The organism is Nocardioides pacificus (genome assembly GCF_054775955.1).
The window spans coordinates 417,167-474,198 of the sequence record NZ_BAAHCI010000005.1; the positions used below are offsets into that span (position 1 = coordinate 417,167).

54 protein-coding genes (1 of these 54 cut by a window edge) are annotated in these 57,032 nt (G+C 70.6%); 29 read left to right on the forward strand and 25 right to left on the reverse strand.

The window, feature by feature from the left end; genetic code table 11:
• A partial coding sequence (locus ACYU7L_RS04550; RefSeq protein ID WP_460794077.1) for an SGNH/GDSL hydrolase family protein occupies positions 1-888 on the reverse strand: 888 nt, incomplete at its 3' end.
• On the reverse strand, positions 885-1,496 hold the full coding sequence (locus ACYU7L_RS04555; protein ID WP_460794078.1) for a TetR/AcrR family transcriptional regulator: 612 nt from the start codon (positions 1,494-1,496) through the stop codon (positions 885-887). The genes ACYU7L_RS04555 and ACYU7L_RS04550, both read right to left, overlap by 4 nt.
• 113 nt (positions 1,497-1,609) lie before the next feature.
• Between ACYU7L_RS04555 and ACYU7L_RS04560 the strand changes: the two genes are divergently transcribed.
• The gene (locus tag ACYU7L_RS04560) at positions 1,610-2,317 is read left to right on the forward strand and encodes a DUF4396 domain-containing protein (RefSeq protein WP_460794079.1); all 708 of its coding nucleotides are present in this window, start codon (positions 1,610-1,612) and stop codon (positions 2,315-2,317) included.
• Here ACYU7L_RS04560 and ACYU7L_RS04565 read toward each other — a convergent pair.
• Positions 2,296-2,703: a nuclear transport factor 2 family protein gene (locus tag ACYU7L_RS04565; RefSeq protein ID WP_460794080.1), complete on the reverse strand. Its 408-nt coding sequence runs from the start codon at positions 2,701-2,703 to the stop codon at positions 2,296-2,298. The genes ACYU7L_RS04560 and ACYU7L_RS04565 overlap by 22 nt on opposite strands.
• A 97-nt stretch (positions 2,704-2,800) precedes the next feature.
• Between ACYU7L_RS04565 and ACYU7L_RS04570 the strand changes: the two genes are divergently transcribed.
• Positions 2,801-3,736: an RNA polymerase subunit sigma-70 gene (locus tag ACYU7L_RS04570; protein ID WP_460794081.1), complete on the forward strand. Its 936-nt coding sequence runs from the start codon at positions 2,801-2,803 to the stop codon at positions 3,734-3,736.
• On the opposite strand, the gene ACYU7L_RS04575 is transcribed toward ACYU7L_RS04570, so the two are convergent.
• On the reverse strand, positions 3,717-4,085 hold the full coding sequence (locus ACYU7L_RS04575; protein ID WP_460794082.1) for a cold-shock protein: 369 nt from the start codon (positions 4,083-4,085) through the stop codon (positions 3,717-3,719). The two genes, ACYU7L_RS04570 and ACYU7L_RS04575, sit on opposite strands and share 20 nt — an antisense overlap.
• 194 nt (positions 4,086-4,279) lie before the next feature.
• Between ACYU7L_RS04575 and ACYU7L_RS04580 the strand changes: the two genes are divergently transcribed.
• Positions 4,280-5,464, forward strand: a complete 1,185-nt coding sequence (locus ACYU7L_RS04580; protein ID WP_460794083.1) for a right-handed parallel beta-helix repeat-containing protein — start codon at positions 4,280-4,282, stop codon at positions 5,462-5,464.
• Between the two features lie 19 nt (positions 5,465-5,483).
• On the forward strand, positions 5,484-5,843 hold the full coding sequence (locus ACYU7L_RS04585) for a hypothetical protein (protein WP_460794084.1): 360 nt from the start codon (positions 5,484-5,486) through the stop codon (positions 5,841-5,843).
• 65 nt (positions 5,844-5,908) lie between these two features.
• Here the strand turns inward: ACYU7L_RS04585 and ACYU7L_RS04590 are convergent, their stop codons facing one another.
• Positions 5,909-6,796, reverse strand: a complete 888-nt coding sequence (locus ACYU7L_RS04590) for a hypothetical protein (protein ID WP_460794085.1) — start codon at positions 6,794-6,796, stop codon at positions 5,909-5,911.
• A 31-nt stretch (positions 6,797-6,827) separates the two neighbouring features.
• Positions 6,828-9,332 carry a replicative DNA helicase gene (gene dnaB, locus ACYU7L_RS04595; protein WP_460796570.1) on the reverse strand — a complete coding sequence of 835 codons (2,505 nt, stop codon included), beginning with the start codon at positions 9,330-9,332 and terminating at the stop codon, positions 6,828-6,830.
• A 530-nt stretch (positions 9,333-9,862) separates the two neighbouring features.
• On the opposite strand from dnaB, the gene ACYU7L_RS04600 reads away from it, so the two are divergent.
• Genes ACYU7L_RS04600 through ACYU7L_RS04610 form a run of 3 tightly spaced genes read left to right on the forward strand, consistent with a single transcriptional unit; the run spans position 9,863 to position 13,502 of the window.
• The gene (locus tag ACYU7L_RS04600; RefSeq protein ID WP_460794086.1) at positions 9,863-11,239 is read left to right on the forward strand and encodes an MATE family efflux transporter; all 1,377 of its coding nucleotides are present in this window, start codon (positions 9,863-9,865) and stop codon (positions 11,237-11,239) included.
• Positions 11,240-11,243: 4 nt separating this feature from the next.
• Entirely contained in the window at positions 11,244-11,789 is a 546-nt protein-coding gene (locus ACYU7L_RS04605) for a hypothetical protein (RefSeq protein ID WP_460794087.1), read from the forward strand.
• 24 nt (positions 11,790-11,813) lie between these two features.
• A complete protein-coding gene (locus ACYU7L_RS04610; protein ID WP_460794089.1) occupies positions 11,814-13,502 on the forward strand; it encodes a LuxR C-terminal-related transcriptional regulator in 1,689 nt (562 codons plus the stop codon).
• Positions 13,503-13,708: 206 nt separating this feature from the next.
• On the opposite strand, the gene rplI is transcribed toward ACYU7L_RS04610, so the two are convergent.
• From rplI to rpsF, 4 genes are all read right to left on the reverse strand, one after another.
• Entirely contained in the window at positions 13,709-14,155 is a 447-nt protein-coding gene (gene rplI / locus ACYU7L_RS04615; protein WP_460794091.1) for a 50S ribosomal protein L9, read from the reverse strand.
• A gap of 14 nt (positions 14,156-14,169) precedes the next feature.
• Positions 14,170-14,406 (reverse strand): 30S ribosomal protein S18, encoded by a 237-nt coding sequence (gene rpsR / locus ACYU7L_RS04620; RefSeq protein WP_017933521.1) that lies wholly within the window; start codon positions 14,404-14,406, stop codon positions 14,170-14,172.
• A gap of 72 nt (positions 14,407-14,478) precedes the next feature.
• Positions 14,479-15,072 (reverse strand): single-stranded DNA-binding protein, encoded by a 594-nt coding sequence (locus tag ACYU7L_RS04625; RefSeq protein WP_460794092.1) that lies wholly within the window; start codon positions 15,070-15,072, stop codon positions 14,479-14,481.
• A gap of 148 nt (positions 15,073-15,220) precedes the next feature.
• A complete protein-coding gene (rpsF, locus tag ACYU7L_RS04630; protein ID WP_460794093.1) occupies positions 15,221-15,511 on the reverse strand; it encodes a 30S ribosomal protein S6 in 291 nt (96 codons plus the stop codon).
• A gap of 241 nt (positions 15,512-15,752) precedes the next feature.
• On the opposite strand from rpsF, the gene ACYU7L_RS04635 reads away from it, so the two are divergent.
• The 5 genes from ACYU7L_RS04635 (at position 15,753) to ACYU7L_RS04655 (ending at position 21,566) form a co-directional block, all read left to right on the forward strand.
• Positions 15,753-16,970 carry a serine/threonine-protein kinase gene (locus tag ACYU7L_RS04635; RefSeq protein ID WP_460794094.1) on the forward strand — a complete coding sequence of 406 codons (1,218 nt, stop codon included), beginning with the start codon at positions 15,753-15,755 and terminating at the stop codon, positions 16,968-16,970.
• A gap of 81 nt (positions 16,971-17,051) precedes the next feature.
• On the forward strand, positions 17,052-18,410 hold the full coding sequence (locus ACYU7L_RS04640; protein ID WP_460794095.1) for a threonine dehydratase: 1,359 nt from the start codon (positions 17,052-17,054) through the stop codon (positions 18,408-18,410).
• 9 nt (positions 18,411-18,419) lie between these two features.
• The gene (locus tag ACYU7L_RS04645) at positions 18,420-19,214 is read left to right on the forward strand and encodes a deoxyribonuclease IV (RefSeq protein WP_460794096.1); all 795 of its coding nucleotides are present in this window, start codon (positions 18,420-18,422) and stop codon (positions 19,212-19,214) included.
• 98 nt (positions 19,215-19,312) lie between these two features.
• Positions 19,313-20,479: a lipid II:glycine glycyltransferase FemX gene (locus tag ACYU7L_RS04650; protein ID WP_460794097.1), complete on the forward strand. Its 1,167-nt coding sequence runs from the start codon at positions 19,313-19,315 to the stop codon at positions 20,477-20,479.
• 4 nt (positions 20,480-20,483) lie between these two features.
• On the forward strand, positions 20,484-21,566 hold the full coding sequence (locus tag ACYU7L_RS04655; RefSeq protein WP_460794098.1) for an alanine racemase: 1,083 nt from the start codon (positions 20,484-20,486) through the stop codon (positions 21,564-21,566).
• Here the strand turns inward: ACYU7L_RS04655 and ACYU7L_RS04660 are convergent.
• Complete coding sequence (locus ACYU7L_RS04660; protein WP_460794099.1) at positions 21,559-22,947, reverse strand: glycosyltransferase family 87 protein; 1,389 nt, start codon at positions 22,945-22,947, stop codon at positions 21,559-21,561. The genes ACYU7L_RS04655 and ACYU7L_RS04660 overlap by 8 nt on opposite strands.
• An 8-nt stretch (positions 22,948-22,955) precedes the next feature.
• A complete protein-coding gene (locus tag ACYU7L_RS04665) occupies positions 22,956-25,172 on the reverse strand; it encodes a transglycosylase domain-containing protein (protein WP_460794101.1) in 2,217 nt (738 codons plus the stop codon).
• Between the two features lie 140 nt (positions 25,173-25,312).
• On the opposite strand from ACYU7L_RS04665, the gene ACYU7L_RS04670 reads away from it, so the two are divergent.
• From ACYU7L_RS04670 to ACYU7L_RS04680, 3 genes are all read left to right on the forward strand, one after another.
• Entirely contained in the window at positions 25,313-25,948 is a 636-nt protein-coding gene (locus tag ACYU7L_RS04670; protein ID WP_460794102.1) for a PadR family transcriptional regulator, read from the forward strand.
• A gap of 36 nt (positions 25,949-25,984) precedes the next feature.
• On the forward strand, positions 25,985-27,070 hold the full coding sequence (locus ACYU7L_RS04675; RefSeq protein ID WP_460794103.1) for an inositol-3-phosphate synthase: 1,086 nt from the start codon (positions 25,985-25,987) through the stop codon (positions 27,068-27,070).
• A gap of 145 nt (positions 27,071-27,215) precedes the next feature.
• On the forward strand, positions 27,216-28,646 hold the full coding sequence (locus ACYU7L_RS04680) for an alpha/beta hydrolase domain-containing protein (RefSeq protein ID WP_460794105.1): 1,431 nt from the start codon (positions 27,216-27,218) through the stop codon (positions 28,644-28,646).
• A gap of 16 nt (positions 28,647-28,662) precedes the next feature.
• Here the strand turns inward: ACYU7L_RS04680 and ACYU7L_RS04685 are convergent, their stop codons facing one another.
• From ACYU7L_RS04685 to ACYU7L_RS04695, 3 genes are all read right to left on the reverse strand, one after another.
• Entirely contained in the window at positions 28,663-29,331 is a 669-nt protein-coding gene (locus ACYU7L_RS04685; protein ID WP_460794106.1) for an AIM24 family protein, read from the reverse strand.
• Positions 29,328-29,810 carry an SRPBCC family protein gene (locus ACYU7L_RS04690; RefSeq protein ID WP_460794107.1) on the reverse strand — a complete coding sequence of 161 codons (483 nt, stop codon included), beginning with the start codon at positions 29,808-29,810 and terminating at the stop codon, positions 29,328-29,330. Before ACYU7L_RS04690 ends, ACYU7L_RS04685 begins: the two co-directional genes overlap by 4 nt.
• A gap of 69 nt (positions 29,811-29,879) precedes the next feature.
• On the reverse strand, positions 29,880-31,349 hold the full coding sequence (locus tag ACYU7L_RS04695; RefSeq protein WP_460794108.1) for a CCA tRNA nucleotidyltransferase: 1,470 nt from the start codon (positions 31,347-31,349) through the stop codon (positions 29,880-29,882).
• Positions 31,350-31,422: 73 nt separating this feature from the next.
• On the opposite strand from ACYU7L_RS04695, the gene ACYU7L_RS04700 reads away from it, so the two are divergent.
• The 7 genes from ACYU7L_RS04700 to trxA all read left to right on the forward strand — a co-directional run bounded on the left by ACYU7L_RS04700 (position 31,423) and on the right by trxA (position 40,671).
• On the forward strand, positions 31,423-33,780 hold the full coding sequence (locus tag ACYU7L_RS04700) for a DUF6049 family protein (protein ID WP_460794109.1): 2,358 nt from the start codon (positions 31,423-31,425) through the stop codon (positions 33,778-33,780).
• Positions 33,777-35,474, forward strand: coding sequence for a murein biosynthesis integral membrane protein MurJ (gene murJ, locus ACYU7L_RS04705; RefSeq protein ID WP_460794110.1), 1,698 nt, complete (start codon positions 33,777-33,779; stop codon positions 35,472-35,474). The genes ACYU7L_RS04700 and murJ overlap by 4 nt, the downstream gene beginning before the upstream one ends.
• A gap of 60 nt (positions 35,475-35,534) precedes the next feature.
• Positions 35,535-37,556, forward strand: a complete 2,022-nt coding sequence (locus tag ACYU7L_RS04710; protein WP_460794111.1) for a protein kinase family protein — start codon at positions 35,535-35,537, stop codon at positions 37,554-37,556.
• A complete protein-coding gene (gene sigM / locus ACYU7L_RS04715; protein ID WP_460794112.1) occupies positions 37,553-38,251 on the forward strand; it encodes an RNA polymerase sigma factor SigM in 699 nt (232 codons plus the stop codon). The genes ACYU7L_RS04710 and sigM overlap by 4 nt, the downstream gene beginning before the upstream one ends.
• 67 nt (positions 38,252-38,318) lie before the next feature.
• Positions 38,319-39,125, forward strand: coding sequence for a hypothetical protein (locus ACYU7L_RS04720; protein WP_460794113.1), 807 nt, complete (start codon positions 38,319-38,321; stop codon positions 39,123-39,125).
• 95 nt (positions 39,126-39,220) lie between these two features.
• Entirely contained in the window at positions 39,221-40,234 is a 1,014-nt protein-coding gene (gene trxB / locus ACYU7L_RS04725; RefSeq protein ID WP_460794115.1) for a thioredoxin-disulfide reductase, read from the forward strand.
• A gap of 110 nt (positions 40,235-40,344) precedes the next feature.
• Entirely contained in the window at positions 40,345-40,671 is a 327-nt protein-coding gene (trxA, locus tag ACYU7L_RS04730; protein WP_460794116.1) for a thioredoxin, read from the forward strand.
• A 78-nt stretch (positions 40,672-40,749) separates the two neighbouring features.
• Here trxA and ACYU7L_RS04735 read toward each other — a convergent pair whose 3' ends face one another.
• On the reverse strand, positions 40,750-41,436 hold the full coding sequence (locus tag ACYU7L_RS04735) for a GNAT family N-acetyltransferase (RefSeq protein ID WP_460794117.1): 687 nt from the start codon (positions 41,434-41,436) through the stop codon (positions 40,750-40,752).
• Between the two features lie 120 nt (positions 41,437-41,556).
• Here ACYU7L_RS04735 and ACYU7L_RS04740 point away from each other — a divergent pair, with 120 nt between their 5' ends.
• Positions 41,557-42,330 carry a lysophospholipid acyltransferase family protein gene (locus ACYU7L_RS04740; RefSeq protein ID WP_460794118.1) on the forward strand — a complete coding sequence of 258 codons (774 nt, stop codon included), beginning with the start codon at positions 41,557-41,559 and terminating at the stop codon, positions 42,328-42,330.
• Between the two features lie 238 nt (positions 42,331-42,568).
• Here ACYU7L_RS04740 and ACYU7L_RS04745 read toward each other — a convergent pair whose 3' ends face one another.
• The 8 genes from ACYU7L_RS04745 to rpmH form a co-directional block, all read right to left on the reverse strand.
• Positions 42,569-43,612 carry a ParB/RepB/Spo0J family partition protein gene (locus ACYU7L_RS04745; protein WP_460794119.1) on the reverse strand — a complete coding sequence of 348 codons (1,044 nt, stop codon included), beginning with the start codon at positions 43,610-43,612 and terminating at the stop codon, positions 42,569-42,571.
• The gene (locus ACYU7L_RS04750) at positions 43,609-44,781 is read right to left on the reverse strand and encodes a ParA family protein (protein ID WP_460794120.1); all 1,173 of its coding nucleotides are present in this window, start codon (positions 44,779-44,781) and stop codon (positions 43,609-43,611) included. The genes ACYU7L_RS04745 and ACYU7L_RS04750 overlap by 4 nt, the downstream gene beginning before the upstream one ends.
• Positions 44,778-45,515 carry a 16S rRNA (guanine(527)-N(7))-methyltransferase RsmG gene (gene rsmG / locus ACYU7L_RS04755; RefSeq protein WP_460794121.1) on the reverse strand — a complete coding sequence of 246 codons (738 nt, stop codon included), beginning with the start codon at positions 45,513-45,515 and terminating at the stop codon, positions 44,778-44,780. The genes ACYU7L_RS04750 and rsmG overlap by 4 nt, the downstream gene beginning before the upstream one ends.
• 23 nt (positions 45,516-45,538) lie before the next feature.
• A complete protein-coding gene (locus tag ACYU7L_RS04760) occupies positions 45,539-46,003 on the reverse strand; it encodes a Jag family protein (protein WP_460796573.1) in 465 nt (154 codons plus the stop codon).
• A gap of 237 nt (positions 46,004-46,240) precedes the next feature.
• Complete coding sequence (yidC, locus tag ACYU7L_RS04765; RefSeq protein WP_460794123.1) at positions 46,241-47,242, reverse strand: membrane protein insertase YidC; 1,002 nt, start codon at positions 47,240-47,242, stop codon at positions 46,241-46,243.
• Positions 47,243-47,491 carry a membrane protein insertion efficiency factor YidD gene (gene yidD, locus ACYU7L_RS04770; protein ID WP_460794124.1) on the reverse strand — a complete coding sequence of 83 codons (249 nt, stop codon included), beginning with the start codon at positions 47,489-47,491 and terminating at the stop codon, positions 47,243-47,245.
• Positions 47,492-47,516: 25 nt separating this feature from the next.
• On the reverse strand, positions 47,517-47,969 hold the full coding sequence (rnpA, locus tag ACYU7L_RS04775) for a ribonuclease P protein component (RefSeq protein ID WP_460794125.1): 453 nt from the start codon (positions 47,967-47,969) through the stop codon (positions 47,517-47,519).
• On the reverse strand, positions 47,908-48,045 hold the full coding sequence (gene rpmH / locus ACYU7L_RS04780; protein ID WP_028637884.1) for a 50S ribosomal protein L34: 138 nt from the start codon (positions 48,043-48,045) through the stop codon (positions 47,908-47,910). Before rpmH ends, rnpA begins: the two co-directional genes overlap by 62 nt.
• A gap of 490 nt (positions 48,046-48,535) precedes the next feature.
• On the opposite strand from rpmH, the gene dnaA reads away from it, so the two are divergent.
• A complete protein-coding gene (gene dnaA / locus ACYU7L_RS04785) occupies positions 48,536-49,984 on the forward strand; it encodes a chromosomal replication initiator protein DnaA (RefSeq protein WP_460794127.1) in 1,449 nt (482 codons plus the stop codon).
• Here the strand turns inward: dnaA and ACYU7L_RS04790 are convergent.
• Positions 49,959-50,444: a MarR family winged helix-turn-helix transcriptional regulator gene (locus ACYU7L_RS04790; protein WP_460794128.1), complete on the reverse strand. Its 486-nt coding sequence runs from the start codon at positions 50,442-50,444 to the stop codon at positions 49,959-49,961. The two genes, dnaA and ACYU7L_RS04790, sit on opposite strands and share 26 nt — an antisense overlap.
• A gap of 509 nt (positions 50,445-50,953) precedes the next feature.
• Between ACYU7L_RS04790 and dnaN the strand changes: the two genes are divergently transcribed.
• The 5 genes from dnaN to gyrB form a co-directional block, all read left to right on the forward strand.
• A complete protein-coding gene (gene dnaN / locus ACYU7L_RS04795; RefSeq protein WP_460794130.1) occupies positions 50,954-52,093 on the forward strand; it encodes a DNA polymerase III subunit beta in 1,140 nt (379 codons plus the stop codon).
• A gap of 61 nt (positions 52,094-52,154) precedes the next feature.
• On the forward strand, positions 52,155-53,117 hold the full coding sequence (gene gnd / locus ACYU7L_RS04800) for a phosphogluconate dehydrogenase (NAD(+)-dependent, decarboxylating) (RefSeq protein WP_460794131.1): 963 nt from the start codon (positions 52,155-52,157) through the stop codon (positions 53,115-53,117).
• 6 nt (positions 53,118-53,123) lie between these two features.
• Positions 53,124-54,293: a DNA replication/repair protein RecF gene (recF, locus tag ACYU7L_RS04805; protein WP_460794132.1), complete on the forward strand. Its 1,170-nt coding sequence runs from the start codon at positions 53,124-53,126 to the stop codon at positions 54,291-54,293.
• Positions 54,283-54,903, forward strand: coding sequence for a DciA family protein (locus ACYU7L_RS04810; RefSeq protein WP_460794134.1), 621 nt, complete (start codon positions 54,283-54,285; stop codon positions 54,901-54,903). Before recF ends, ACYU7L_RS04810 begins: the two co-directional genes overlap by 11 nt.
• Before the next feature lie 374 nt (positions 54,904-55,277).
• On the forward strand, positions 55,278-57,032 hold the 5' portion of the coding sequence (gene gyrB, locus ACYU7L_RS04815) for a DNA topoisomerase (ATP-hydrolyzing) subunit B (protein ID WP_460794135.1). 396 nt of this gene lie beyond the right edge of the window; 1,755 of the gene's 2,151 nt are visible here — the first part of the coding sequence; it begins with the start codon at positions 55,278-55,280; its stop codon lies beyond the right edge, outside the window.

The following is a 57,032-nucleotide window of genomic DNA, read 5'->3' on the forward strand; positions in this document are numbered from 1 at the left end:
GACGCGCCCCTCGCTCATCGCCTCCAGGTCGGGCGCCAGCGGGCCGGGGACGGTCTCGTGGAGGGGGCACAGGATCGGCGAGACGACGAGCAGCGGCGTCTCGGGGTGCCCCTCGCGCAAGGTGTCGAGGAAGCCGTGCACCGCCGGGCCGAAGGCACGCCGGCGCATCAGGTCGGCGTTCACGAGGTTGATCCCGATCTTCACGCTGATCAGGTCGGCGGGCGTGTCCCGCATGGTCCGCGCGGTGAAGGGGTCCAGCAGCGCGCTGCCGCCCAGGCCCAGGTTGACCAGGTCGGCGCCGGCGAGCCGCGCCGCGATGGCGGGCCAGGTCCCGGTCGGGTGCGTGGCGTTGGAGCCGTGGCTGATCGAGCTCCCGTGGTGGAGCCAGACCCGCTCGTCCCCGGGCACCGGCTCGACCGGGGCGTCGGCCCGCAGGGCGACCAGGATCGTCGTCTCGTCGTGGGGCAGCCAGATCTCGACCCGCTTGTCCTGGGCCGGCAGCCCGGCGAAGCGCGCCGTACCGCTCTCCCCCGCGCGGTGCTCGAAGCCTCCGGACATCATGTCGATGACGAGCGTGTCGCCGCCCGACACGGAGGTCTGGGCGACCAGCCGCCCGTCGACCACGAGGTCGTAGACGCCGTCGGGGCGGGCGGGGGCGCCGAGGTAGTCCCGCTTGGTGGGGACGGTGTCGAGCTCGATGACCGTGGCCCGGGTGCGCAGGACGAGACGTACGCCAGAGGGCTGCGACTCGGCCATCGCCAGCTGGCCGTCGGCTGCCTGGGCGCGCGCCCATGCCGGGAGGCGGTGCGGCAGGAGGCCGCGGGCGGTCGTCTCCAGCTCGTGGGCGCCGCGGACGAGATCGGCGATCGGGATAGTGAGCAGGCTCATCGGGAGGTCCTCTGGTGGGGAGTCGGGCCGGACGGGGTGGGCTCGGTGGGCCAGCTGCGCAGCATCGCGTCGAGGCTGTCGAGGATCCGGTCCCAGCTGACCTGGCTGTCGGGTGAGCTGTGGCGGAAGCCGCCTGCCCGCTCGAGGCTGACGAAGCCGTGGAAGAAGCTGCCGAGGAGCCGTACGGCGTGGGTCTGGTCGTCGGCGCCCAGGTCATAGCCGCGCAGCACCGCCCGGGTCAGCTCCGCCAGTCGCGGACCGGCGCTCGCCGCGGCGGTCGCGGGGTCGAGGTCATGGCGCGCCGCGTCGTACCTCCCGGGGTGCTCGGACGCATAGTCGCGGTAGACGTTGCCGAGCGCGCGCAGGGCATCGGGACCGGCGCGGCCGGCGAGCCCCTGCCCGGCACGCTGCGCCAGCTCCTCGAGAGCGAGCAGCGCCATGGCCCTGCGCAGGTCCTCCGAGCCCCGCACGTGCGAGTAGAGGCTGGCCACCTTGACGTCGAAGTGTCGCGCGAGCGCCGACAGCGTGACCTGCTCGAAGCCCACCTCGTCGGCCAGGTCGGCGCCGGCACGGACCACCCGGTCCCTGCTCAAGCCAGCTCGCGGCATCGCTTGTCCTCTCGTCTCCCCTAACCTAAATGCTTTAGGCGAAAGACGGCGCCAATTAGTTTCAGGAAATGCGGAATATACCCCCTGGGGGTACCTGTTCGCCCATTATGGACATGGCACACTCGCACCACCACGAGCCCGCCGGCCACGAGGCCGCCGGCCACAACCACGACCATCACGACCACGCCGCGATGGCCACCCGGTCGATGGCGATCAGCGCCACCCTCCACTGCCTCACCGGCTGTGCCATCGGCGAGATCGCGGGCCTGATGATCGGAACCGCGATCGGTCTGAGCACCGGCTGGACGATCGTGCTGGCCGTCAGCCTGGCCTTCCTGTTCGGCTACGCGCTCTCCACGCTGCCGCTGCTCAAGGCCGGCCTCGGCCTGGGGGCCGCCCTGAGCGTCGTGCTCGCGGCCGACACGCTCTCCATCGCCACGATGGAGGTCGTCGACAACGCCGTGATGGCGCTGATCCCCGGCGCGATGGACGCCGGCCTGGTCAACGTCCTCTTCTGGGTGGGCATGATGATCGCCCTCACCGCCGCCTTCTTCGCGGCGTACCCCGTCAACCGCTACCTGCTGGCGCGCGGCAAGGGCCACGCCCTGACGCACGGGTTCCACGACGCCGCGGGCGACGTCACCGGCGCCCGGCGGCTGATCCCCACCCTGTCCACCCCCACTCTGGTCGCCGTCATCGTGGCCTTCATGGTGGGCGGGCTGGTCGTCTCCGCCGCCGCCGAGCTCGGCGGCTCCGAGCCCGGCGGCGTCGAGAACGGCGGGGGGAGCGGCGGGCACGCTCAGGCGTCGCCGGTCGACTGAGCCTGGCGCCGGGCGAACTCGAAGGGGAGCCGGTCGAAGACGATCCACATCTCGACGACGCGGCCGTCGACGACCCGCAGCCACTCCGCCCCCGGCGCCTCGACGACGAGCGGCGTCGCGGTCACATAGACGAGTACGGCGTGCTCCGCGTCGCCGTACGCCGCGTGCAGCTGCGTCGACGTCGCCATCCCCGCGAACGGTCCCATGAACGCCCGGAACGCCTCCGCCCCCGTGAGCGTCCCGGCCGGTGCGTGGCAGACGATGTCGGGGGCCACGAGCTCCATCGCCGCGTCGAAGTCGCCTCCGGTCCAGGCACGGTGATAGGCCACGGCCGTCTCGAGGGCGGCACTCTCGGATGCGGTCTCGGACGTGATGGTGTCGGTCATGGGTCCTCCTGGGTCAGGTGCGAGCTGGTCGACACCTACCGACACCGATCCCGCGCGGATCGGAACGCTGATCGCTGGTCTTTGGCACGATGACCGGGTGACGGCAGCGGTCTCGAGCGACGCGGACGCTGCCTTCCGCGCGCTCGTGGACCCGCACCTGGGCGAGCTGCACCGGCACTGCTACCGGATGCTCGGTTCGGTGGACGACGCCGACGAGGTGCTGCAGGAGACGCTGCTCGCGGCCTGGCGGGGGCTACCCGGCTTCGAGCGGCGCGCCTCCCCGCGGACCTGGCTCTTCCGGATCGCGACCAACCGTTGCCTCAACGCGATCCGCGACGGCAAGCGGCGCGCGCCCGTCGTACCCGTCCCGCCGTTCGAGCCGCCACCCCCGAGCCGGCACCACGACGCGACGTGGGTCCAGCCCTACCGGACCGAGGCGGATCCGGCCTCGTCCCAGGAGCAGCGGGAGCGGCTGGAGCTGGCCTTCGTCACCGCGCTGCAGACCCTCCCGCCGCGCCAGACCGCGGCGCTCCTGCTCGTCGACGTGCTGGGGTTCACCTCGGCCGAGGCCGCCGACCTGCTCGGTGAGGGCCTCGGCGCGGTGAAGGGGCTGCTGCAGCGTGCTCGCCGGGCAGCGGATGCCGCCCGCGTCGCGACCGCGCGCCCGACCCCCGAGGCCGAGCGGCACCTCGCGCGGCGGTTCGCGACGGCCTTCGCCGCCGACGACATCGACGGGGTCCTCGCGCTCCTCACCGACCGGGCCTGGCTGGCGATGCCACCGGCTCCGCACGTCTACGTCGGGCACGAGGCGATCGGGCGCTTCCTCGAGACCAGCACGGACTGGCGCCGAGGCAATCGGTCGCTGGCCCTCGACCCGCTGCGGTGCAACCACGCTCCGGCGTTCGCCGTACGGATGTCCGGGCCGCACGGCTGGGACCCGGCAGGGGTGCTGGTGCTCGAGATCAGCAGCATCGGCATCACGGGCATCACCCGCTTCCTCAGCCCCGGCGCAGTCAGCGGGGACGGACGTTGACGGCCTTGACCTTGCCCTTGACGATCTCGATCTCGTAGCGGACCGCGTCGCCCGTCTCGGGCCACGCGCCGCTCACCCCCGAGTGGTGGAAGTAGACGTCCAGCGGGCTGTCGTCGGCCGTGATGAAGCCGTATCCGCGCTCCCGGTTGGTCATCTTGATGACGCCGGTCGACGAGGACTCAGGTGCGGGCGACGAGCTCTCAGGCGCGGTCGGGCTGTCCCGGGTGACGGCGCCGAGCGATCCCGCAGCGCGCTTCCCGCTCTGCACGGTCTCGGTCTCGGTCTCGGCCGCACAGCCGACGGTCGTGACGAGCAGCGTGGCGGCTGCGATGGCGTGCGTGATGCGCATGGGTCTCCCTCGGTGGCCTCTGAGGGTAGGGGAGCACGGAGGGCGACGTCCGACGTTCCGTCATGTCGATCCCCCGTGCCGCAGCCCTGCGCCTACGGTGGACGGCGACAGAGTCCGTCATCCTCGGCGCCGGACACGCATCAGGTCGCGGAGCCGCCGCAGCGGAGGAAACTACTACTGACGTGGAGCGTCACATGAAGGTCGCTGGGAGCATCGCGGCACGAGTCGTCACGTCCCTGGCCGTGGCGGTCGTGCCCCTCGTCGGCGTACCAGTCACACCGGCCCAGGGCGAAACCCAGGCCCAGGCCCAGCAGGCGCCCCGCACCTGGCGGGTCGGCCCGGAGCGCCCACTCACGACCCCCAGCGCCGCCGCTGCCCGGGCCAGCGACGGTGACACGGTGCTCATCGACGCCGGCACCTACACCGGCGACGTCGCCGTCTGGACCCAGGACGACCTCACCCTGCGCGGCGTCGGCGGGCGGGCGCACCTGAAGGCCGCCGGCCGGAGCGCGCAGGGCAAGGCGATCTGGGTGATCGCCGGGGATCGCACCACCGTCGACCGCGTCGAGTTCAGCGGCGCCTCCGTGCCGGACCAGAACGGCGCCGGCATCCGTCAGGAGGGCGCGGGACTCACGGTGACCCGCAGCTGGTTCCACCACAACCAGAACGGCATCCTCTCCGGCGCCCATCCCGCGAGCGACATCGTGATCCGCAGGTCCCGGTTCTTCCGCAGCGGCGCCGGCGACGGCTACACCCACAACCTCTACATCGGCGCGGTCCGCTCCCTCACCGTCACCGGCAGCTATCTGTGGGGCGCGGACGTGGGCCACGAGCTGAAGTCCCGCGCCGCCCGCAACACCATCGTCGGCAACCGGATCACCGACCGCGACGCGACCGCGAGCTACTCCATCGACCTGCCCAACGGCGGCCGCTCGCTCATCGCCGGCAACGTCGTCATCCAGGGCCCGAGGTCGGAGAACTCGACACTGGTGTCGTACGGCGCGGAAGGGCTCGCAGACGGGTCCCGCGACCTGTGGGTCGTCAACAACACCTTCGTCAACCGGCGCTCGGCCGGCACGTTCGTGAGCATCGCGGCGGGCAGCCGCGCCCACCTGCGCAACAACCTGCTGGTGGGGCCGGGGGACCTGACCGACCTCGCCGGCGTCCCGTCGAAGGGCAATCGACGCGTCGGGCTGCGCGGCTTCATCAAGCCTTGGGCAGACGACTTCCGGCTGCGTCGTACGTCGCCGGCGATCGACCGCGGCGTCCGGGTGCCCCAGCGGTGGCAGGCGCGCTCGGAGTACCGCCACCCGACCAGGCTGGTACGGCGAGCGAAGGTCGGCCGGATCGACGTGGGTGCCCACGAGCGCCGCCGCTGAGACCGGACGCTCGGAGCGGATGGACTGGAGGACGGAGCAGATGGAGGAGCGGACACCGGCCATGCTGGCCCTGGGGCGCTCGTACGACGCGGTGGACGGGGTCCACTTCGACGTCATGGACGCGGGAGTCGAGCACCGACCCGACCGTCGCCCCACACTCACCTGTCGACTGAGCGTCACCAGCCCGGGGCGGCCGGCCGAGCGCTGGGAGGTGACGCTGCCGTGGGACACGTCCTTCACCGACGTCCTCGCCTCGATGGATCCCTCCACCGAACGCCTGCAGCTGCTCGTGCACCTCGTCCGTACCGAGCTGGAGGAGTGGTGGGACACCAAGGGCCGCGAGCGTCGGGTGGCGAAGCTGGGCCGGCGGCTCCCCTGACCCGTCGGGGCAGACCTCTTCCGCGGCAACTCGGTCGCGCCCTACGAGGTCCACGAGGCTGGGGATCAGTCCGGCGAAGGCGGACCGCTCGACGCGTCATCGACCAGGCGATCGAGTCGGGAGTAGGGGCCTTCGACGAGGACGCCGCCCCCGGCGGCCGGGGTCACCCGTAACCCGTCAGGTGCGTCAGGCGCGCCGGGGAGCCACAGGACGTCGGGATCGCGCAGGAGCGCCCAACGCGGCTCGACGAGGAGGGCGACCTCGGCGAGGGCCGCACACAGGGACGCCTCGTCCACCCATGCGGGCGGGGTGGCGGCCGCCGCGTCAGGGGCGGTGGGCTGGCTCGACCAGCCGGCGGGGAGTGCGGTCGCGAGCGCGGTCGCCAGGTCCGGGTCGCGATCCCGTGAGGCGATGCGGAGCCGCGGCCCTCCCGGCGCATCTTGGTCGGGTCGGCGGCCCCACCAGGCGTGGAACACGGCCGGCACCAGGCGGCCCGCATCGACACGAGGCGCGGCCCACAACGGGACGGCACCGGCCCCTGACCACACCCAGCCGTCGTCGTCGGCCCGCACGACCTCTCGGTCGGCGAGGTGGGCGAGCCGCTCGGCGCGGGCGCTGTCGATGCCGCGACGTCGGGCACGGCCCGAACGCAGCCCCGGCGCGAGCTCGTCGTAGTCGGGGGCCAGGAGGGAGCCCGCCCCCCACTCGGGGGCCGCTAGGGCGAGCGCCGGGTCGACGGTGACGACGACGGCCCCCAGGGCGAAGCCGACCTCGGCCCATGCCACCGGCGGGTCGTCGGGCAGACCAAGCCCGAGGCCGCCCGCCCACACGAGCAGCTGCACGAGCCCCTCCTCGACACCGTCCTCGACGGACGCCGGCAGCGTCGCTCGAGCGGCGGCGTCCTCGGCGGCGGCGCGCAGTGCTGCGGTTCCGCGCGCGGGGTCGAACAGCACGCAGGTCAGCGTGGGTCCGCGCCTCACCGGATCAGTGCGCCATGTCCACGAACCGGCTGTAGTGACCCTGGAAGGCCACCACGATGTCGCGTGTCGGACCGTTGCGGTGCTTGGCCACGATCAGGTCCGCCTCGCCGGGGCGCGTCGACTCCTTCTCGTAGACGTCGTCGCGGTGCAGCAGGATCACCATGTCGGCGTCCTGCTCGATCGAGCCTGACTCACGCAGGTCGGCGACCATCGGCCGCTTGTCGGCGCGCTGCTCGGCGCCACGGTTGAGCTGCGAGAGCGCGATGACCGGGATCTCGAGCTCCTTGGCCAGCAGCTTGATCTGGCGGGAGAACTCCGAGACCTCGAGCTGGCGGGACTCGACCTTCTTGCCCGAGCTCATCAGCTGGAGGTAGTCGATCACCATCAGCTTGAGGTCGTGCTTCTGCTTGAGCCGACGCGCCTTGGCCCGGATCTCCATCATCGTCATGTTGGGGCTGTCGTCGATGAACATCGGGGCCGAGGAGACCTCGCCCATCTTGCGAGCCAGCTTGGCCCAGTCGTCGTCGTTCATGTTGCCGTTGCGGATGTGGTTCAGCGGGACCTTGGCCTCCGCCGACAGCAGTCGCATGGTGATCTCGGAGCGCGTCATCTCCAGGCTGAAGAAGGCGCTGGTCATGTTGTTGTGGATCGAGGCCGCCCGACAGAGGTCCAGAGCGAGCGTGGAGTTGTGGGTCGGGATCATCGACTCACCCGCCAGGTAGAGGTGCTCCTCGTTGTCGACCTGCACGCACCGCACGGGGACGCTCTCGAGGGGGCGCACCGCCGTGACGTAGCGGCGTCCGATGCGCGAGGTCGAGGCGGGCCTCTCCTCCTTGTGCAGGATGTGCTTGCGGTGCAGACGGAACACGTCATCGGTGGTCGAGAAGTTCAGGATGTAGCAGGTCGAGCTCGCCTCGGTGCGGCCCGCCACCTGCTTCGTCGTGCGCCCGCACTTGTAGCCGAGCGACACGACAAGCTCGTAGACATCGTCAGCGAGGCGTGCGTTCGTCACCGCGAACTGGCAGGAACCCACGCCCCTGACCACCGTGCCGTCGGTGTCCATGAGTCCGGCTAGCAGGTCGCGGCGCGACTGCTCGTCCGCGCGCAGATAGTCGCGCGGGATGTGCTTGTCACCGAGCACGCCGATCGAGCGCAGGTGAGCGGTGAAGGAGCCGTGGTCGTGGCGGCAGTCGCGGCACTGATAGCCCGTCGTCGCTCGGCCGCAGTCGACGCACTCCGGTGAGTCCTTGACGTCCGGAAGGGGGAGCTTGATCGAGTAGAGCATGTTGCCGCGCGGCTCGACCCGCAGGCCGTATGACTCGATGAGCATCGGGATCTCGTCGGTCTCGCAGGTGATCCTGGCGCCGGCGCTGTGACCATCACCGAGCCAAGCGCCCAGGACGTAGGGCGGCACCAGGAGGTCGCGCCCGTCGCCCACGATCGGGCGTGCGTTGATCACCGCGTGATTCGCCCTCTGCTCCGTCCCGAGGCGCACCGTCTCCGCCATCTCCCGGGTCGTCACGACGGAAGGACGGATGTTGTTGTTGCGAAGCCGGTTGTAGTTGTGGTCGGCGGCCCACTTGGACTTCCGGGCAGCTCGCGTCTCCGTCAACCACTGATGCTCCGCGTCCGCCACGATCCTCGAGCCGTCCGAGAACTCGACCTCGAAGCAGGGCCTACCCGTCATGACCCCGGTCGCCGCCACCACGCGCGTCGGCCGGCCGCTCGCGTCGTACAGCCGGTCTCCAACCTGCACCTCGCCCATGGTCGTCCAACCGTCCGGCGTGGGCAGCGGGGTGTCGAGCGCGAGCGCCTTCCCCATGGCGGGCCTGGCCGCCACGATGATCATCTGACCGGAGTGCAGACCGTTGGTCAGCTCGTCGAGGTCGGCGAAGCCGGTGGGCACGCCGTAGATGCCCCCATCACGGTTGGAGATGGCCTCGATCTCGTCGAGGACGCCTTCCATGATGTCCGAGAGCGGCGCGTAATCCTCCGAGGAGCGCTTCTCGGTGATCCGGAAGACCTCGGCCTGGGCCTGGTCGACGACGTCGTCGACCTGCCCCTCACCGGCATAGCCGATCTGCACGATCTTGGTGCCGGCATCGACGAGACGGCGCAGGATCGCCTTCTCGCGGACGATCTCGGCGTAGTAGCCGGCGTTGGCCGCGATCGGCACGTTGGCCGACAGCGTGTGCAGGTAGGGCGCGCCGCCGATGCGCTGCAGCTCGCCTCGACGCTGGAGCTCCGCCGCCACCGTGACGGGGTCGGCCGGCTCGCTGCGGCCGTAGAGGTCGACGATCGCGTCGTGGATGATCTCGTGCGCGGGCCGGTAGAAGTCAGTGCCGCGCAGCACCTCGCTGACGTCGGCGATCGCGTCCTTGCTGAGCAGCATCGAGCCGAGCACGCTCTGCTCGGCGGCGTTGTCCTGCGGAGGGGTCCGGTCCATGCCGCCGCGGCGCGGCGAGTCGCCGGGCTCGAAGGCCGCCGGACCGTCGCCCCACTCCTCCATGGGAGGCTCCTGCAGACCGCGCGAGTCGTGCTCGGTCGTGCTCATCCGAAGCCTCCTGCTGGGGTGGTGGTGCGTGTGGCGAAGCGCCCTGACCAGGTCCGTCTCGGACGCTAGCCGGGGCCGCCGACAACGCGGCTGTCTCCCCTGGAGAGTCGGACGCTACGGGGTCGCGACCCCCTGGCAAAAGGCCGTTGTCCACAGGCCTTGTGGATAACTCGGAGTTGCCCGTGGAGGACACGCGAAGAGATGTGCACAGCCTGGGGAGGGTCCTGTGGACAAGATCGAGTCTTTGGTCTCCGACACCTCGCTGACCTGCACAGACAGTGGAATCAGCCTGTGGAACGAAAGAAAATCGGTCCGAGTGGGATTCATCTCTTCGTCACCTCCACGACACGCCGAAGACCGGTGCGGGAGAGCGTCGGCGCGTCGGCAATTCACAGGCGAGCCCTAGTTACACACAGGCTGGCGTTTTGTCCAGAGGACAGCACCAGATGGCATTGTTGCTCCTTACAGTGTCTAGACTGCCCGCCATGCTTGCGGCGATCCGCCCCGTCGACCGGGAGATCCTCCGGCTCGCGGTGCCCGCCTTCCTCGCCCTGGTCGCCGAGCCGCTCTTCCTGCTCGCCGACGCCGCGATCGTCGGGCACCTCGGCACCGCCCAGCTGGCCGGGCTCGGCGTCGCCGGCGCCATCCTGCAGACCGTCGTCGGCCTGTGCGTCTTCCTCGCCTACGGCACCACCGCCTCCGTGGCGCGCCACCTCGGCGCCGGCGACCGCCGTCTCGCGCTCGCGCAGGGCATCGACGGCATCTGGCTCGCCATCCTCATCGGCGTCCTCGCCACCGTCGCGGGCGTGCTGCTCACCGGCCCGCTGGTGGGACTGTTCGGCACAGCACCCGAGGTCGCCGACCACGCCACGACCTACCTGCGGACCGCCTTCCTCGGCACCACCCCCCTCCTGGTGATGCTCGCCTCCACCGGCGTCCTGCGCGGCCTGCAGGACACCCGGACCCCGCTGGTCGTCGCCGTGGTCGGCAACGTCCTCAACGTCGCGCTCAACCTGCTCCTCGTGTACGGCGCGGGGCCGGTGCCCGCCCTCGGGTTCGCGGGCTCCGCCTGGGGCTCGGTCATCGCCCAGCTCATCAGCGCGGGGCTGCTCGTCGCCGTGGTCGTGGGGGGTGCCCGCCGCGAGGGCGCGTCGCTGCGTCCGGACCTGCCCGGCATCCGCGCGGCCGCCCACGCCGCCGTGGCCCTGGTGGTCCGCACCCTCACCCTGCGCGCCGCGCTGCTCGTCACGACGTACGCCGTGACGCTGCTGGCCACCGGCGACGGGTCCGGCAACGCGCAGGACGACGCCGTGGACCTGGCCACCCACCAGCTGGCGATGACGCTGTGGACGTTCCTCGCGTTCGTGCTCGACGCCATCGCGATCGCGGCCCAGGCGCTCACCGGGCGGGCCCTCGGGGCCGGCGACACCGTAGGGACCCGCGCCCTGACCCGGCGGATGGTGCAGTGGGGCATCGCCGGCGGCGTGGTCACCGGCGTCCTCCTGGCGGGGCTGAGCCCTGTCCTGGGCGCGCTCTTCACCCCCGACCAGGCCGTCCGCGAGCTGCTCGTGCCCGTCCTGGTGACGGCGGCGCTCGCCCAGCCGATCGCCGGCGTCGTCTTCGTCCTCGACGGGGTGCTGATCGGCGCCGGCGATGGTGCCTACCTCGCCCGTGGCGGCCTCGTCGTGCTGGTCGTCTATGCCCCGGTGGCCCTGCTCGCCGCGACGGTGCTCGGCCACCTCGTCTGGCTCTGGGCCGCCTTCGCGCTCGTGTTCATGGGAGCGCGCTGCCTCGTCCTCCTCCACCGCGCCCGCGGCGATGCCTGGATGGTCACCGGAGCATCAGGCAGACCTCTAGGGTGACCCCGTGAAGCCCCTGCAGAGCCTCGGGATGGGGCTGCTCGTCATCCTCGTCGTCGCGCGACTGGGAGGCTATGACCTGCTCTACGACCCGGCCGGCTGGCTGCTCGTGCTCCTGGGGGTCCGCGATCTCCCCGCGCGCGCCGAGCGCCGGCGCACGCTGCTGGGCGTCGCGGCTCTCGCGGGGGCCGTGGCCGCGGTGGTCTGGTTCCCGACCGTGCAGGACGCCGTCTCGAATGCCCATGCCTCGCTCAACTGGGCGCTGAACCTGCCCCAGCTCGCCTTCTTGTTCCTGCTCTGCCGGGAGCTGGGGCACTTGGCGGGTGACGAGGACCCTTCGGCGCGGACCTGGGCCGGCCTGATCGCTGGGGCCCAGCTGGTCCTTGCAGCGCTGCCGGTCCTTGTCGACGCGACCGGCTCCGAGGACCTGGAAGCGGCCGCCTATGCCGGTGGGGGTCTGGTGCTGCTCACCCTCGTCATCCTGCTGCTGGTCTGGGCCGGACGTCCCTGGGCCGCCTCGCCCCGGCTCAGCGTGTCCCAGCCGCCCGACTAGACCCCTCCCTGGCAGGGTGGGGGGATGACGTCACTCGGGCAGCGCGCGGAGGCGAGCGCGCCTCGAGACGTCCCCCAGCGTCGCCGGGAGCTCCACGCGCTGCTCGACGCCGTCCTGGAGCGTCGGCTCGACCAGTGGTCGCCGTCCCCCGAGTCGTCCACCGTCGACCCGCACTGGGCCGCCGCCCTGGAGCGACTGGCCCGCGTGCTGGCGCTGGACTGGTACGGCGCGGCACAGCGCCCCGAGCAGCTGCCACCGCTGAGCGACCCGGTCGCGCACTGGCTGGTGCGCGCCACCTGGGCACACGGACGGGCCGGCGCCTTCGTCGACATCGACCTCGACCCACTGCCCGGGGTGGTCGAGGAGGTCGCAGCCCTGGCAGAGACTGACGACGGCCTGGGCAGGTTCGTCTGCTATCAGCTGCTCGAGGCCGCGCTCGTCAGCAACGACCTGGTCCTGGCACAGCGGATCGCCGGATCGCTGGACCTCACGATCTGGCGTCAGCCCGGCCTGCTCGCCCGCGAGGACGGCAGTGGGCATCGCTATCGCACCGTGATGCTCTGCTGCCTCGTGCGGCTGATGGCGTCCCTGGGGCGCATCGACGAGGCGATGCGGCTCCTCGATGCAGTCGACGACGAGCCAGGGCCGGCGTCGGCGCTGCTCCACGTCGAAGGGACGCGGTGCTTCGTGCTCGGCAACCGAGCGGAGAAGGCGTCCCTGGCGGCGCTCGCTCGGCGCCTCGAGCATGAGCTCCCGGTGCCACGGGATCTGATCGCCACCCGGACCTATCTGCTGACCGCCTACGGGATGGCCTGGACCGGCGAGGTGGGGGCGGCGGCACCGTTGGTCCTGCTGGCCGGCGGCGGTGGTGACCTGGCTGGACTGGAGATGATGGACCGGGCCCTGGCTCTGGAGATCCTCAGCACCGCGGCGCTGGCGGTCGACGACCTCGACTCCGCCGAGGCCTGGGTGAGCCAGGTGGCGCCGCTGCACGGCTCTGCGACGTCCAACTCCATCGCGTCTCGCGTGATCTGTCGCCTCGAGCTCGCCCACGGCAGGGTCGACGAGGCCGCGGCCTGGGGCGAGCTCTCGGTCACTCAGGCGCGCGCAGCCGGCCGTGGCCTGGAGCTCACCGGCTCCCAGCTGCTCCTCTCCCGGGTGCGGATCGCCCAGACCAGACCGGGCGAGGCGACCCGGGACCTGCAGGCCACGGTGGAGCAGGCCCAGGCGCAGGGCCACCTCGCCGCGCAACGGCGCGCCGCCCGCGAGCTCAAGCAGATCGGTCGTCGGCCCGCCCCCGTGACCGGCAGCGGGTGGCACGGGCTGTCCCCTCGGGAGCAGCAGGTGGCGACCCTCATCGCCCAGGGTCTAACCAATCGGGCCATAGCGGAGCGTCTGTTCCTCTCCGAGCACACGGTCCGCATCCATGTCTCCCGGGTCCTCGCGGCCTTCGGCGTCGCCTCGCGGACCCAGGTCGCGGCGCTCGCCACCAGGGCCGAGACCGCACTCCCCGCCCTCACCGCGCGCCAGCGCACCGTGGCGGAGCTGGTCGCCCGTGGTCTCACCAACACCGAGATCGCCGGCGCGCTCCGGGTGAGCACCCACACGGTCGAGAAGCATGTCGGGGACGTTCTGCGGCGCTGGTCCCTGACCTCGCGGGCCGGGATCGCGGCCCTCGTCGAGCAGCCTCCACCAGACGTGTCGGCGGAATAAGTCGGATCCCTACTGCCGCATGGGGGGCGATTCACCCGAGGATGTCCTCGGGCGCGTCTGCCCGGCTGTGATGCGCCCACACATCAGGGGCTTGGCCGGGAAAAGGTGAAGGGCCGCACCTCCACGGGGGTAGGTACGGCCCTTCACCTGTTTCACAGGTACTGCAGCGGCTCTTCAGCCGGTGGCTGTCGAGCCAGCGACTCTCCTCAGCCAGCGACGACGGAGAGGTTCACCGTGGCGGCGACCTCTTCGTGCAGCTTGACCGACACGGTGTGAGCACCGAGGGTCTTGATCGGGTTCTTGACCGCGATCGTGCGCTTGTCGACGGTCTCGCCCGACGCGTCGCTGAGCGCCGAGGCGATCTCCGCGACGGTGACGGCGCCGAAGAGGCGACCGCCCTCGCCGGCCCGGACCTTCACGGCAACCGTGGAGGCCTCGAGCTTCTTCTTGATGTCAGCGGCGTGCTCGGTGTCGCGCACCGCACGCGTGGCGCGCGCAGCCTTGATGGACTCGATGGTCTTCTCGCCACCACGGGTCCAGCGGATCGCGACACCGCGAGGGACGAGGTAGTTGCGGCCGTAGCCGTCCTTCACCTCGACGACATCGCCGGCGGCACCGAGGCCGGACACTTCCTGGGTCAGGATGAGCTTCATGTTCTCGCTCCTTCTCAGCGACCGGTGGAGGTGTACGGAAGCAGGGCGACCTCGCGGGCGTTCTTGACCGCGATGGCGACGTCCCGCTGGTGCTGGACGCAGTTGCCGGTCACCCGACGGGCGCGGATCTTGCCGCGGTCCGAGATGAACTTGCGGAGCAGGGTGGTGTCCTTGTAATCGACACCGGTCGCCTTCTCCTTGCAGAACTGGCAAACCTTCTTCTTAGGCTTGCGAATCACTGCCTTGGCCATTGTGGTGCTCCTCTACATGAGCCCGGCTTGCGCCGGAATGGTTAAGGGATTCGGATGGATGGAGCTGGTGAATCAGAAGGGAGGCTCGTCGGAGCCCGCGCCCGGAGCGCCCCACGGGTCGGCAGCGGGCGAGCCGCCACCGGGGGCGCCTCCGCCGTAGCCGCCGCCCTGCTGGGGAGCAGGAGCGGGCGTGGCCCACGGGTCGTCTCCGCCGGACTGGGCCGGGGCACCGCCCTGGCCACCGCCGCCGGAGTAGCCCCCGCCACCGCCGCCACCGGAGTAGCCCCCGCCACCGCCGGAGCGCTGGGCACGGGTCACCTTGGCGGTGGCGTACTTCAGGGACGGACCGACCTCTTCGACCTCGATCTCGAAGACGGTGCGCTTCTCGCCCTCGCGGGTCTCGTAGGTGCGAGCCTTCAGGCGGCCCTGGACCACGACACGCATGCCGCGCTGCAGGGACTCGGCGACGTTCTCCGCGGCCTGACGCCAGACCGAGCAGGAGAGGAACAGCGCGTCCCCGTCCTTCCACTCGTTGGTCTGCTTGTCGAACGTCCGCGGCGTCGAGGCGATCCGGAAGTTCGCCACGGCTGCACCCGAGGGGGTGAAGCGCAGCTCCGGGTCGTCCACGAGGTTGCCGACCACCGTGATGACGGTCTCGCCTGCCATGAGGTCTCCCTAGCTTGGTTCTGAGGTGTGTGCGGGTGTCGGCACCATCGTTGCCGCTGGCACCGACACTGCACAGTGTTCGTCCACAGGGGGGTCATCCACAGGTGGACCGGACAGCCCGCGTGCGGGCCGCCGGTCCACCCCGCGCTCAGTGAGCGTCGGGGCGCATGACCTTGGTGCGGAGCACCGACTCGTTCAGGGTGAGCTGGCGGTCGAACTCCTTGACCGTGGCCGGCTCGGCCTGAAGCGTGATGACGGCGTAGATGCCCTCGGCGTTCTTCTTGACCTCGTAGGCAAGACGACGACGTCCCCAGACGTCGACCTTCTCCACGTTGCCGCCATCCTTGCGGATGACGTTGAGGTACTTGTCGAGCGACGGCTCGATGGTGCGCTCTTCAAGGCTGGGGTCGAGGATGACCATGACTTCGTAGTGACGCAAAGCGGTCTCCACCTCCTTCGGACTCGGCGGCCACGGCATCTCCGTGGCAGGAGGGCGTTGCGTTCCCCCGCCCCGAACGTCCTCGTGTGAGGCACGTCGGGAGGTGCGGGAGTCCTCTGCGGCCGGTGATCCCGTCGGTGGGGCCGGACACAAAGACGCTCAAGGCTAGCAACTGCGCCGGACAGCGGCGAATCGCGGGACGAGGCATAACCCGGGCTCACCGGGGGTAGGGTCCGGCGCGATGACCGGAACCGACTCACCTCCCCTTGCCGGCCGCTACGTGCTGATCGACCAGATCGGCGCCGGCGGCATGGGCTCCGTCTGGCGCGCCTGGGACCTGCGCACCCGCTCCTTCGTGGCCGCCAAGGTCCTCGGCCAGCACGACGGCGGCATGCTGCTGCGCTTCGTGCGCGAGCAGTCGGTCCGCATCCAGCACCCCCATGTCGTCGCCCCCGGCGGCTGGGCGGCCGAGGACAACCTGGTCATCTTCACCATGGACCTGGTCCGCGGCGGTTCGGTCCAGACCCTGCTCGGCGACCACGGACCGCTGCCGGAGAGCTATGTCTCGGTGATCATCGACCAGACGCTGCAGGCCCTCGAGGCCGTGCACGGCGCGGGGGTCGTGCACCGCGACGTCAAGCCCGCCAACCTGCTCCTGGAGGCCACCGGCACCCGCCGGCCCCATGTGCGGCTCAGTGACTTCGGGGTCGCGGCGCTCATCGACGAGGTGCGGCTGACCCGCTTCCCCGGTGCCATCGGCACCGACGGCTACATGGCGCCCGAACAGGCACTCGGCGCCCACCCCGACCCGCGCCAGGACCTGTACGCCGTCGGCGTCGTCGCGATCCAGCTCCTCACCGGCCTGGCCCCGCGGCAGCAGTCCGGGGTGCCGGACTGCCGCCTGCGCCCGCTGCTGGAGGCCCTCACCGACCCGGATCCCGAGCGCCGACCCGCATCCGCCACCACGGCCCTCGGCTTCCTGCGCCAGCTCGGCGTCCCTCCCGGCGCTCCGTGGCAGAGCGACCCGGAGCCGCCGGAGGTGTTCGACCAGCTGGGCGACGTCGACGTGCCGGCGGGTCCGTCGTACGGCGGCTCCGACTCGGGGCCGTCCCTGGTGAAGGAGCCCACCCCGACGCCTGCTCGTCCGTCCGGACCGGCGGCCGCCGGTCCCGGCTCGGGACAGCGCCCCTCCTCCCCCGGTCCGGGCAGCAGCGCACCCGCTGCGGCATCCGGACCCAGTCCGTGGGCTCCCGGCTTCGCCGGCGTCCCGCAGGGGCCCGCCAGCAGGGGTGGCAGCGGGCCGGCGTCGAGCGGGTCCGGGGTGCCGTCCGGCATCGGGGCCGGAGCCGGCTTCGCGGATGACTCGCGCACCGGCGACGCGGCGCTGATCGTGGCGCTGATGTGCTTCGCGGCCTCGATCGGGCTGTGCATGATCGCGCTTTACTTGATGTTCCGCTGAGGGTCTCGACGTCGGTTGCTGCGCAACCTGCTCGACCACCGAGCGGTTAGGCTGCGGGGGTCGCGAGCCTAGGGGGTGGACGTGGACGACGTGAGCGCGCGGCGCAGCCAGCAGGCCGAGCTGTACGGCGAGTCCGTCGACGTCCTCGCACGTCGCCTGCACCAGGTGCTCGGGCTGCCGGCACACGAGGTCGCGAGCACGATCGGGGTCTCCGGCCCGATGTTCACCCAGGTGCTGGAGGGCCGGCGCTCGCGCTTCGGGAACCCGCTGGCGATCCTGCGCCTGCGGATGCTCCACGACTTCCTCGGCCACCTCGAGGCCGGCGTCGCGGACCGCGCGGACATCGCATTGACGCTGGCCCAGATCCGGGTGGCCACCACGCCGGTCCCCGGCGTGCCGCCGTCGGTCCCGATCCATCCCGGACGCCACGGGTCGGGAGTGCCGTCGGGCGGCGCCGCCGTGTCCCTGGGCATCACCGCCGCGAGCCTGGCACTCGCCCGTGAGCGCGTCGGTCGCCACGTCGAGCCCACCGCGGTGCGCCGCTGGCCGCTGCTGGAGCGGCTCACCGGCACCGAGACCTGGGTCAAGCACGAGAACCACAACCCGACCGGCGCCTTCAAGGTGCGTGGCGGCCTCAACTACGTGGCCCGCCTGCTCACCGAGCGGGCACCCGAGGCGGGGCCGGTCCCCGGGCTCGTCTCGGCCACCCGCGGCAACCACGGTCAGAGCCTCGCCTTCGCCGGCGCCACCCACGGCGTGCCTGTCACGATCGTCGTCCCCGAGGGCAACAGCCCGGACAAGAACGCCGCGATGGAGGCGTACGGCGCACGACTGGTCGTGCACGGTGCCGACTTCCAGGAGGCGCGCGAGCACGCTGGTCGACTGGCCGCCGACCAGGGGCTGCTCGCCGTACCCGCCTTCCACCCGTGGCTGGTCGAGGGTGTCGCGTCCTGCGCGGCCGAGCTGCACACCTCCGTGCCGGACCTCGACGTCGTCTATGTGCCCGTGGGGATGGGCAGCGGAATCTGCGCCCAGCTCGTGGTGCGCGACCTGCTGGCCCGGCACAACGAGGTGGTCGGGGTGGTGTCCGCCGAGGCCGACGCCTACGCCCGGTCCTTCGAGGCGGGTCGTCCGATCTCCACCCCGAGCGCCGACACCTTCGTCGACGGGGTCGCCTGTCGCGAACCCGATGCTCAGGCGGTGGCGCTGATCAACGCCGGCGCCGCCCGCATCGTGAGGGTGAGCGAGGAGCAGGCGGCGGAGGCGATGGGGCTGATGTACCGCGCCACGCACAACCTCGCCGAGCCGGCGGGGTCGCTGGCCCTGGCGGGGCTGCTCGCGGAGCGCGACAGGGTCGCCGGGCGCCGCGTCGCGGTCGTGCACACCGGCGGCAACACCGACTTCACCGTGCTGTCCCGGGCGATGGCCGGCGGTTCCTAGACTGGGGGCATGACCCTCCCGCTCGGCGCGCACGTCGACCAGACCGACCCGATCGCCGAGGCGATGGCCCGCGGCGCCTCCCTCGTGCAGTTCTTCCTCGGTGACCCGCAGGGGTGGAAGGGCCCGGAGATCGCGTACGCCGGCGGCGCCGAGGCCCTGCGCACGAACGCCGAGGAGGCAGGCGTCGACCTCTACGTGCACGCGCCGTACGTCCTCAACGTCGCGACCACCAACAACCGGATCCGGATCCCGTCACGCAAGATCCTCCAGCAGCAGGTCGACGCGGCCGCCTCCATCGGCGCCAAGGGGCTGATCATCCACGGCGGCCACGTCAACAAGACCGACAGCCCGGAGAAGGGCTTCGACAACTGGCGCAAGGCGATCGAGGCCACCGACCTCAAGCTCCCGCTGCTGATCGAGAACACCGCCGGCGGCGACAACGCCATGGCCCGCCACCTCGACCGGATCGCCCGGGTCTGGGACGCGATCTCGACGACCGAGCAGTTCGACCGGGTCGGCTTCTGCCTCGACACCTGCCACGCCCACGCCGGCGGCAACGCGCTGGAGACCGTGGTCGCCGACGTCACCGCGATCACCGGCCGGATCGACCTGGTGCACTGCAACGACAGCCGTGACGCGTTCGGTTCCGGCGCCGACCGCCACGCCAACCTCGGGTCCGGCACGATCGGCGCCGACCTGATCGCCGCCGTGGTCCGCGAGGCCGGCGCCCCCGTCGTCTTCGAGACCCCCGGCGACGCCGAGCAGCACCGCGCCGACTTCGAGGCGGTCACCAGCCGCCTCTGAGCGCGTCGTACCTCCGGGGTCGTGTGCCTGAGGAAGCGCCCAGGCGCGTCGTGGGGCACACGACCCGGGTACGGTGCGCCGCAGGTAGCCTCGGGCACGTGTCCGCTCCCCTGATCGTCCGCACCGTCACCGACGCCGAGCATCTCGCCTTCGTGGCGAGCCGTCCCTCGGCGAGCTTCCTGCAGACCCCCGCCTGGGGGAAGGTGAAGCAGGAGTGGCGTCGCGAGTCCCTCGGCTGGTTCCGGGCCAAAGAGGATGGGGCCGGCGAGAGCGGCACGGAGGAGATGGTGGGCGCCGCCCTGGTGCTCTACCGCCAGCTCCCCAAGCTCAAGCGCTACCTCGCCTACCTCCCCGAGGGTCCGATCATCGACTGGGGCTGCGACGACCTGCGTCCCTGGCTCACCCCGCTGACCGCGCACCTGCGCCAGAAGGGCGCCTTCGGGGTGCGGATGGGCCCGCCAGTCGTGACCCGGCGCTGGAGCGCGGCCCAGGTCAAGGAGGGCATCGCCGACGAGTCGGTGCGCCTGCTCGGCGAGCTGCCGCCCACCGAGCGCAGCCAGGTGGGCGCCTGCGTGGTCTCCCAGCTCGACGAGCTCGGCTGGCGCCCGCAGGCGGTCGAGGGCGGCTTCGCCGCCGGCCAGCCGCAGTACGTCTTCCAGGTCCCGCTCACCCACCCCGACGGCACCCCCCGCACCGAGGACGAGGTGCTCAAGGGGATGAACCAGCTGTGGCGGCGCAACATCAAGAAGGCCGACAAGGCCGGCGTCGAGCTCAGCACGGGCTCGGGCCCCGACGACCTCGCGGCCTTCCACGCCCTCTATGTCCACACCGCCGAGCGCGACCACTTCACCCCGCGGCCGCTGTCCTACTTCCGCACGATGTACGACGCACTGAGCGCCGAGGCCCCGGAGCGGTTCACCCTGCACCTGGCCCACCACGAGGGCGATCTGGTCGCCGCCACGATCGCGATCCGGGTCGGCACCCACGCGTGGTACTCCTACGGGGCCTCCTCCACGGAGAAGCGCGAGGTCCGCGGCTCCAACGCCATCCAGTGGGCGATGATCCGCGACGCCCTGGCCGCGGGGGCCGAGGTCTACGACCTGCGCGGCATCACCGACACCCTCGCGAGCGACGACCCGCACCTCGGGCTGATCCAGTTCAAGGTCGGCACCGGCGGCGAGGCCGTGGAGTACGCCGGCGAGTGGGACCTGCCGCTCAACCGGCCGCTCTATGCGGCCTTCGACCTCTACATGAAGCGGAGGTGACGACGTGAGCCTCACCCTCACCGTCGACGGTCCCCGCTGGCGGGCCCACCTCAAGCGCGTCGCCGAGGACACCCCCGGTCTTGTCCCGGTCGCCAAGGGCAACGGCTACGGCCTCGGCCTGGCGCGACTGGCCCGCAAGACCCAGTGGCTGCACGAGAACGGCCTCGGCGGCGACACCCTCGCCGTCGGGACCTACACCGAGCTGCCCGAGGTCGCCCAGCGCTTCCACGGCGACCTGCTCGTGCTCACCCCGTGGCGTCCGTTCGGGGCGGCCCTCGAGGTCGGCCCCGACCTCGACCCGGTGCTGGCCCGTCGGGTGATCCACACCGTCAGCCGCGCCGACGACCTCGCCCTGCTGCTGGACCGGGACCCGCACGCCCGGTTCGTGCTCGAGCACGTCACGACGATGCTGCGCCACGGCATGACCGCCCGCGAGCTCCGCACCATCGCCCCGGTGCTTGCGTCCCACCCGCACGCGCGCCTCGAGGGCGTGGCGTTCCACCTACCGCTGGCGCAGGGCTCCCACCTCTCCCAGGTGCACCGGCTGATGACCGACGTCGTGGCGGCGGGGCTGGACACCTCGACGGTCTTCGTCAGCCACCTGACCGGCTCCGAGCTGACGCAGCTGCGCGCGTCGTACGCCGACTTCACGATCCGCCCGCGGATCGGGACCGATCTGTGGCTCGGCGACCGCGGCGCCCTGCGGGTGAGCTCGACGGTCCTGGACGTGCATCCCGTCGAGCGGGGCGACCTCTTCGGCTATCGCGGCCGCACCGCGCCCCGGTCGGGGACGATCCTCGTGGTCAGCGGCGGCACGGCGCACGGCATCGGCCTCGAGGCTCCCACCGGCGACACCTCGATGAAGGCCCGCGCGGCGTCGCTGGCTCGTGGCGGTCTGGACGCGATGGGCTTCGTGCGCTCGCCGTTCAGCATCGACGGCAAGCAGCGGCTCTTCGCCGAGCCACCGCACATGCAGGCCTCGATGCTGTTCCTGCCCCAGGACACTCGCGTGCCGGTGCCGGGGGAGACGCTCGACGTGCGGGTGCGCTTCACCGCCACGTCGTTCGACCGCGTCGACGTCAGCTAGTGCCGACTCGCTCCACCGGATCGTGGCGCGGCGAGAGGACGTCGCGGGCGACCACGACGACCAGGTAGACCTCGGCGGCCAGCCGCAGCACGATGGCGAGCCAGTAGAAGCCCGCGTCCCCGCCGCCGGCGGGTGCGAGGTAGTCGCCGAGGTACCACCAGACCATCGCGAAGTAGAGGACCTCGCCCGCCTGCCAGATCAGCAGGTCGCGCCAGCGTGGCCGGGCCAGCACCGCCAGCGGCAGCAGCCACAGGACGTATTGCGGTGAGTAGACCTTGTTGACCAGCAGGAAGCCGGCCACCACCAGGAGGCCGAGCTGGGCCAGCCGCGGCGTCTGCGGCGCCTTCAGGCCGATCACCAGCACGCCCAGGCACCAGAGGCCGAAGAAGGCCCAGGACACGTTGTTGACCACGCCGGCCGAGATGGTGGCGTCGGCGGCCTGGGCCACCACCAGCCACAACGAGCCCAGGTCCGGTCCGCGCTCGGAGTTGAAGCTCCAGAAGACCTTCCACTCCTCAGGCCCGGTGAGGAACGCGGGCAGGTTGGCGAGCACCCACGCCACCACGGTCGCGGCGCTCGCCAGCGCCAGGTCGCGCCAGCGCCGCTGGCGCAGGCAGATCACCAGGATGCCGCCGAGCAGGAAGAGCGGATAGAGCTTGGTGGCCGTGCCGAGGCCGATCAGCACACCGGTCAGCAGCGGCCGGTCGCGGGCCCAGGCCCACAGGGCGGCGGCGACCAGCACCACCGGGAGCAGGTCCCAGTTGATCAGGCCGGTGAGGAGCAGCGCCGGCGACACCGCGAACGCCGCGGCGTCCCACGGGCGCCGGGGGTTCACCCGGGACAGGAAGTACGTCGTGAGCAGGGCGACCAGGGCGAAGCCGATCGCGTTGACCGCCACGAAGACGCTGCGCTCGCGCTCGACACCGTCGATGGACCACAGCTGGTCCGATGGCGTCCGATAGCGGGTCTCCAGGTCCGGTGACCCGCTGACCCAGTGCGTCACCCAAGCCGAGGCCCACGCGTAGTAGGAGATCCCGACGGGGTACTCCATCACCCGGTGCCGGTCGCGCACCTCGGCGTCGTCGTCGTAGGGCCAGGCCAGCTCGACGAATCCCCGCCCGGTGTACAGGTGGGGGAGATCGGAATAGCACATGGCGCTGTACTGGGTCCCGTTGCCGGTCCACCCGTCGCTCCAGCACGGGGCCTTCTGCGCCATGCCGAGCGAGAAGCACAGCGCCGTCAGCGCCAGCAGCACCCGCAGCGGGGTCCACCAGGGGTGCCGGGTCGCACGCTCACCGAGCGGCCCCCCGACCGGCTCGCTCAGGGCGCGCACGACCCGGTCGTCCCGGGTCGGCGCGACCTGGCTGGCCGGACGGCTCACGTGTGGTCTCACCCGCCGGCGGGTGTGCGCTCGGTCCTGGCCGGTCGCTCCGGCCGCTGCGATTCGGTGGGCGTCGGCTCAGGCTCCGGCGGAGGGATGATCGTGGGCGTCGGCTCCGTGGGCGTCGGCGTCGGGGTCGGCGTCGGGGTCGGCGTGGGCTCCTGGCTCGGCTCCTTCGTCGGCTCCTTGGTCGGCTTCTTCGTGGGCCTCGGCGGCGGCGTGTTGGTCGGCGGCGGCACGTAGGGCTCGTGCCCGCTCGCCGGAGCCTCGCCGTCGACGAAGGCCGGCTCGGGGAAGTCCAGCACGTCCAGGCCCTCCATCGCCCGGATCATCACCGAGGTCCAGGTGCGCGCCGGGTAGGAGCCGCCGTAGAACTCCGGCAGGAAGCCCTCGAGGTCGCCGTTGCCCTTGCCGCGCAGGTAGACGACCGAGGTGGCCATCTGTGGCGTGTAGCCGGTGAACCAGGCCGAGGAGACGCCACCGTCGCCCGTGGTCGCCGTACCGGTCTTGCCCGCGGCCGGCCGGTTCAGCGACAGGGCCGCCGTGCCGGAGCCCGAGCTGACGACCTGCTGCAGCGCGTAGGAGACGTCGGCCGCGATGTCGGGCTCGAGCACCTTGCGGTTCTTGACCCGGTGGTTGTACCTCACCTTGCCGTCGTGGTCGACGACCTTCTCGATCAGATAGGGCTCCGACCACACGCCCTCGTTGGCGATGGTGGCGTAGGCGTTGGCCATGTTGATCGGGCTGACCACCGCGCTGCCGAGCGCGACGCCCGTGACGGGCTCGAGGCCGGGGCTCTTGCGCGGGAAGCCGTAGTTGCTGCCGCCCTTGGACGGGATGCCCATGTCGTTGGCGGTCTTGATGATCTTGCGCGGCCCGTCCTCCATCGCCAGGGTCAGGTCGATGAAGGCGGTGTTGATGGAGTTCTCAGTGGCGGTGAGCAGGCTGACCTGGCCATAGCTGCTGTCGCCCTGGTTCTCGACGTCGCCGCCGTCGTCCAGCAGGTAGGGCGAGTTGCCGTCGAAGGAGTCCTTCAGTGAGAAGCCCTCCTTGAGGCCGGTGGCCACCGCGAACGGCTTGAGCGTCGAGCCGGCCATCCCACCCGCGTAGGCCCAGTTGATCTGGGACTTGAGATAGTCCTGGCCGCCGTAGAAGCCACGCAGCGCGCCGGTGCCGGGCTCGACGCTCGCGACGCCGATGTGCATCTCCTTGTCGCTGAGGTCGGGCCGCTCCTCGAGCACCCCCTCCTTGGCGGCGTCCATCGCCTTCTCGCTCAGCGTGGTCGTGACCTTCAGACCGCCGCCGTTGACCTCCTCCTCGGTGAACCCGAGGCGGAGCAGCTCGTCCTTGACGAGCTTGAGCGCGTGGCCCCGCTGACCGCCGTACTGGCTGTCCTCCTTGACCTTGGGGAACTTCGGCAGCTTCTTGGCGGCCTTCTCGGCCTCCTCCGCCGTGGCCGTGCCCATCTTCACCATGCTGTTCAGCGCGTACTCGTAGCGCGCGCGCAGCCGGTCCCGGGCCTCCGGGCCGTTGGCCGGGTCCATGCCGGTGGGGTTGTTCACCACCGAGGCGAGCACGGCGCTCTGGCGCAGGTTGAGCTTCTTCGCGGGCTTGTTGAAGAAGGCCTGCGCCGCGGTCTCCACGCCGTAGGCGCCCCGACCGAAGTAGATCGTGTTGAGGTAGCCCTCGAGGATCTCGGACTTGCTCATCTGACGCTGGATCTTCAGCGCGAGGAACGCCTCCTTGAGCTTGCGCGAGATGGTCCGCTCCTGGCTGAGGTAGGCGACCTTCACGTACTGCTGGGTGATGGTCGAGGCTCCCTGGCGCGCATTGCCCTGAGCGTTGCTGAACGCCGCCCGCAGGATGCCCTTCGGGTCGATCCCCCGGTCGGTCCAGAAGGTCTTGTTCTCCGCGGCGACCACCGCGTCCTTGAGCGTGTCGGGCATCTCGTCGAGCGTGATCGACTCACGCTTCTGAGTGGCGAACTCCCCGAGCTCGGTCTTGCCGTTCTCGTAGTAGATGTTCGTCGTCTGCGTCTGGAAGTCCTCGTTGGGATCCGGCAGGTCGGTCGTCTGATAGAGATAGACGAACGACGCCAGCCCGATCAGCGTCATCGCCAGGACCAGCATCAGCATCCAGGTGAGGATGCGCCGCAACAGGCCCTTCTTCTTCTTCGGAGGCTTCCCCCCGGGGGTCTGGTCGGCTGCCTTGCGCTTTCCGCTCAACTCGGTCTCCGCTGCTTGACGACTGGTGCGCGCCCGGGCAGGCGGACATACCGCCACCCGAGCGCAGTAACACAGAGTACGCAACCCGCCGGTAGGCCCGGCTATTCGCGCAAGCCGGATATATCGCTACGATAGGTCTCGTGGCACGTCGTGGAGAGACCATCGAGCTCGCAGTCCTCGGACTGCTGCACGAGGCACCCATGCACGGCTACGAGCTCCGCAAGCGGCTGAATCTGATGCTGGGCTGGGGTCGGGTGCTGTCCTACGGCTCGCTCTACCCGGCTCTGAAGAAGATGCTGCGCGGCAATCTCATCGCCGAGACCACCGTGGCGAGCCCCACGGTGACCCGGCGCCCGCGCATCGTCTACCAGCTGACCGAGGCCGGCCAGCAGGAGTTCAAGCGGCTGATGTCGGAGGTCGGTCCCACCGCGTGGGAGGACGACAACTTCGACATCCGCTTCGCATTCTTCGGTCGCACTGACATGGAGATCCGGCTGCGCGTCCTCGAGGGACGCCGCACCCGCCTCCAGGAGCGGCTCGAGCGGGTCCAGGGCCAGCTGTCCCGGGCCCAGAAGGAGGTGGACCGGTACGCCGCGGAGCTTCAGCGCCACGGTGTCGAGTCCGTCGAACGCGAGGTCCGGTGGCTCTCGGACCTGATCAATGCCGAGCACGAGGCGCGTCGCGACATCGTCGCGAAGAGCACGGACCCGGCCCTGCCGTCGGCACCTCCCCGCACCCCCCCGCCCCACCTGCCCGAGGCACAGCCGCACGGCTGACCACCACCAACGAACCGAGAAGAACAGGAGATTCCAATGGGCTCGGTACGAGTAGCAATCGTGGGGGTCGGCAACTGCGCCACCTCCCTGATCCAAGGCGTCGAGTACTACAAGGACGCCGACCCGAACGCCAGCGTTCCCGGTCTCATGCACGTCGCCTTCGGCGAATACCACGTCAAGGACGTCGAGTTCGTCGCTGCCTTCGACGTCGACGACAAGAAGGTCGGCAAGGACCTGTCGGAGGCCATCAACGCCTCGGAGAACAACACCATCAAGATCGCCGACGTCCCCACCCTGGGCGTCGAGGTCCAGCGTGGCCCGACGCTCGACGGTCTCGGCAAGTACTACCGCCAGACCATCGAGGAGTCCGCCGCCGACCCCGTCGACGTAGTGGCGACGCTGCGCGAGCGCGAGGTCGACGTGATGGTCTCCTACCTCCCCGTGGGCTCGGAGGAGGCGGACAAGTTCTACGCACAGTGCGCGATCGACGCCGGTGTCGGCTTCGTCAACGCCCTGCCCGTCTTCATCGCCTCCGACCCGGTCTGGGCGAAGAAGTTCGAGGATGCCGGCGTCCCGATCGTCGGTGACGACATCAAGTCCCAGGTCGGCGCCACCATCACCCACCGTGTGATGGCGAAGCTCTTCGAGGACCGCGGCGTCACGCTGGACCGCACCTACCAGCTCAACGTCGGTGGCAACATGGACTTCAAGAACATGCTCGAGCGTGAGCGTCTGGAGTCCAAGAAGGTCTCGAAGACGCAGGCCGTGACCTCGAACCTCACCGGCGCGCTGGCCGGCACGACCACGAGCCGCAACGTCCACATCGGCCCGTCCGACTATGTCGCGTGGCTCGACGACCGCAAGTGGGCCTACGTGCGCCTCGAGGGCCGCGCGTTCGGTGACGTCCCGCTCAACCTGGAGTACAAGCTCGAGGTCTGGGACTCGCCCAACTCGGCCGGCATCATCATCGACGCCATCCGTGCGGCGAAGATCGCCAAGGACCGCGGCATCGGCGGCCCGATCATCTCCGCGTCGTCCTACCTGATGAAGTCCCCGCCGGTGCAGCTGCCGGACGACGAGGGCCGCGCCCGCGTCGAGGCCTTCATCCGCGGCGAGGAGTGAGCTCCTCTCTCCGCTAGCACAGCACGACGTCCCGTCCGGATCCCCGGGCGGGACGTCGTCATTTGCGGCAGAGTGGGCGCCTGTGTCTCCCCTCCCTCGTTCGGCCCGCACCCCCGCCCGTCTCGCTCCAGCCCTGGTCCTCCCCATGGCCCTGGCCCTCGCCCTGACCGGCTGCTCCGCGGACGATGGGCAGAAGTCCTCGCGCGCCGACCAGCCCTCCGGTCCGATCGCGGAGCTCACGCCGCTGACCGGTGGCGACGGGATCCGGCTGGCCTCAGCGACCGCCCCTCCGGCGCTTCCCGAGGGCTGGGTGGAGGAGGAGCTCCGGCTGAGCGGCAACGCCACGTCCTACCGGGACCGTGCCGGGCTTCCGGCCGACGGGCGCTACGACCTGGTGGCCTACCGGCAGGCCGACTACGACACCCGGGTCGTCGTACGACGCCCGCCCGAGGACGCCTTCAACGGCACCGTGGTCGTCGAGTGGCTCAACGTCAGCGGCGGCTTCGACGCCCACCCCGACTACAGCTACACCGTCGAGGAGCTGACCCGCGGCGGCTACGCCTGGGTGGGGGTGTCGGCCCAGCACATCGGCATCGAGGGCGGTCCGGTCGCGATCCAGGTCGCGTCCGCTGAGGAGACCGGAGCGGGCACGGGACTGCGCGCCGCCGACCCCGAGCGCTACGGCGAGCTGCGCCACCCCGGAGACGCGTTCGCCTACGACATCTTCACCCAGGTGGGCCGCACCATCCGCGACGACGACCTGCTCGGTGGGCTCGAGGCCGAGCGGGTGCTGGCCGTGGGTGAGTCCCAGTCGGGCTTCGCGCTCACGACGTACGCCAACGGCGTGCAGCCGCTGACGGACATGTTCGACGGCTTCCTGATCCACAGCCGCGGCGGCTCGCCCGCTCCGCTGGGCACTCCTGCCGCCGGCATCGACATCGTGGCGAGCATCGGCGGTGAGCCCACCACGATCCGCGCCGACCTCGACGTCCCCGTCCTGACGCTGCAGACCGAGACCGACGTCGTCGGCATCTTCAACTACCTCGCCGCGCGTCAGGACGACACCGACACCTTCCGCCTGTGGGAGGTCGCCGGCACGGCCCACGCCGACGAGCACCTGGTCGGCCCGATCGCGGAGCGGCTCGGCTGCCCGCGTCCGATCAACGACGGGCCCCACCATCTGGTCGCCAAGGCGGCCCTGCGCGCGCTGGATCGCTGGGTGCGCGACGGGGTGGCGCCGCCGACGGCCGACCGGCTGGAGGTCGAGTCCGGGGACAGCCCCGCCTATGTCCGCGACCGCGACGGCATCGCCACCGGCGGGATCCGCACGCCGCTGGTCGACGTGCCCGTCGACGTGCTCTCCGGTGAGTCCGCGGGCGGCCCGCTGGCCTGCTTCCTCTTCGGTTCCACCGAGCCGCTCCCGGTCGACCGGCTGGCGCAGCGTCACCCCTCCCGGGCTGCCTACCTGGAGGCCTTCGAGGGGTCGGCCGACGAGGCGATCGCCGCGGGGTTCGTGCTCGCCGAGGACCGGGACGCGCTGCTCGCCACGGCACAGCCGGGGCGGCTCGCGCGCTGAGCCGCGTGGCTGCGCATCAGCTGCCGGTCGAGACCGGCTTCCACTCGTAGGCCTGGACGACGACGAAGCCGGGGCCGTGGAAGACGTACTGGATCGCCTCGCCGGAGCCGCCGCGCAGCACCGAGGAGACGTTCATCGAGTTGTGGATGCCCGGCACCAGGTTGGCCGACCAGCACACCGCGGCCTGCGGGTCGACGTACGTCGGGCGCTGGGAGCAGTCGAGGACGACCGGCTTGCCGACCACGGTGACCGCGAGGGTGCCGGTGCCGCCGATCGTGGTGTTGAAGAAGCCCCCCGTGGCGATGCCGGCGCCCTTGGTGCGGTTGATGTCCCACTGCAGGCTCGCGTCGAAGGCGAGGATGTTGCGGCTGTTGACCGAGACGCCCTCGTTCTCGAGGTGCAGCAGGTGCACGAAGCCGGCCTCGTCGGCGAACCACACCTCGCCGTCGCCGCTGACCCGCATCAGGCTGACGTTCTCGCTGGTCAGGACCTTCTTGGCGAGCTTGCCGAGGCTGCCGGCCTTCTCGTGGTGGAACTGCACGTTGCCCTGGTAGGCCACCATCGTGCCCTTGGTCGCGAGGACCTCGGGGGCGACGCGGACCCGCAGCATCTGGCTGTTCTGCAGGGCGTAGCGCTCGGCGCCCGCAGCCTGCAGGTTGCTCTGCTCGAAGAGGTCGCTCCTCATCGGGCGGCCTCCATCGTCGACTCGGCCTCGGCCTTGACCCGCTCGAGGGTCTGGCGCATGCCCGCGCGCAGCTCGGCCGTGAACGCCTGCTGCCCGCCGAGGACCTTCTCGGTCAGCTTCAGCGAGATGCCGGAGACGCCGTCAGGGGCGGCGCGGCGCTGGGTGATCCGGGTGCCGCCACTCGCGGTCGTCTCCAGGCTGAAGGACCAGATCGTGTAGTTGTCCTTGACCCGGAACGCGATCTCGTCGTGGGGCTCGAAGCGCACCACCTTGGTGCGCGTGGGCCACACCTTGAGGCCCTGGCGGTTGATGTTGATCATCTGCGTGCCGAGCTGGATCGGGCCGCCGCGCACGATCGTGCGCACCACCTGCGGGCTCCACTCGGCCAGGCGGGGCAGGTCGGAGACCAGCGCCCAGACCTTGACCTGGGGGGCGGCCACCTCGATCGACTCCTCGATCAACGGCTCGAAATCGGTCATCACTCACTCCGCATCAGACGCTGTGCTTGCTCGCTGGGCCTATCGGCTGGGCATCCCGCTGGAGGGAACCTAGTCGACCGAGCGCGACTCCCACCATGCCAGCAGGGCCGCGCGCGCCTCGTCGTACCCCATCGGGCCGTTGTCCATCCGCAGCTCCATGAGCTGCTTGTAGGCCTCCCCGACCATGCGGCCCGGACCGATGCCGAGGATCTCCATGATCTGGTTGCCGTCGAGGTCGGGCCGGATCGAGGCCAGCTCCTCCTCCTGCGACAGCCGGTCGATGCGCGACTCGAGATCGTCATAGGTGCGCCGCAGTCGATCGGCTTTGCGCTTGTTGCGGGTCGTGCAGTCCGCGCGGGTGAGGATGTGCAGCCGCTCCAGCTGGTCGCCGGCGTCGCGGACGTAGCGGCGCACGGCCGAGTCGGTCCACTCCCCGGTGCCGTAGCCGTGGAAGCGCAGGTGCAGCTCCACCAGCGTGCACACCGCGTCGATGTCGTCGTTGGAGAAGCGCAGCGCCTTCATCCGCTTGCGGGTGATCTTGGCGCCCACCACGTCGTGGTGGTGGAAGGTCACGGTGCCGTCACCCACGAACTTGCGGGTCCGCGGCTTGCCGACGTCGTGCATCAGCGCCGCGAAGCGGGCGACGAAGTCGGGGCGGGCCGGCTCGCCGGGCTCGGCCAGGCGGTGCTCGAGCTCGATCGACTGCTCGAGCACGGTGAGCGTGTGCTCGTAGACGTCCTTGTGGCGGTGGTGCTCGTCGCGCTCCAGCGCCAGCGCCGGCAGCTCGGGGAGGACCCGCTCGGCCAGACCTGTCTCCACGAGCAGGCTCAGGCCACGGCGGGGGTACGGCGCGCAGACCAGCTTGACGAGCTCGTCGCGGACCCGCTCGGCCGAGATGATCTCGATCCGGTCGGCCATCGCCCGCATCGCCTCGACGACCTCCGGTGCGACCGTGAAGCCCAGCTGGGCGGCGAACCGGGCCGCGCGCATCATCCGCAGCGGGTCGTCGGAGAACGAGTCCTCGGGACGCCCCGGGGTCCGCAGCACCCGGTGGGCCAGGTCGACGACGCCGCCGTAGGGGTCCTCGAAGGTGCGCCCGGGCACGGCGACGGCCATCGCGTTGACGGTGAAGTCGCGACGCCCCAGGTCTCCGGTCAGCGAGTCGCCGAAGTCGACGTCGGGCTTGCGCGAGGACGGGTCGTAGGACTCGGAGCGGTAGGTCGTGATCTCGATCTGCCACTCACCCTTGCGGCAGCCGATGGTGCCGAAGTCCCGGCCCATGTCCCACATGGCCTCGGCCCAGCCCTTGAGCAGCCGCTCGGTCACCTCGGGTCGGGCGGAGGTGGTGAAGTCGAGGTCGTTCTGGAGACGGCCGAGCATCGCGTCGCGGACCGGCCCGCCGACCAGGGCGAGGGTCTCGCCGGCTTCGGTGAAGCGGGTGCCGAGCTCGTCGATCACCGGCCCGATCCGGTCCAGCTGGGCGGTCACGGTGCGCTGGACCTCGGCGATGTGGAGCGGGGGCAGCGCGGCGTCGGACACGGGAGGTCACTCTAGTCGCCCCGACCGGCTCGCCCCTGCCGGAGGGCAGCGGGTCGGCCGCTAGAGTCGACGGGTGCTCCGCCCCCCGTCGCTGCTGCCTGCCCTGGTCCTGGGCGTCGCGACGATGCTGGGTGCGACGGGGACCGCACATGCCGCTCCCTCCCCTGCGGTCGCTGCCTCGGTGGCTCCCGGCGCGAAGACAGCGGCGGCCGCGCCCGCTGCCTCGCCGGACGAGGACGCCGAGCCGGGCGACGCGTTGGAGCTCCGACTGGACGGAGTCACCCCCGCGATCATCCCTCGCCGCGGCCCTCTCGTCCTGCGCGGACGGGTGACCAACACGACCGCGGAGACCTGGACCGACATCAACCTGCACCCGGTCGTGTCGGCCTCCCCGATGACCACCGGCGCCGAGCTCGACGTCGCCGCGGCATCGCCGGACGACACGGTCATCGGCGACCGGATCCAGGGCAGCTTCGGCACTGTCGAGGAGCTGGCCGCCGGGTCGACGAGATCCTTCGAGATCCGGCTTCCGCAGAGCGAGCTGGCCGCGGAGATCACCGGGGCCCCCGGCGTCTACTGGCTGGGCGTGCACGCCCTGGGCCAGAGCCCGGCCGGGCGCAGCACGTCGGCGGTCGGACGCGTCCGCACCTTCATCCCCCTCGTCGGACGCACGCGCCGCAGCGTGGAGACCGCGCTGGTGCTGCCGGTGCGCCGCGGGGTCGCCCACACCGGCGACGGGAAGGTCGACGGCGTCGACCGCTGGAGCCGCGATCTGCGATCTGGTGGACGGCTGGACAACATCCTGTCCTTCGGCGAGGCGGCTGAGGACCGGCCGCTGACCTGGCTGCTGGATCCTGCGGTGCCGGACACGGTGAGCTCCCTGGCCGACGGCAACCCCGCGCGCTTCATCGGTCCCACCATCGACCCCGAGCGCCCGGAGGATGAGCCCGAGGACGGCGCCTCCCCGTCAGCACCCGAGATCACGGCCGAGCCCGTCGAGGACGCCCCCGACGACGAGCGGGAGCCTCTCACGGCCGCGGAGGAGACCGCGATGGAGCTGAGCGGGCCCTGGCTCGATCGGCTGAGCGAGGTGCTCGGCGCGGGGCAGGTCCTCGCCCTGCCGTACGGCGATCTCGACGTCGCGGCCGCCGGAGAGCACAAGCCCCCGCTTTACGCCCTGGCCCGGCAGCGATCGGACGTCGCCCTCGAGCAGCTCGGCGTGAAGGCCTCGCCGGCGATCGCCCCACCGCATGGCTATCTCGACGAAGCCGGTCTCGCCGTCGCCCGGGAGGACGACACCGTCCTGCTCACCGACGCCACGGTCACCGGTGCCCCGGACCCTGACTCGACGGACCCTGACGCTGCAGACCCTGACGCTGGGGAACCTGACTCTGGGGACCCTGACTCGACGGATGAGGGGGTGACCGAGGAGGAGGCCGACGAGATCGACCTCGCGACCGAGGACGCACCGGCCGTGGTGAGGCTCGACGGTCAGCGGGTGCTCCTCTCCGACGAGGGCGCCAGCGCCGGCGGGCCCGGTCCCTCCGACGCCCTGGCGCCGCTCGCCCTGCGCCAGCGCATCCTCGGCGAGGCCGCCCTGCGCATCCTGACCGAGGACGAGACCCCGCTCGTGATCTCGCTGCCCGTGGGCTGGAGCCCCACGTCCACCCGCGACTTCTTCGAGGGCCTCGATGAGGCAGGTTGGCTGGAGCTGACCACGCTCGAGGAGGCGACCGAGTCACTCAACGCTCAGAGCGTCGATCCCGGCACTCTGGCCTACCCCGCCCTCCAGGCCGAGCTCGAGCTGCCCTCCATCAACCTGACCGCCACCGAGGGGCTCGTCGCCATCGGCGAGACGCTGCAGAACGTCCTCGCCCGCAACGACGCCGTCGCCGCTCAGGTCACCGACGACGCCCTCCCCGGCGCGTCGTACTTCGCCCGCACCCGCCCGGCCGTCGCCCTGGCCCGCACCGAGGCGTCGCGTGCGTGGATCCAGGACCTGGTGGCCTCGGTGCGCATCGAGGCGCCCACCTCGGTGACGCTCTCCAGCGAGAGCGGCCGCTTCTCCGTCACGCTGCTCAACGACCTGGACCAGCCGGTGGTGGTGCGGATCGAGGCGGTGACGGCGTCTCCGCTGAGCATCCGTGCCCCCAGTGAGATCCGACTCGAGCCTGATTCCAGCCGGACCGTTCTGCTGCAGGCCAACTCCGAGCAGATCGGGGTGCACTCCGTGACGCTGGAGGTGACCGATTTGAGCGGACAGCGGCTCGGCTCCTCCGACACCCTGCCCCTGCGCACGGCCCAGGTGAGCGAGATCATCTGGGTGATCATGGGCATCGGTGCCGGGCTGCTCTTCGGGGCGATCGCCCTGCGCCTGGTCCGTCGCCTGCGACGCAGCAGAGCCGACGACACGACGACCCCGGACGAGTGAGCCCCACACCAGTGAGCGACGACGAGCAGAAGAAGATCCTTTCCTCCACCGCCGTGATGGCAGCCGGGACCATCGTGTCCCGGCTCAGCGGCTTCGTGCGGGCGTTCCTGATCGCGGCGGCGCTCGGCAACCTGCTGCACGCCGACCTGTTCTCGATCGCCAACACGATCCCGAACATGCTCTACATCCTGCTGGCCGGCGGCGTCTTCAACGCCGTCCTGGTGCCGCAGCTGGTCCGCTCGATGAAGAACGACGAGGACGGCGGCGACGCCTACGCCAACCGCGTGGTCACGCTGGCCGCGCTCTTCCTCGGCGTGGTCACCGTCCTGCTCGTGGTGGCCGCGCCCTGGGTGATGTCGATCTATCTCGACAACCGCTTCGACTCCCCCGAGCTCGCCGCGCAGCGTGAGTCGGTCATCGACTTCGCGCGCTACTGCCTGCCGCAGGTCTTCTTCTACGGCATGTTCGTGCTGGTCGGGCAGATCCTCAACGCTCGCGGCCGGTTCGGGCCGATGATGTGGGCCCCGATCGCCAACAACGTGATCTCGGTGCTGGTGCTCGCGATCTACCTCCTCAGCTTCGGGCCCGCCGAGGGCGCGGAGCGCTACGGCGGCTACTCGTCGGGCCAGGAGCTGCTCCTGGGCCTGGGCTCGACGCTGGGCATCGTCGTCCAGCTGCTGATCCTGGTGCCCTACCTGCGCGCGGCCGGCTTCCACTTCTCCCCGCGCTTCGACTTCCGCAACACCGGGCTCGGCCACACCCTCAAGCTGGGCACCTGGACGGTGCTGTTCGTGATCGTCAACCAGATCGCCTACACGGTCGTGGTCCGGCTCGCCTCGAGCGGCACGGCGCAGGCCGCCTCCGACGCGACCGGGGCGGCGGGCACCAGCACCGGCACCGGCTATGCCGTCTATGCCACGGCGTTCCTGATCGTGATGGTCCCGCACTCGGTGATCACCGTGTCGCTGGCCACCGCCATCTTGCCCCGTCTCTCGGCGCGGGCGGCCGACGGCGACCTGGCGGGCCTGGGCGCCAGCCTGGGCGGCACCCTGCGCAATGCACTGGCCGTGATCGTGCCGTTCGCGGCGCTGATGCCGCTGGTGGCTCCCGACGTCGCCAACGTCATCTCCTACGGAGCGGCCCGCGACACCTACGAGCTCTACTCGCTCTCGCTCGCGCTGTTCGGTCCCGGCATCCTCTTCTTCACCGTCCACTACCTGATGCTGCGCGGCTTCTATGCCCTCGAGCGGACACGGACCGTCTTCTGGGTTCAGTGCGTGATCGCCACGGTCAACATCGCGGTGGCCGTGGTGCTGGTGGCCCGGACCGACCCGGAGAACACCTCTCCGGCCCTGGTGGTCGCCTACACCGCGTCGTACGCCGTGGGGTCGCTGCTGTCCTACGCCGTGCTCAAGCGGCTGCTGGGCGGGCTCGACACCCGACGGACGATCCGGTTCGCGGTCCGGATGGTGATCGCGACCGGCGTCTCGACGGCTGTGGCCTGGGGGCTCGCACACGTGCTGCATGCGCGGACCGAGGAGCCCAGCCAGCTGGTCGCCCTGATCGTGGGCGCGGCGATCGCCCTCGTCGACGCGGCGGTCTTCCTCGCCATGGCGCAGGCCCTGCGGATCACCGAGGTGACCGCCATACTCGAGACAGTGACACGGCGCTCAGGCTCCCACCGACGTGGGTGAGCGCGCCTACGATGGACCGGACGCCATTCGACTCGAGGCCCACGTGAGGTGAGGGGGTACGTGCCCGACACGATCCGCCACGGCGACGTACTCGCCGGCCGCTACCGGCTCGAGGACCTGCTGACCGAGAGCGGGGAGGGCCGTTTCTGGCGAGCCCATGACCGCGTCCTGGCGCGCCCCGTGGCCGTGCACGTGATGGCCTCTGACGACCCGCGGGCCCCGGCCCTGCTCGAGGCCGCGCGCCGCTCGGCGACCGTGAGCGACCCCCACCTGCTGCGCGTGCTCGACGCCGAGCGGCGCGAGGGGTTCTGCTACGTCGTCAACGAGTGGGGCACCGGCACCTCGCTGGACATCCTGCTGGCGGCGGAGGGCCCGCTGGCGCCGCGCCGCGCCGCGTGGATCGTCTCCGAGGTCGCCGACGCCCTCGCCACCGGACACGCTGCCGGCGTGGCACACGGACGGCTCACGCCCGAGAACGTGCTGATCGACACGAGCGGCTCCATCCGGGTGATCGGGTACGCCGTGGAGGCGGCGCTGTGCGGGCTCCCGCCCGGTCGTCGCGGCACCGACATCGTCGACCTCGTCGGCGTGCTCTACGCCGGGCTCACCGGGCGTTGGGCGGGCGCGTCGACCTCAGAGGTCCCGGCGGCGCCCGAGGAGGGCGGACGGGTGCTGCGACCTCGTCAGGTGCGCGCCGGAGTGCCCCGCAGCCTCGACCACCTGTGCGACGAGGTGCTCAACTCGCGTGGGGCGGGCGGCTCCGTCCAGCGCGAGGCCGCCGAGATCGCCGACCTGCTGCGCGAGCTCGTCGGCGACCCGACCGCGCTGATCGCCGCCGAGGCCGCCCGCGAGCACGGCGTGCAGCGCCCACCGCTGCTCGCGGGACCGTTCGCGTCGTTGGCCCCCCGCGAGCCGGAGACGGCGCCCACCGATGTGTCGCCGACGCTCCAGGTCCCTTTGGTGGAGCCGGACCCGGCGCCCGACCCGGCGCCCGAGGTGGCGCCCGATGCCGCCCCCGAGACCGAATCCGACGCTGGGCCGGTCCCGCCTCCCGCCGTACCGCCTCCCGTCGTCCCGCCTCCCGTCGTCCCGCCCACCGACGTCGAGCCCACCGACGTCGAGCCCACCGACGTCGAGCCCACCGTCGTCGAGCCCAAGGTCGCTCCCGTCGAGCAGCCGACCCAGGCGGGCCTGCCGATCTTCGACGACGAGGCCGACGACGTCTCGTGGCTCGCCGCCCGAGCCGAGACGCCTCCGCCTCCCCCGCCGTTCGAGGATCCGCCGGTGCGGCCGCTCTTCGCCCCGGATCCGCCCGACGGCGAGCCCGTGCGCCGCCCGCGCCCGGGTGCCGCCCCCACCTCCGGGAGCGGCGATTTCTGGCCGTGGGGTGCCGAGGTCAACACCGGCACGGGCACCGGAACGAGCACGGGTCACACGATCCCGCCGTACGTCGAGGAGACCGAGCCGGAGTCGCTCCCCGGGCGCCGCTCGCTGCTGGCGGCCGCGCTGGTGGGTCTCGGGGCGCTGCTGCTGGTCGTGGTGGTGATCGCGTGGTCGCTGGGCAAGGGCACGCCGTCGTTCATCCCCTTCGACAACGACGACGACCCGACTCCCAGCGCGACGCCCTCGGCCGCGCCGCCCACACCGATCAAGGGGATCACTGCCACGGAGCTCGACCCGGACGGGGACGGCGCCGAATCACCCGAGCGCGTTCCACTCGCCCTCGACGGCGACCCCTCCACCACCTGGATCACGAAGACCTACAAGGACCAGTTCGCGGTCGGTGGGTATCGCAGCGGAGTCGGCCTGGTCCTGGACCTGCAGGACAGCCGCGAGGTGCGTGACATCAAGGTGGAGCTGGTGGGGTCTCCGACGACGCTCGAGGCCTACCTCACCGACGAGGCCCCGCAGAGCGTCGCGGACCTGAAGCCCGTCGCCTCGGGCACCGCCGACGGGGCCAGCCTCTCGCTCCGGCCGGCGGAGGGGGCGACCGGACGCTACCTGACCCTCTGGCTGACCGGCATCCCCCCGGTCGGCGTGGAGTTCCGCGGGGAGATCGCCGACGTGGTGGTCCGGGAGTGAGCGATCCCGGGGGTGGGACGGACGCAGCCAGCGACAGCGATCTGCTGCAGGCCCACGTCGACGGTGACGCCGACGCCTTCGGGATCCTGTTCGCCCGCCACCGTGACCGGCTCTGGGCCGTGGCCCTGCGAACGATGGGCAACCCCGAGGACGCCGCGGACGGGCTGCAGGACGGCCTGATCGCCGCCTTCCGACGGGCCGGCTCGTTCCGGGGCGAGGCGGCCGTGACCACCTGGCTGCACCGCGTCGTCGTCAACGCCTGCCTGGACCGGCTGCGCGCCGCCAAGGTGCGCGCCACGGATCCGCTCCCTGACGATGTGGACGACCACGACACCCACCGCTCCCTCGCCTCCGCGACCGATGCCGTCGCGGACCCGGCCGAGGTCGCCGTCCGGACCGACCGGCGTCGCGCCGTGCTCGCCGCGCTGGCCTCGCTGCCCGCCGAGCAGCGCGCCGCCCTGGTGCTGGTCGACATGGAGGGGTACTCCGTCGCGGAGGCGGCTGAGATCCTCGACTGCGCCACAGGCACGGTGAAGTCGCGCTGCTCACGGGGGCGGACCCGGCTGGCCGGTCTGCTGGGCATGCTGGCTCCGCCGGACCAGCGTGACCCGGGTCATCGGAACCCGGACCCGTCCTCGTCCGTCCCATCCACGGCCGCCCCCCGAGGCCCACCCGAGGAGGACGCACGACCGTAGGCCCGCCCGCACTCCGAGACCGCGAGCGAGCAGCCAGGCCAGCACCACGACAGGAGGTGACCGCACCGTGCAGGACCACGACGACAGCACGCCCGAGGGCGGCGACTCCGTGCAGTTCACGCCCCGCCAGCAGCGTGAGGTCACCCGTCTGCTCGTCGACGCCCGCCACACCGAGCCGATGCCCGAGTCCGTCGCGACCCGCCTCGACGAGACCCTGGCCTCGCTGTCCGCGGCACGACACGCCCCCGCCGCTGCACCCATCGACCTGGCCGCGCGGCGGCGTACGCGACGGATGCGGATGCTGGTCGCCGCGGCCGCTGTTGTCGTCGCCGCTGTGACACTGCCGAACTACCTTCCCCAGATGAGCGGCTCCGACGACGCGTCCAGCTCCGACTCCGCCGGCTCGGCAGCCTCGGAGGAGCGCGCCCCGGACACGACCCTTGAAGACCGCAGAGACCTCGACTCGTCGGCGGACAAGGAGTCGGGTGGGGAGTCGGGTGGGGAGTCGGGTGGGGGGTCGGCGCCCCAGGGCACCAGCACTCTCGACGGTTCCCTCTCCTACCTCGACGCGGTCCGGATCCGTCCCGAGCACTTCGCCACCGACGTGGCGCGCGCGACGAGCGATGAGACCGCCGCCGGTGGGTACAACCAGCAGCGCACCGCCCGCGAGCTGCGCACCGCCCTCAGGGCGCTGCCGGGGCCGGTGACGCGCTGCGTGCCCGACGACGCGTCCGGGCGGCTCTTCAGCGCGTCGTACGACGGGCGGTGGGGCGTCCTGCTGGTGGGGCCCCGCGTCGACGGCGAGCGCCGCTACGAGCTCTTCATGTGCGGTGACCCGGAGTTCACCAGATCCGTCGTGCTCCCGGCCGACTGAGCGTGGGAATTACGCTCGCCTACGATCGGTTCTGACCTACGTCCCCCCGTTGGGGGTTCCCCCGAGTCACCGTCGTCCCCGAGGAGTCCTCGCGCATGTCCGAGCAGTCTGACCCCCGCAACGTCATCGTCATCGGATCGGGGCCGTCCGGTTACACGGCCGCGGTCTACGCCGCCCGCGCCAGCCTCAACCCGCTGGTCTTCGAGGGCTCGGTGACCGCCGGTGGCGCGCTGATGAACACCACCGAGGTCGAGAACTTCCCCGGCTTCCGCGACGGGATCATGGGTCCTGCGCTGATGGACGAGATGCGCGCGCAGGCGGAGCGGTTCGGCGCGGAGCTCATCGCCGACGACGTCGTCGAGGTGGATCTCACCGGCGACCTCAAGGTCGTGAAGACGGCGACGGACACCTACACGGCACGCGCGGTGATCCTCGCGACCGGCTCCGGCTACCGCAAGCTCGGTCTGCCCCGCGAGGAGGAGCTGTCCGGGCGTGGCGTGTCCTGGTGCGCGACCTGCGACGGGTTCTTCTTCCGCGAGCAGGCCATCGCCGTGGTCGGCGGTGGCGACTCCGCCATCGAGGAGGCCACCTTCCTCACCCGCTTCGCGTCCAAGGTCTACCTGATCCACCGCCGCGACGAGCTGCGCGCCTCCAAGATCATGCAGGAGCGTGCCTTCGCTGACCCCAAGCTGGAGATCCTCTGGAACTCCGAGGTGGCCGAGATCCACGGCGACGACAAACTCGCCGGAATCACGCTGCGCGACACGGTCTCGGGCGAGACCCGGCCGCTGGACATCACCGGGCTGTTCATCGCGGTCGGTCACGACCCCCGCTCCGAGCTGCTCACCGGCCAGGTGGACCTCGACGAGAACGGCTACGTGCTTGTGGAGCAGCCGACCACGGCGACCAACCTCCCGGGCGTCTTCGCAGCGGGCGACCTGGTGGACCACAGCTACCGCCAGGCCATCACGGCCGCCGGCACCGGCTGCTCCGCGGCCCTGGACGCCGAGCGCTACCTCGCCGCCCTCGACCACGCCGCCTCCACCGCCGGCTCCCCCGAGGAGACGGCGGCGATCGTCAGCGAGATCGTGCAGATCGCCGGCGCCTGAGCACCTGCTTCAGCGCCTGCCTCACCGCTCGTCACGGCGGGGAACATCTTCGCCGTGACTGCTGTTCTTGACCTAAGCCGATGACCAACGCACCAGAAAGAGGGATAGCCGTGGCGAACATCGCTGCCGTGACCGACGCCGAGTTCGAGGCGCAGGTCCTCAAGTCCGACAAGCCCGTCCTCGTGGACTTCTGGGCCGAGTGGTGCGGACCGTGCCGCCAGGTCTCGCCGATCCTCGACGAGATCGCCAGCACCCACGGCGACAAGCTGACGTTCGTGAAGATGAACGTCGACGAGAACCCCGTCACCCCGGCGTCCTACCGGGTCACGGGCATCCCCACGCTCAACGTCTACCAGGGCGGCGAGGTCGTGAAGTCGATCGTCGGCGCCAAGCCGAAGGCCGCGCTGCTCAAGGAGCTCGCCCCCTTCATCGGCTGATCACCGCCGGACCGCGCGTCCGGGATCAGCACCTGCCGAGACCGTCGGCGTCCTTCGGGGCGCCGGCGGTCTCGTCGTTCAGAGGGCCCCGTCGCGCCGTATCTCGCGGGGGGTCGGCCCGGCCACGGGACGTGGTCCCGGTCGCACGACCCCGACCAGGCGATCCAGGGCCAGCTCCCACTCGTCGCGCCAGGTGAGTGCCGAGCGCAGGTCCATCCGCATCCGCGGCGTGATGGGATGGCTGCGCTGCGTCTTGAAGCCGACGCTGGAGAGGAATTCGGTGGCCGGCACGCAGCCGGGGCCGGCACCGATCACCCCGCTCGCGCTTCGGGCCCGTGCAGAGCGGGCATCCCCGAACGCCTCCACGGCTCGGATGCCCCCGCGCGTGATCAGGTCCCTGGCCATCCCCTGGATGAGCATCCTGCCCAGACCCCCACCCTCCGCCGTCGGCGCGACGTACGCCGTGGTGAGCAGGACCGCGTCGGGCGAGACGGGTGCTGTGGGGAAGGCCGCGGCGCCTGGGAAGTAGGCGGCGGGGGCATAGACGACGTAGCCAACGGGGGTGTCGTCGACCAGGGCCACGCGCCCGCAGGAGCCCCACTCCCGCAGCACCTCGGAGAGATGCTGCTCCTTCTCGGCGACGGCCTCCGCCGGTGGCACGCGTCGGCGCATCACCGGGTCGAGCTCCCAGAAGAGGCACCCGCGGCAGGGCGGGTCGAGGGCAGCGAGATGGTCCAGGGTCAGCCGCACGATCTTGCGGGACACCGGTCACCTCCGATCCGCCACCCGTGGCGCTCCATGCCTGCCACAGTACCGTCGGCTGCCGGGCGCGGTCCTGCTTCGCGTCACAGTAGAGTGCGCCCCACCGACTCAGCGAGGATCCCCATGCGCGACGTGACCTACCCGCCCATCATCGTGACGGCGAAGACGCTCTTCCGCGTCCTCGGTCAGCGCATCCAGCTGACCGGGACCGAGAACGTCCCGCGTGAGGGCGGCGTCCTGCTGGCGTTCAACCACATCGGCTATGCCGATTTCGTCTACGGCGGCCTCGGCGCCCACCCCTCGCGTCGCCTAGTGCGGTTCATGGCGAAGAAGGAGATCTTCGACCACTCCATCGGCGGGCCGGTGATGCGCTCGATGCACCACATCGAGGTGGACCGCGGCGAGGGTCTCGGCTCGTTCCACCGTGCGGTGGAGATGTTGAAGCAGGGGGAGGCGGTCGGCATCTTCCCCGAGGCGACGATCTCGCGGGCCATGGAGCTCAAGGAGTTCAAGACCGGCACCGTCCGGATCGCCGCGGCGGCCGGCGTCCCGCTCATCCCGGTGACGCTGTTCGGCACCCAGCGGATGCTGACCAAGGACCACCCCAAGGACTTCAAGCGGGGCAAGACCATCGCCATCACGGTCGGTGAGCCGTTGCATCCCACCGGGGCCGACCCGGTCGCCGAGACCGCGCAGCTCAAGGCCTTGATGAACACGCTGCTCGAGCAGACCATCGCCGACTACCCCGCCGAGGAGAGGCCGCCCGGCGCGTGGTGGGTCCCGGCGCGTCTCGGGGGCGGCGCGCCCACCCTCGAGGAGGCCGCCCGCCTCGACGCCGAGGAGAAGGTCGCCCGCGCCCGCAAGCGCGCCGAGCGCCGGGCCGCCAAGAAGTCCTGACCGGCCGCCCCGGCTGCGCCGTACGCCGATCGGTCAGAAACGGCAGGTGACGGCAGCCTTCGGCTGCCGTTGGGGACCAAACGGCATGCATTTCTCGCTCTGAGAGGCCGTTTCTGACCAATCGGCGGTGGTTTTCCCTCGCCGGTCTCGTCGTCTTGACGCTCAGAATGGCGCTGACAGAACTTTATACGTCGGCTTATCGGTAGATCGCTTTGTCGACATATCGCTTTGTATACCGTCAGATGGGGCGGTCGACGCGATTTCGCGGGTCCATGATGTCCACGATGCGCTGAAGGTCATCCATCGTCGCGAACTCGACGGTGATCCGGCCCTTCGACTTGCCCAGGTCCACCTTGACCCGTGTCTCGAAGCGGTCGGAGAGCCGGTCCGACAGATCTGTGAGGCCGGGAGCCTTCGGCTTCCGCTGAGGAGTCCGGTCGGGCTTCTCGGCACCGCCCACCGCCACGATCTCCTCGAGACCGCGGACGCTGATGCCCTCGGCGACCACCCTCTGGGCGAGGCGGTCCTGGAGGCCGCCGTCCTCCACGGCCAGCAGTGCGCGTGCGTGCCCGGCGGACAGGACGCCCGCCGCTACCCGGCGCTGCACGGCGGGGGAGAGCTTCAGCAGTCGCAGTGTGTTGCTGATCTGCGGGCGGGATCGCCCGATCTGCTGGGCCAGCTCCTCGTGGGTGCAGTGGAAGTCCTCGAGGAGCTGCGCATAGGCGGAGGCCTCCTCCAGAGGGTTGAGCTGCGACCGGTGCAGGTTCTCCAGAAGAGCGTCCCGGAGCATGACGTTGTCGCCGGTCTCGCGCACGATCGCGGGGATCGTCTCGGAGCCGGCCTCCTGGGATGCCCTCCAGCGACGCTCCCCCATGACGAGCTCATAGCTCTCCTCGCCGGTCTTTCGAACGACCACCGGCTGGAGCAGCCCCACCTCTCGGATGGAGTGGACCAACTCGGCCATCGCCTCCTCGTCGAAGACCTCACGAGGCTGGCGGGCGTTGGGGCGGACCTGCCCGATGGGCAGCTCGACGAAGTAGGCGCTGGACACGCCCGCTGCCTCCCCGCCGGGAGTCTCCCCGTCGGGCGCCTCTCGGCGGAGAGCATCATCCCCAGCGGGGGAGGCGGTGTCAGAACGAGCGCTGTCCAGAGAAATGTCGGTGTCGGGCATCCCCGGGGGAGAGGTGGTCGCGGGACCGGATCCGCCGCCGGCGGGCGCGGTCGGGATCAGCGACCCGAGGCCCCGACCCAGTCCACGGCGCTGCGGTGCCTTGTTGCTCATGCGGGGGCCCCCTTGGTTACGATCTCCCGCGCCGCCTCCAGATAGCTGAGTGCCCCAGGGGAGCCGGGGTCGTAGGTCATCACGGTCTGCCCGTAGGAGGGGGCTTCGGAGACACGGACGGAGCGGGGGATCATCGTCTTCAGCACCTGACCACCGAAGTGCTCGCGCACCTCCTCGGCCACACCCGCGGCGAGTCGTGTGCGGGCGTCGTACATCGTGACCAGGATCGTGGAGACGTTGAGCTGTTGGTTGAGGTGCTGGCGCACCATCTCGACCGTCTCGAGCAGCTGTCCGAGGCCCTCCAGCGCGTAGTACTCCGCCTGGATGGGGATCATCATCTCCTGACCGGCCACCAGGGCGTTCAAGGTCAGCAGCCCCAAGGAGGGCGGACAGTCGATGAGCACGAAGTCGTAACAATCCTCACCGATCTGAGCGTGGTCTCCCACCAGCGGATGGGCCTGGATCGCCTTGTGGAGCCGGCTCTCTCGGGCCACCACGCTGACGAGCTCGATCTCAGCCCCAGCAAGGTCGATCGTCGCGGGGCTCACGAAGAGATTGTCGACGTCCGGGCATGGCTGGATCACGTCGGTGAGCGGGACACCTTCGACCAGGAGGTCATAGGTGGACGGCGTGCCGCGGTGATGGTCGATGTTGAGCGCTGTGGAGGCGTTGCCCTGTGGGTCCAGGTCGATCACCAGCACGCGCTGACCAAGTTGGGCGAGGGAGGCGGCCAGGTTGACCGTCGAGGTTGTCTTGCCGACCCCGCCCTTCTGGTTAGCGACGACGAGCACGCGGGTGCTCTCCGGACGACCCAGCGCGGGTCTCATCCGCGCCCCGGTGCGCGCGAGCACGGAGTGTTCCGCGGCGCGGGCGAGCGGCGTGGTCTCGTCGTGCAGTGGGGTCTTTCCCGTGTCGAGGTCTCCCGCCGTGCGGACGCGGAAGATCGCCTGGTTCGCTGTTTCACGTGAAACGCCAGTCCCGGGCCCGCTGGATGTTTCACGTGAAACAGACGCCAGCGCCTCGTCTCTGGGCTGTGGATAACCGGAGCCAACCTGTGGATGGGCACGCTCAGCAGGCCCGGTTTCACCGGTGGATAACTCTGGGGACGGATTTGCCGTCGCCTTCGTAGCCTCGGTGCGCCGAGCCGCTCCTGCACCGTTCTCCGTCACCCTGATCTCCTCCGTGTGCGCGCACTCTTCCTGGATCGCGCCTCGGCTGGCGAGGGCGCTCGTGGAGGACGCCAACCTACTCGCCCATCTGCGCCCCAGGCGATTCGCAGCGCAATCGTGCCCTGCTCCAGCAGGTCGCCGCCCAGATGATGTACAACCGGTGGCTCACACTGCAGCTCAGCCAAGAGCCCAGCCGCACCCTCGATCTCCTCGCCGACAGAGGAGCCCTTCATCGCCACCAGCGCGCCTCCGGCGGACACCAAGGGCATCGACCATCCGAGCAACCGCTCCAGTGGAGCGACGGCGCGCGAAGTGACAACGTCGAACACACGCTCGCCATGAAGCGACTCCGCACGCCCGCGCACTACTTCGACGTTTGATAACCCGAGCTCGCCCACGACGAGGTCCAAGAAGACGGTGCGCCGTTGCAGGGGCTCGACCAGCGTCACCTGGAGGTCTGGACGTGCGATCGAGAGGACAAGTCCGGGCAGACCCGCACCCGAACCGATGTCGCAGACGCTGGCCCGTTGAGGAAGCAGCGTCTCGAGAACGGCGCAGTTCAGCAGATGGCGCGTCCACAGGCGGGGGGTCTCACGAGGCCCGATCAGTCCACGGACCACACCTTCGGTGGCCAGAAGCTCTGCATATCGCTCTGCCAGCGGCAGCCGGTCAATAGCGAAAACCCTCCGAGCCACGTCGGGCACGGAGGGTGTTTCACGTGAAACGTCACTCATGACGGGAACTCACCACAGGTGCGTCACGAAGGCAGGACCACGACATAGCGACGAGGCTCCGTCCCCGAGCTCTCCGACCCGAGACCCGCAGCAGCAACCGCGTCGTGCACGACCTTGCGCTCGAAGGGCGACATGGGGTCGAGGGACACCGGCTCTCCACTGGACCGCACGTCGGCAATGGCGACCTCCGCCAGCTTCACCAGGGCCTCCCGCCGCGCCTCGCGATGTCCAGAGATGTCCAGCATCAAGCGGGAGCGCTCACCGGTCTCCCGGTAGACCGCCAGGCGAGTGAGCTCCTGCAGCGCGTCCAGCACCTCACCGCGGGCACCTACCAGCTGCGACAGATCGGCACCCACGATGGACACAGCAGCACGATCACCGTCGACGTCGATGTCCAGATCGCCGTCGAAGTCGGCGATGTCCAGCAGCTCCTCCAGGTAGTCCGCCGCGATGTCGCCCTCCTGCTCCAGACGCTGCACGCGCGTCAGACGGGGAGCGGCGTCGTCAGGAGCCGTTGAGCCTTCGGACGAGGTCTCCACGGATGCGTCAGCGTCGGGGGTGCTGGCGTCGGGGCTGCCGGCGTCAGGGGTGCTGGCGTCGGGGGTGCTGGCGTCGGGGGTGCTGGCGTCGGAGGCGGTGTCGTCTGGCGTGGTGGCGTCACTCACGAGATCTCCTGATGGCTGGTCTGGCGGGAAGACTGGTCGGGCATCGAGCACGGGAGCGGGTCAGCGAGGGCGGCCTGGGCCCTTGCCCGGCGACTTCTTCTTGCGCTGACTGCGCGGCTGCTTCTTGGGCTGCTGGCGCGGAGCCGGCTTGGGGGGCTCTGCCGGAGCCTCGGCAACCGCCGTACCACCCTTGCTCAGCGAGACCTCGCCGGCGGGGTGTCCGTGCCCCTTGCGCGCGGCCTTGGCCGCGTCGCGTGCCTCCTTGGCCCTGGCCGCCTCGGTGTTCGGAGCCGGGTTGCGACGGATCACGTAGAACTGCTGGCCCATCGTCCACAGGTTGGAGGTCGTCCAGTAGACGAGCACGCCGATGGGAAAGGCCACACCACCCACCGCGAAGACCAGCGGGAGGACGTAGAGGAGCAGCTTCTGCTGCTGCGCGTAGGGACCGCTGAGCGCGTCGGCCGGCATGTTCTTGCTCATCAGCTGACGCTGCGTGAGGAACGTGGAGATGGTCATGGCCACGACGAGAGTCGCGGCCAGCACCATCACCCCGACGTCGCCGCCGGCCGTCATGAAGGTCTTGGAGATCGGCACGCCGAAGAGCTCGGCCTCGGCGAAGCTCTGCGCCTTCTGCACGGTCAGCACACCGTGAGCGGTCTTGTCCGCTGCCTGGTCGATGAGCCGGAAGAGGGCGAAGAAGATCGGCATCTGGAGCAGGATCGGAAGGCACGAGGCGAACGGGTTGGTCCCCGTGTCCTTGTACAGCTTCATCGTCTCCTGGGCGAGACGCTCACGATCGTGGCCGTACTTCTTCTGCAGCTCCTTGACCTTGGGCTGGATCAGCTGCATGTTGCGGCTCGACTTGATCTGCTTCACGAACAGCGGGATCAGGGCCGAGCGGATGACGAGGGTCAGACCGACGATGGACAACACCCACGCCGCGCCGGAGTCCGGGTCGAACACCTTGCTCAGGGCGCTGTGGAACCCGACCAGTACGACTGAGATGACGTAGTACAGCGGCGTCATGATGAAGCTGCCGATAGCGCCGAAGAAGTCGAACACTCAGGCTCCTTGAGTCCGGGAGGGACGCGCGTGACCGCGCGGGGGAACAGGGTCGTACCCGCCGGCCGCCCACGGGTGGCAGCGCGCGAGGCGGCGTGCGGAGAGCCAGGAACCGCGCACCGAGCCGTGGACCTGGACCGCGTCGAGCGCGTAGGCCGAGCACGAGGGGTGGTAGCGGCAGACCTGGCCGTAGAGAGGACTGATCACCGCGCGGTAGGCGCGCAGCAGACCGATCAGGATGTACTTCACGGGCAGGCCTGCCGGGCCAGAACGCTCACGGCGTCACAGCCAGTGCCGAGTCGGGGAGCACACGCTGCACACAACGCGTGAGGTCCGACCCGAGTTCCGCATAGCTGGCCGTCGCCGAAGCGGGCAGCGCACGCACCACGAGCACGCCAGAGCCCGGGAGCACCGTGAGGTGCTCCCGGGCGAGGTGACGTAGGCGGCGCTTCACGCGGTTGCGTGTGACGGCGTTTCCCACCGCCTTGCTCACCACGAAGCCGATGCGAGGACCGGCGGATCCGTCATCGACCCAGAGATGGGCGACCACGGTCCGCGACCCCGATCGTCGCCCCCGGCGAACCGCTTGGCGAAACGACTCACCACTGGTGAGTCGGTGCGCCGGCGGCAGCACAGGGAAGGGTGACGGCGGAGGGAAAGAGGCGTCAGACGGCCAGGTCCTTGCGGCCCTTGCGGCGACGCGACGACAGAATGGCGCGACCCGCACGGGTGCGCATGCGCAGGCGGAAACCGTGGACCTTGTGACGGCGACGGTTGTTCGGCTGGTACGTACGCTTGCTCACGAAACTTCTCCGATGTCGGGGATTGCAGGAATGTCCACACCGACGCGGCGGGCAGCCCAACTGAACTGGTCGGCAGGCACCGCCCACCCACGGCCGGGCGTGGGCCCGTCCGTGGACATGCGGCACCAGTCGACGCCGGTGACCGGCCCACGGTACGCGCCCCGGTTTCGCAGGGTCAAACCGGCGGGGTGGGAGCCTGTGGATGACGTCTTGCTCGGCTGCACCGGTGCTTGTTACGTTCAGGGCTGCCGAGGTTCCCCGCCGCCCCCGACCCCGACCCTGTCGACGTCAGGTGCAGACTAGTTTCCTGACCAGCCATCATCGGTCTGACCTGCGCAGACGTTCGCCGAACCGGATGTCAGGAGCGTCTCGGCACACAATCCCCAGGATGAGGGGACACTCGGTCCACAACCTGTGGAAAAAGCTGTGGAGCAACGTGGCGGCCAACAGCCGCGACGACCCAGGAGACGAACATGAAGGCGGGAACCGCGTGAACGACGCTGCCGATCTAGGGACCGTCTGGCGCACCGTGCTCGGCGACCTGCAATCCAACCAGCGCGCGTGGCTGCGTGCGAGCGAGCCGGTCACCCTGCACGAGAGCACCGCCATCATCGCCGTGCCCAACGACTTCACCCGAGGTCAGCTGGAGGGACGGCTGCGCCCGCAGCTGGAGGACGCCCTCAGTGAGGCCTTCGGTCGAGAGATCCGCATCGCCGTCACCGTGAACCCCCGGCTCGAGGAGCAGCACGCCGAGGAGCTGGCGACCCCTGCCCGTGACGAGCACGATGCCGCGCCTAGTCGACATGACGATATGTCGACTAATATTCCCCACCTGAGCAGCGTCCCTCCGCTCTCCTCCGACTCGAACCCCGAGCCCGAGCGCTCACGACCCACGGCCCTCGAGACCCGGCTGAACCCGAAGTACACCTTCGAGACCTTCGTCATCGGCTCCTCGAACAGGTTCCCCCACGCCGCCGCGGTCGCGGTCGCGGAGGCCCCCGGCAAGGCCTACAACCCACTACTCGTCTATGGCGACTCAGGTCTGGGCAAGACCCACCTCCTCCACGCGATCGGCCACTACGTCCGATCTCTCTACTCGGGCGCGAAGGTGCGCTACGTGTCGAGCGAGGAGTTCACCAACGAGTTCATCAACGCGATCCGCGACGACCGCCAGGACCGGTTCAAGCGTCGCTACCGCGACGTCGACGTCCTGCTCATCGACGACATTCAGTTCATCGAGGGCAAGACCCAGACCCAGGAAGAGTTCTTCCACACCTTCAACACGCTGCACAACGCCAACAAGCAGATCGTGCTCACCTCCGACCGACCCCCCAAGCGCCTTGAAGCGCTGGAGGACCGGCTGCGCAACCGCTTCGAGTGGGGCCTGATCACCGACGTCCAGCCCCCGGACCTCGAGACCAGGATCGCGATCCTGCGCAAGAAGGCCGCGATGGACCGGCTGACCGCACCCCCCGAGGTGCTGGAGTTCATCGCCTCCAAGATCCAGACCAACATCCGCGAGCTCGAAGGTGCGCTCATCCGGGTGACGGCCTTCGCCAATCTGAACCGCCAGGAGGTCGACCTCACCCTGGCCGAGATCGTGCTCAAGGACCTGATCCCCGAGGGCGGCGAGCCGGAGATCACCGCCGCGACGATCATCGCTCAGACCGCCGCCTACTTCGGGGTGTCGATCGAGGACCTCACCGGTCCCAGCCGTGGACGCCACCTCGTCCAGGGCCGGCAGATCGCGATGTATCTCTGCCGCGAGCTCACGGCGCTCTCTCTGCCCAAGATCGGGGCGCAGTTCGGCAACCGCGATCACACGACGGTCATGTATGCCGACCGGAAGATCAACCAGCTGCTCGCGGAGCGCCGCTCGGTCTTCAATCAGGTCTCCGAGCTCACCAACCGGATCAAGATGCAGGCCCGTCAGACCTGACCGTCGCCCGGTCGAGACCGGTCATCAACCGGTCCAGCAGACGTCCCAGCTGCTCGCCCTCGCTCACCGTGAGGCCGGTCGCGAGCGCGACCTTCTCGGGGACCCCGGCGACGCGCTCACGCAGCTCCCAACCCTGCGTCGTCACCTCCACGAGCACGCGTCGCTCATCGCCGACGTCGCGCCGTCGTGCGACGTGACCCATCGACTCGAGTCGCTTCAGCAGCGGGGTCAGGGTCCCCGAGTCCAGCCGCAGTCGGCGGCCCAGGTCACCGACGCTCACCGGCTCCTGCTCTCCCCACAGCACCAACAGGGTGAGGTACTGCGGATAGGTGAGACCCACACCCTCGAGCAGCACCGCGTAGTGCCGCGTCACCGCTCGCGTCGCGGCGTACAACGGGAAGCACAGCTGTGCGTCGAGCGCGAGCTGCGGATGCGCCGGCCGGGGAGGTGTCGAGGACATTCCACGATCGTAGGACGCCCCCGGTCCGGACCAGAGATCACACGAATCTTGTGGTTCGTCGGCCTGTGGAGAAGGTGTGCGCTGGTGGGGTCCTCCGTCAACAGACCCTGTGGAGAACCAACGGCCTCCGCGGTGCGGCCCGCGGTCGTGCACATCGGAGGCCAGTTCCTCCCCTTGTAGTTCCACAGCCCCTGTGCACTTGAATTCCCCCGATTGACCTGCGGTTATGCACCTCATCCACAATTTCCACCGTTGCTATGACGACTAACACCAGACATCCAACACATCCCCCCGTCAACGTCTCTCGGGGACTCAACCTGGGGACAACTCCTCGTCGAGCACATCCCCGAGGGCACCGGATCACCCGCGAATCACCACCGCCGGCCCCACGTCGGGCACGCGCATGGCAGGATTCAGCATCCAGACCTGTCGTGGCAGCCCATCGCGATCCGTGCCGACCGCGGGTTCACTGCTCCTGACCAGACGACACGACCACGGAGGACCATCACGTGAAGTTCCGCGTCGAACGCGACGTGCTCGCCGATGCCGTTGCCTGGGCTGCCCGCAGCCTCCCGGTCCGTCCGAGCGTCCCGGTGCTCGCCGGCCTGCTCATCGATGCCAGCGACGCCGGTCTGGTGCTGTCGACCTTCGACTATGAGACGTCCGCACGGGCGACGCTGAGCGCCGAGGTCTCCGACGAGGGCCGCGCGCTCGTCAGCGGCCGACTCCTCGCGGACATCTGCCGCAGCCTGCCCGCGAAGCCGGTCGAGATGGTTCTCGACGGTGCCCGCGTCTCGCTGACCTGCGGATCCGCGCGCTTCAGCCTCCAGACGATGCCCGTCGAGGACTACCCACAGCTGCCCGAGATGCCGGCCGCGACCGGCACCGTGCGCAGTGAGTCGTTCGCGCACGCAGTCGCCCAGGCGGTCACCGCCGCGGGACGCGACGACATGCTCCCGGTCCTGACCGGCGTGCGGATCGAGATCGACGGCTCGACGATCTCGCTGCTCGCCACCGACCGCTTCCGGCTCTCCCACCGCGAGCTCGGCTGGAACCCCCGCACTCCGGACGAGTCGGTGGCCGCACTGGTCCCGGCGAAGGTGCTGGGCGACACCGCCAAGTCGCTGACCGCCGGCAGCGAGGTGACCATCGCGCTCTCCGCCAGTGGCTCCGGCGAGGGCATCATCGGCTTCGAGGGCGCGGCCCCCGGCGGCGTACGACGCACGACCACGCGCCTGCTGGACGGTGAGTTCCCCAAGGTCCGCAGCCTCTTCCCGAGCGACCACCTCACGGTCGCCCGCGTCGACAAGGCCTCGCTCATCGAGTCGGTCAAGCGCGTCGCTCTCGTCGCGGAGCGCAACACCGCGGTGCAGCTCGCGTTCAGCGAGGGCGTGCTGACGCTCGACGCCGGTTCGGGCGACGAGGCCCAGGCCTCGGAGTCGATCGAGGCGACCATCGAGGGCGAGGACATCACGACGGGGTTCAACCCCCAGTTCCTGCTCGACGGACTCGGCGCGATCGACGAGACCGTCGTCGAGCTGGCCTTCACCCAGGCCTCGAAGCCCGTGGTGATGAGCGGGTCGGCGACGGACAGCGACCACGACCCCGGGTTCCGCTACCTGCTGATGCCGCGCCGCCTGCTCTCCTGAGCTGGTCCTGGCGGCCTATGGTCGAAGGCCAGCACCCGAGCGAACCATCACGGAGGAACGCATGGACATCGGACTCGTCGGCCTGGGCAAGATGGGCGGCAACATGCGCGAGCGTCTGCGCCGCGCCGGCCACACGGTCGTGGGCTATGACCGCAACCCCGAGGTGAGCGACGTCGCCTCCCTGGCCGAGCTGGTGGAGGCGCTGCCCTCCCCCAAGGTGGTCTGGGTGATGGTCCCGTCGGGCGACGCGACCCGCGCCACGGTCGCCGAGCTGACCGAGCTGCTGGGCGAGGGCGACGTGCTGGTCGACGGCGGCAACTCGCGCTGGACCGACGACCTGGCTCACGCCGAGCTCCTTGCGGAGCGCGGCATCGGCTTCGTCGACTGCGGCGTCTCGGGCGGTGTGTGGGGGCTGGAGAACGGCTACGCCCTGATGTACGGCGGATCCGAGGAGGACATCGCCAAGGTCCAGCCGGCGTTCGACGCCCTCAAGCCCCCGGGTGAGTTCGGTGCCGTTCGCGCCGGGAGCGTCGGCGCCGGGCACTTCTCGAAGATGGTCCACAACGGCATCGAGTACGCCGTGATGCAGTCCTATGCCGAAGGCTGGGAGCTGCTCGAGAAGGTCGACATGGTCGAGAACACGACCGAGGTCTTCCGTTCGTGGCGCGAGGGCACGGTCATCCGGTCGTGGCTGCTCGACCTGATGGTCGCCGCACTGGACGAGGACCCGGGCCTGTCGAAGATCCGCGGCTACGCCGACGACTCCGGCGAGGGCCGCTGGACCGTGGAGGCCGGCATCGAGCACGCCGTCGCGACCCCCGCGATCACCGCCGCGCTCTACGCCCGCTTCGTCTCGCGCCAGGACGACTCCCCCGCCATGAAGGCGGTGGCCGCGATGCGCAACCAGTTCGGCGGTCACGCCGTCCAGGCGGCCGCCGCGACCGGCGACACCCCTGGCCCTGACACACCCGGCGCCACCGGACCCGCGAACGACGACCCGGGTCCCGATCCCGACCCCGCCTGACCACCCGTGCACGTCTCGCATCTCTTCCTGCACGACTTCCGCTCCTACGCCGACGTGGACGTCGCCCTCGAGCCAGGGGTGACGGCGTTCATCGGCCGCAACGGGCAGGGCAAGACCAACCTCGTCGAGGCGATCGACTACCTGTCCCGCCTGTCCTCGCACCGGGTCTCCTCGGACGCCCCGCTGATCCGGGCCGGCACCGAGCAGGCGCTGGTGCGTGCGGCCGTCGTCCGCGACGGCAGGACCGCGACCCTCGAGGTCGAGCTGAACCCCGGACGCAGCAACCGGGCGCGGATCAACCGCTCCGTCCTCCCCCGCGCCCGCGAGCTCCTCGGGCTGGTGCGCACGGTGGTCTTCTCCCCCGAGGATCTGACGCTCGTCAAGGGCGACCCGTCCGATCGTCGGCGCTTCCTCGACGACCTGCTCGTGCTCCGCGCCCCGCGTCTGGCCGGTGTGCGCGCGGACTACGACCGGGTGCTGCGCCAGCGCAACACGCTGCTCAAGACCATGGGCTCGGCGCGGCGCGGCCGCGGTGAGGGCCACGAGTCGGCGCTGTCCACCCTCGGCGTGTGGGACGACCACCTGGCGCGCACGGGCGCGGAGTTGATGGCCGAGCGCCGGTCGCTGATCGACGCGCTGCGACCGTACGTCGGCAAGGCCTACGCCACCGTCGCCCGCGGGGCCGGGCGCGACGACGCCGAGATCGACTACAAGCCGTCCTTCGCGCTCGAGGACGCCGACGGCCCGCTGAGCGGTGAGGCTCTGGTGGCTGCCTATCTGGCCGAGCTCGAGCGTCGGCGCAAGGACGAGCTCGACCGTGGTGTCTCGCTGGTCGGTCCGCACCGTGACGAGCTGGTGCTCACCCTCGGCAACGGCGAGCTGCGGCTGCCGGTCAAGGGGTACGCCTCGCACGGGGAGTCGTGGTCGTTCGCGCTCGCGCTGCGGCTCGCGTCGTACGACCTGTTGCGCGCGGACGGCGACGACCCCATCCTGATCTTGGACGACGTCTTCGCCGAGCTCGACACCGAGCGCCGGCGCCAGCTCGCCGACCTGGTGGCCGGAGCCGAGCAGGTGCTGGTCACGGCCGCGGTCTCGGCGGACGTGCCGGAGGTGCTGGCCGGGGTGCGGTACGCCGTCGCCGACGGCGAGGTGCGGAGGATGAGCGATGACGACTGAGGAGTCGCCCGAACCGGACGAGCCGAGACCGGACGAGTCGAGCCCCGCGGAGTCGAGCGAGGGGACGAGCCCCGCCGAGGAGCCGCCCGAGCATCACGAGGACGGGCTCGACCTGGCGCGCTCCCTGGCCAAGGCCACGGCCAGGGCGCTGCCCACCGGCGTCCGCCCGCGTCGTACGACGGGAGCCGGGGCGGGAGCCTGGGGCGCTCGTCGCCGCGGCACGGGCCGGGTCTCCGGCGCCTTCCCCGACGAGCGGGACCCGCAGACGCTCGACAGCACGCTCGGTCGGCTGGTCTCCGACCACGGCTGGGCGGTCGACCTGCGCGTGCACGGCGTGTTCGGCAGGTGGGCCGAGCTGGTCGGCGACGAGGTCGCGAGCCACTGCACGCCCGAGGCGTTCGCCGACGGCAAGCTCACGGTGCGCACCGACTCCACGGCGTGGGCCACCCAGCTGAGACTGCTCGCACCCACCATCGTGCGCCGCCTCAACGAGGAGCTCGGCCACGGCACCGTCGTCCTGATCGAGGTCCTCGGACCGCACCTTCCGACCTGGAAGAAGGGCCCCCGGTCGGTGCGCGACGGGCGCGGGCCGCGCGACACCTACGGCTGATCCGACCGGGTCGGGAGCGGGTGGGTGTCAATCCCAGCGGAGACGAACTGGGGCCCCGGTGGACGTACAGGGACCCGTCCGAGCCCCTCCGCGGACGTCCCGGACGCCTTCCTGACGCGCACAGGGCCTATTTTGTGCAGATCCTGCCTCGTTGCCTGGGGAGGATCGCGTGGTTCAGGGCCTCTCAACAGGTAGGATGGCGGGCGGGTCGCTGGCTCCTTCTGTGCAGCGGCCCTCTGCATGGGTCCCGCCCACGCAGACACTCCCGCAAGAGAAGTCACGTTGGGCAGACTCGTTGGGCAGAGCCGCGCGATCTCGGACCCCGGTCCTCGCGCGCGCCCGCCTGGGTCGGCCCGCATCAGGAAGAGGTTCGCGTGTCCGACGAGAGCGCCGTCAACCCCGACGAGTCCCAGGCAGTCGAGTCCCCGGACTCCGAGTCCGAGTTCGGTGGACTGCACGACAAGCTCCGTGAGACCGGACCCGTGGGCGACGCCTACGACGCGTCCGCGATCCAGGTCCTCGAGGGTCTCGAGGCCGTCCGCAAGCGCCCCGGCATGTACATCGGCTCGACCGGTGAGCGCGGCCTGCACCACCTGGTCTGGGAGATCGTCGACAACTCCGTCGACGAGTCGCTGGCCGGGCACTGCGACCGGATCATCGTGACGCTGCTCGAGGACGGCGGCGTCAAGGTCGAGGACAACGGGCGCGGCATCCCCACCGACATCCACCCCACCGAGGGCATCCCCGCGGTGACCATGGCGCTGACCATGCTGCACGCGGGCGGCAAGTTCGGCGGCGGCGGCTACAAGGTCTCCGGCGGTCTGCACGGCGTCGGCGTCTCGGTCGTCAACGCGCTGTCGACCACGCTCCAGGTGGACGTGAAGAACCGCGGTCACCTGTGGCGCCAGGTCTTCACCCTCGGTGTGCCCAACGCTCCGCTCGAGCAGGTGCGCGAGATGGAGGACGGCGAGCACACGGGTACGACGATCACGTTCTGGCCCTCGGAGGAGATCTTCGAGACCACGACGTTCAACTTCGAGACGATCACCAACCGCATCCGCGAGATGGCCTTCCTCAACAAGGGCCTCGAGATCGTGCTGCGCGACGAGCGCCCCGCCGCGGCCGACGTGCTGGAGGCGGTCGAGGACAACACCGTCGACGACGACGTCGACCAGGCGGGCGCGGACGCGATCCAGGCCGGCGAGGCCGGCGGGCTGGAGCGGATCTTCAAGTACGACCGCGGTCTCGTCGACTACGTGGAGCACCTCAACCGTCGCAAGTCGGCCGCCAACCCGACGATCATCGCCTTCGAGGCCGAGACGCCCGAGCGCGTCGAGAACCACATGAGCCTCGAGGTCGCGATGCAGTGGAACACGACCTTCAGCGAGTCGGTCCACACCTTCGCCAACACCATCAACACCCACGAGGGCGGCACGCACGAGGAGGGCTTCCGGGCGGCGCTGACCAGCCTCGTCAACCACTGGGGCGAGGAGTGGGGCCTGATCAAGAAGGTCGAGGACCGGGTCAAGGGCGACGACATCCGCGAGGGCCTCACCGCGATCATCTCGGTGAAGCTCGGCGAGCCGCAGTTCGAGGGCCAGACCAAGACCAAGCTCGGCAACACCGAGGCCAAGGGCTTCGTCCAGCGCCTGATGAACGACCGGTTCGGCGCCTGGCTCGAGGAGAACCCGGCCGAGGGCAAGGAGATCGTCCGCAAGGCGCAGGCCGCGGCGCAGGCTCGCGTCGCCGCGCGCAAGGCGCGCGACCTGGCCCGCAACCGCAAGGGCATCCTCGGCGGCGGTGGTCTGCCCGGCAAGCTGTCGGACTGCCAGTCGACGAACCCCGCCGAGTGCGAGGTCTTCATCGTCGAGGGTGACTCCGCTGGCGGCTCGGCCCGGCAGGGACGCGACCCGCGGATCCAGGCGATCCTGCCGATCCGCGGCAAGATCCTGAATGTCGAGAAGGCCCGCCTGGACCGGATCCTGGGCAACCTCGAGGTGCAGTCGATCATCTCGGCGCTCGGCACCGGGATCACTGAGGACTTCGACATCGAGAAGCTGCGCTACCACAAGGTCGTGCTGATGGCCGACGCCGACGTCGACGGCCACCACATCAACACCCTGCTGCTG

Excerpts from the sequence above, each read along its gene's own strand:
- ACYU7L_RS04555 (WP_460794078.1), bottom strand. The coding sequence starts at position 1,496 with ATGCCGCGAGCTGGCTTGAGCAGGGACCGGGTGGTCCGTGCCGGCGCC.
- ACYU7L_RS04560 (WP_460794079.1), top strand. The coding sequence starts at position 1,610 with ATGGCACACTCGCACCACCACGAGCCCGCCGGCCACGAGGCCGCCGGC.
- ACYU7L_RS04565 (WP_460794080.1), bottom strand. The coding sequence starts at position 2,703 with ATGACCGACACCATCACGTCCGAGACCGCATCCGAGAGTGCCGCCCTC.
- ACYU7L_RS04575 (WP_460794082.1), bottom strand. The coding sequence starts at position 4,085 with ATGCGCATCACGCACGCCATCGCAGCCGCCACGCTGCTCGTCACGACC.
- ACYU7L_RS04580 (WP_460794083.1), top strand. The coding sequence starts at position 4,280 with ATGAAGGTCGCTGGGAGCATCGCGGCACGAGTCGTCACGTCCCTGGCC.
- ACYU7L_RS04585 (WP_460794084.1), top strand. The coding sequence starts at position 5,484 with ATGGACTGGAGGACGGAGCAGATGGAGGAGCGGACACCGGCCATGCTG.
- dnaB (WP_460796570.1), bottom strand. The coding sequence starts at position 9,332 with ATGGAGGAGTGGGGCGACGGTCCGGCGGCCTTCGAGCCCGGCGACTCG.
- ACYU7L_RS04600 (WP_460794086.1), top strand. The coding sequence starts at position 9,863 with ATGCTTGCGGCGATCCGCCCCGTCGACCGGGAGATCCTCCGGCTCGCG.
- ACYU7L_RS04610 (WP_460794089.1), top strand. The coding sequence starts at position 11,814 with ATGACGTCACTCGGGCAGCGCGCGGAGGCGAGCGCGCCTCGAGACGTC.
- rplI (WP_460794091.1), bottom strand. The coding sequence starts at position 14,155 with ATGAAGCTCATCCTGACCCAGGAAGTGTCCGGCCTCGGTGCCGCCGGC.
- rpsR (WP_017933521.1), bottom strand. The coding sequence starts at position 14,406 with ATGGCCAAGGCAGTGATTCGCAAGCCTAAGAAGAAGGTTTGCCAGTTC.
- ACYU7L_RS04625 (WP_460794092.1), bottom strand. The coding sequence starts at position 15,072 with ATGGCAGGCGAGACCGTCATCACGGTGGTCGGCAACCTCGTGGACGAC.
- ACYU7L_RS04635 (WP_460794094.1), top strand. The coding sequence starts at position 15,753 with ATGACCGGAACCGACTCACCTCCCCTTGCCGGCCGCTACGTGCTGATC.
- ACYU7L_RS04645 (WP_460794096.1), top strand. The coding sequence starts at position 18,420 with ATGACCCTCCCGCTCGGCGCGCACGTCGACCAGACCGACCCGATCGCC.
- ACYU7L_RS04675 (WP_460794103.1), top strand. The coding sequence starts at position 25,985 with ATGGGCTCGGTACGAGTAGCAATCGTGGGGGTCGGCAACTGCGCCACC.
- ACYU7L_RS04680 (WP_460794105.1), top strand. The coding sequence starts at position 27,216 with ATGGCCCTGGCCCTCGCCCTGACCGGCTGCTCCGCGGACGATGGGCAG.
- ACYU7L_RS04685 (WP_460794106.1), bottom strand. The coding sequence starts at position 29,331 with ATGAGGAGCGACCTCTTCGAGCAGAGCAACCTGCAGGCTGCGGGCGCC.
- ACYU7L_RS04690 (WP_460794107.1), bottom strand. The coding sequence starts at position 29,810 with ATGACCGATTTCGAGCCGTTGATCGAGGAGTCGATCGAGGTGGCCGCC.
- trxB (WP_460794115.1), top strand. The coding sequence starts at position 39,221 with ATGTCCGAGCAGTCTGACCCCCGCAACGTCATCGTCATCGGATCGGGG.
- ACYU7L_RS04740 (WP_460794118.1), top strand. The coding sequence starts at position 41,557 with ATGCGCGACGTGACCTACCCGCCCATCATCGTGACGGCGAAGACGCTC.
- ACYU7L_RS04745 (WP_460794119.1), bottom strand. The coding sequence starts at position 43,612 with ATGAGCAACAAGGCACCGCAGCGCCGTGGACTGGGTCGGGGCCTCGGG.
- rsmG (WP_460794121.1), bottom strand. The coding sequence starts at position 45,515 with ATGAGTGACGTTTCACGTGAAACACCCTCCGTGCCCGACGTGGCTCGG.
- ACYU7L_RS04790 (WP_460794128.1), bottom strand. The coding sequence starts at position 50,444 with ATGTCCTCGACACCTCCCCGGCCGGCGCATCCGCAGCTCGCGCTCGAC.
- gnd (WP_460794131.1), top strand. The coding sequence starts at position 52,155 with ATGGACATCGGACTCGTCGGCCTGGGCAAGATGGGCGGCAACATGCGC.
- ACYU7L_RS04810 (WP_460794134.1), top strand. The coding sequence starts at position 54,283 with ATGACGACTGAGGAGTCGCCCGAACCGGACGAGCCGAGACCGGACGAG.